Annotated in this window: 53 protein-coding genes, 16 tRNA genes, 1 rRNA gene, 1 riboswitch and 4 other annotated features (1 of these 75 running past the window's edge); of the genes, 52 read left to right on the forward strand and 18 right to left on the reverse strand. The window is 41.8% G+C overall.

From position 1 onward, the window contains the following. Window positions 1-12 precede the first annotated feature (12 nt). Window positions 13-158, forward strand: a sequence feature (23S ribosomal RNA rRNA prediction is too short). Window positions 159-177: 19 nt separating this feature from the next. Then, window positions 178-337, forward strand: a sequence feature (23S ribosomal RNA rRNA prediction is too short). Between the two features lie 19 nt (window positions 338-356). Continuing rightward, window positions 357-618 (forward strand) — a sequence feature (23S ribosomal RNA rRNA prediction is too short). Window positions 619-771: 153 nt separating this feature from the next. From rrf to AC623_RS03270, 18 genes are all read left to right on the forward strand, one after another. After that, window positions 772-887, forward strand: a 5S ribosomal RNA gene (gene rrf, locus AC623_RS03185). Window positions 888-939: 52 nt separating this feature from the next. Continuing rightward, window positions 940-1,014 (forward strand) — tRNA-Asn (locus AC623_RS03190). A gap of 5 nt (window positions 1,015-1,019) precedes the next feature. Beyond that, window positions 1,020-1,112 (forward strand) — tRNA-Ser (locus AC623_RS03195). A 23-nt stretch (window positions 1,113-1,135) separates the two neighbouring features. Further along, window positions 1,136-1,210, forward strand: a tRNA-Glu gene (locus AC623_RS03200). A 7-nt stretch (window positions 1,211-1,217) separates the two neighbouring features. After that, a tRNA-Val gene (locus tag AC623_RS03205) sits at window positions 1,218-1,293 on the forward strand. Between the two features lie 9 nt (window positions 1,294-1,302). Beyond that, window positions 1,303-1,376 (forward strand) — tRNA-Met (locus AC623_RS03210). A gap of 7 nt (window positions 1,377-1,383) precedes the next feature. Next, window positions 1,384-1,460 (forward strand) — tRNA-Asp (locus tag AC623_RS03215). A 22-nt stretch (window positions 1,461-1,482) separates the two neighbouring features. After that, window positions 1,483-1,558, forward strand: a tRNA-Phe gene (locus tag AC623_RS03220). Between the two features lie 6 nt (window positions 1,559-1,564). Continuing rightward, window positions 1,565-1,640: transfer RNA gene (locus tag AC623_RS03225), tRNA-Thr, on the forward strand. 23 nt (window positions 1,641-1,663) lie between these two features. After that, window positions 1,664-1,748 (forward strand) — tRNA-Tyr (locus tag AC623_RS03230). A gap of 7 nt (window positions 1,749-1,755) precedes the next feature. Continuing rightward, window positions 1,756-1,829 (forward strand) — tRNA-Trp (locus AC623_RS03235). 22 nt (window positions 1,830-1,851) lie between these two features. Continuing rightward, window positions 1,852-1,927 (forward strand) — tRNA-His (locus AC623_RS03240). Window positions 1,928-1,943: 16 nt separating this feature from the next. Continuing rightward, window positions 1,944-2,015: transfer RNA gene (locus AC623_RS03245), tRNA-Gln, on the forward strand. A 3-nt stretch (window positions 2,016-2,018) separates the two neighbouring features. Continuing rightward, window positions 2,019-2,093 (forward strand) — tRNA-Gly (locus AC623_RS03250). Window positions 2,094-2,101: 8 nt separating this feature from the next. After that, a tRNA-Cys gene (locus AC623_RS03255) sits at window positions 2,102-2,175 on the forward strand. Between the two features lie 7 nt (window positions 2,176-2,182). Continuing rightward, a tRNA-Leu gene (locus AC623_RS03260) sits at window positions 2,183-2,264 on the forward strand. A 650-nt stretch (window positions 2,265-2,914) separates the two neighbouring features. Beyond that, window positions 2,915-3,433, forward strand: a complete 519-nt coding sequence (locus tag AC623_RS03265) for a DUF6241 domain-containing protein (protein WP_049660510.1) — start codon at window positions 2,915-2,917, stop codon at window positions 3,431-3,433. 403 nt (window positions 3,434-3,836) lie between these two features. Further along, a complete protein-coding gene (locus AC623_RS03270; RefSeq protein ID WP_049660512.1) occupies window positions 3,837-4,268 on the forward strand; it encodes a general stress protein in 432 nt (143 codons plus the stop codon). Between the two features lie 503 nt (window positions 4,269-4,771). On the opposite strand, the gene AC623_RS03275 is transcribed toward AC623_RS03270, so the two are convergent. From AC623_RS03275 to AC623_RS03290, 4 genes are all read right to left on the reverse strand, one after another. Next, the gene (locus AC623_RS03275; RefSeq protein ID WP_049660514.1) at window positions 4,772-6,664 is read right to left on the reverse strand and encodes an ABC transporter permease; all 1,893 of its coding nucleotides are present in this window, start codon (window positions 6,662-6,664) and stop codon (window positions 4,772-4,774) included. Continuing rightward, complete coding sequence (locus AC623_RS03280) at window positions 6,639-7,403, reverse strand: ABC transporter ATP-binding protein (RefSeq protein WP_049660516.1); 765 nt, start codon at window positions 7,401-7,403, stop codon at window positions 6,639-6,641. The genes AC623_RS03275 and AC623_RS03280 overlap by 26 nt, the downstream gene beginning before the upstream one ends. 83 nt (window positions 7,404-7,486) lie before the next feature. Then, a complete protein-coding gene (locus AC623_RS03285; RefSeq protein ID WP_049660518.1) occupies window positions 7,487-8,488 on the reverse strand; it encodes a sensor histidine kinase in 1,002 nt (333 codons plus the stop codon). Beyond that, window positions 8,485-9,189: a response regulator transcription factor gene (locus AC623_RS03290; RefSeq protein ID WP_049660520.1), complete on the reverse strand. Its 705-nt coding sequence runs from the start codon at window positions 9,187-9,189 to the stop codon at window positions 8,485-8,487. Before AC623_RS03290 ends, AC623_RS03285 begins: the two co-directional genes overlap by 4 nt. A gap of 319 nt (window positions 9,190-9,508) precedes the next feature. On the opposite strand from AC623_RS03290, the gene AC623_RS03295 reads away from it, so the two are divergent. The 9 genes from AC623_RS03295 (at window position 9,509) to AC623_RS03330 (ending at window position 17,953) form a co-directional block, all read left to right on the forward strand. Then, window positions 9,509-10,009 carry a DUF6241 domain-containing protein gene (locus AC623_RS03295; RefSeq protein ID WP_156186991.1) on the forward strand — a complete coding sequence of 167 codons (501 nt, stop codon included), beginning with the start codon at window positions 9,509-9,511 and terminating at the stop codon, window positions 10,007-10,009. Window positions 10,010-10,162: 153 nt separating this feature from the next. After that, window positions 10,163-10,233 (forward strand) — tRNA-Gly (locus tag AC623_RS03300). 113 nt (window positions 10,234-10,346) lie between these two features. After that, window positions 10,347-11,477 (forward strand): tRNA epoxyqueuosine(34) reductase QueG, encoded by a 1,131-nt coding sequence (gene queG, locus AC623_RS03305; RefSeq protein WP_049660527.1) that lies wholly within the window; start codon window positions 10,347-10,349, stop codon window positions 11,475-11,477. Window positions 11,478-11,537: 60 nt separating this feature from the next. Continuing rightward, a complete protein-coding gene (locus AC623_RS03310; protein ID WP_049660528.1) occupies window positions 11,538-12,401 on the forward strand; it encodes an amidase domain-containing protein in 864 nt (287 codons plus the stop codon). Between the two features lie 51 nt (window positions 12,402-12,452). Next, window positions 12,453-12,932, forward strand: a complete 480-nt coding sequence (gene trmL, locus AC623_RS03315) for a tRNA (uridine(34)/cytosine(34)/5-carboxymethylaminomethyluridine(34)-2'-O)-methyltransferase TrmL (protein ID WP_442853554.1) — start codon at window positions 12,453-12,455, stop codon at window positions 12,930-12,932. A 368-nt stretch (window positions 12,933-13,300) separates the two neighbouring features. Continuing rightward, window positions 13,301-15,196, forward strand: coding sequence for a PrkA family serine protein kinase (locus AC623_RS03320; protein ID WP_049660533.1), 1,896 nt, complete (start codon window positions 13,301-13,303; stop codon window positions 15,194-15,196). Between the two features lie 126 nt (window positions 15,197-15,322). Then, the gene (yhbH, locus tag AC623_RS03325) at window positions 15,323-16,459 is read left to right on the forward strand and encodes a sporulation protein YhbH (RefSeq protein WP_049660536.1); all 1,137 of its coding nucleotides are present in this window, start codon (window positions 15,323-15,325) and stop codon (window positions 16,457-16,459) included. 111 nt (window positions 16,460-16,570) lie between these two features. After that, window positions 16,571-16,702, forward strand: a complete 132-nt coding sequence (locus AC623_RS21340) for a 3-methyladenine DNA glycosylase (RefSeq protein ID WP_095407468.1) — start codon at window positions 16,571-16,573, stop codon at window positions 16,700-16,702. Window positions 16,703-16,819: 117 nt separating this feature from the next. Beyond that, on the forward strand, window positions 16,820-17,953 hold the full coding sequence (locus AC623_RS03330; protein WP_049660538.1) for a zinc-dependent alcohol dehydrogenase: 1,134 nt from the start codon (window positions 16,820-16,822) through the stop codon (window positions 17,951-17,953). Between the two features lie 39 nt (window positions 17,954-17,992). Here AC623_RS03330 and AC623_RS03335 read toward each other — a convergent pair whose 3' ends face one another. The 3 genes from AC623_RS03335 to AC623_RS03345 all read right to left on the reverse strand — a co-directional run bounded on the left by AC623_RS03335 (window position 17,993) and on the right by AC623_RS03345 (window position 21,348). Continuing rightward, window positions 17,993-19,291, reverse strand: coding sequence for an NCS2 family permease (locus tag AC623_RS03335; protein ID WP_049660540.1), 1,299 nt, complete (start codon window positions 19,289-19,291; stop codon window positions 17,993-17,995). Window positions 19,292-19,716: 425 nt separating this feature from the next. Beyond that, the gene (locus AC623_RS03340; protein WP_049660542.1) at window positions 19,717-20,715 is read right to left on the reverse strand and encodes an inorganic phosphate transporter; all 999 of its coding nucleotides are present in this window, start codon (window positions 20,713-20,715) and stop codon (window positions 19,717-19,719) included. Between the two features lie 15 nt (window positions 20,716-20,730). Beyond that, entirely contained in the window at window positions 20,731-21,348 is a 618-nt protein-coding gene (locus AC623_RS03345) for a DUF47 domain-containing protein (protein ID WP_049660543.1), read from the reverse strand. A 185-nt stretch (window positions 21,349-21,533) separates the two neighbouring features. Between AC623_RS03345 and AC623_RS03350 the strand changes: the two genes are divergently transcribed. Then, the gene (locus AC623_RS03350; RefSeq protein WP_049660545.1) at window positions 21,534-22,382 is read left to right on the forward strand and encodes an aldo/keto reductase; all 849 of its coding nucleotides are present in this window, start codon (window positions 21,534-21,536) and stop codon (window positions 22,380-22,382) included. Window positions 22,383-22,635: 253 nt separating this feature from the next. Here AC623_RS03350 and AC623_RS03355 read toward each other — a convergent pair whose 3' ends face one another. After that, window positions 22,636-23,538 (reverse strand): RluA family pseudouridine synthase, encoded by a 903-nt coding sequence (locus tag AC623_RS03355; RefSeq protein WP_049660547.1) that lies wholly within the window; start codon window positions 23,536-23,538, stop codon window positions 22,636-22,638. A 125-nt stretch (window positions 23,539-23,663) separates the two neighbouring features. Here AC623_RS03355 and AC623_RS03360 point away from each other — a divergent pair, with 125 nt between their 5' ends. Then, a complete protein-coding gene (locus tag AC623_RS03360) occupies window positions 23,664-24,065 on the forward strand; it encodes a DUF5365 family protein (RefSeq protein ID WP_049660548.1) in 402 nt (133 codons plus the stop codon). Between the two features lie 142 nt (window positions 24,066-24,207). Here the strand turns inward: AC623_RS03360 and AC623_RS03365 are convergent, their stop codons facing one another. From AC623_RS03365 to AC623_RS03375, 3 genes are all read right to left on the reverse strand, one after another. Continuing rightward, window positions 24,208-24,678: a thioredoxin family protein gene (locus AC623_RS03365; RefSeq protein WP_049660550.1), complete on the reverse strand. Its 471-nt coding sequence runs from the start codon at window positions 24,676-24,678 to the stop codon at window positions 24,208-24,210. 1 nt (window position 24,679) lies between these two features. Continuing rightward, complete coding sequence (locus AC623_RS03370; RefSeq protein ID WP_049660552.1) at window positions 24,680-25,096, reverse strand: disulfide formation protein C; 417 nt, start codon at window positions 25,094-25,096, stop codon at window positions 24,680-24,682. A gap of 159 nt (window positions 25,097-25,255) precedes the next feature. Further along, window positions 25,256-25,474 (reverse strand): YhdB family protein, encoded by a 219-nt coding sequence (locus AC623_RS03375; RefSeq protein ID WP_049660553.1) that lies wholly within the window; start codon window positions 25,472-25,474, stop codon window positions 25,256-25,258. A gap of 179 nt (window positions 25,475-25,653) precedes the next feature. Between AC623_RS03375 and AC623_RS03380 the strand changes: the two genes are divergently transcribed. Both AC623_RS03380 and AC623_RS03385 read left to right on the forward strand, forming a co-directional pair. Then, on the forward strand, window positions 25,654-27,063 hold the full coding sequence (locus tag AC623_RS03380) for a SpoVR family protein (RefSeq protein WP_049660554.1): 1,410 nt from the start codon (window positions 25,654-25,656) through the stop codon (window positions 27,061-27,063). A gap of 139 nt (window positions 27,064-27,202) precedes the next feature. Beyond that, a complete protein-coding gene (locus tag AC623_RS03385; protein ID WP_049660556.1) occupies window positions 27,203-27,889 on the forward strand; it encodes a TrkA C-terminal domain-containing protein in 687 nt (228 codons plus the stop codon). Between the two features lie 70 nt (window positions 27,890-27,959). Here the strand turns inward: AC623_RS03385 and AC623_RS03390 are convergent, their stop codons facing one another. After that, on the reverse strand, window positions 27,960-28,784 hold the full coding sequence (locus AC623_RS03390) for an EcsC family protein (protein WP_049660557.1): 825 nt from the start codon (window positions 28,782-28,784) through the stop codon (window positions 27,960-27,962). A gap of 146 nt (window positions 28,785-28,930) precedes the next feature. Further along, window positions 28,931-29,032: riboswitch (purine riboswitch) on the forward strand. A gap of 94 nt (window positions 29,033-29,126) precedes the next feature. Between AC623_RS03390 and AC623_RS03395 the strand changes: the two genes are divergently transcribed. Next, the gene (locus AC623_RS03395) at window positions 29,127-30,419 is read left to right on the forward strand and encodes an NCS2 family permease (RefSeq protein ID WP_049666203.1); all 1,293 of its coding nucleotides are present in this window, start codon (window positions 29,127-29,129) and stop codon (window positions 30,417-30,419) included. Window positions 30,420-30,463: 44 nt separating this feature from the next. Here AC623_RS03395 and AC623_RS03400 read toward each other — a convergent pair whose 3' ends face one another. Both AC623_RS03400 and AC623_RS03405 read right to left on the reverse strand, forming a co-directional pair. Further along, the gene (locus AC623_RS03400) at window positions 30,464-30,883 is read right to left on the reverse strand and encodes a hypothetical protein (protein ID WP_049660558.1); all 420 of its coding nucleotides are present in this window, start codon (window positions 30,881-30,883) and stop codon (window positions 30,464-30,466) included. A 129-nt stretch (window positions 30,884-31,012) separates the two neighbouring features. Continuing rightward, entirely contained in the window at window positions 31,013-31,318 is a 306-nt protein-coding gene (locus tag AC623_RS03405; RefSeq protein ID WP_049660560.1) for an ArsR/SmtB family transcription factor, read from the reverse strand. A gap of 199 nt (window positions 31,319-31,517) precedes the next feature. Here AC623_RS03405 and AC623_RS03410 point away from each other — a divergent pair, with 199 nt between their 5' ends. The 12 genes from AC623_RS03410 to fumC all read left to right on the forward strand — a co-directional run bounded on the left by AC623_RS03410 (window position 31,518) and on the right by fumC (window position 47,704). Next, entirely contained in the window at window positions 31,518-32,753 is a 1,236-nt protein-coding gene (locus AC623_RS03410; protein WP_049660561.1) for a dicarboxylate/amino acid:cation symporter, read from the forward strand. 121 nt (window positions 32,754-32,874) lie between these two features. Continuing rightward, the gene (tatA, locus tag AC623_RS03415) at window positions 32,875-33,042 is read left to right on the forward strand and encodes a twin-arginine translocase TatA/TatE family subunit (protein ID WP_049660563.1); all 168 of its coding nucleotides are present in this window, start codon (window positions 32,875-32,877) and stop codon (window positions 33,040-33,042) included. A gap of 398 nt (window positions 33,043-33,440) precedes the next feature. Further along, window positions 33,441-35,396, forward strand: coding sequence for a transglycosylase domain-containing protein (locus AC623_RS03420; protein ID WP_049666204.1), 1,956 nt, complete (start codon window positions 33,441-33,443; stop codon window positions 35,394-35,396). A 463-nt stretch (window positions 35,397-35,859) separates the two neighbouring features. Next, a complete protein-coding gene (gene ilvD / locus AC623_RS03425) occupies window positions 35,860-37,524 on the forward strand; it encodes a dihydroxy-acid dehydratase (RefSeq protein WP_049660564.1) in 1,665 nt (554 codons plus the stop codon). A 2-nt stretch (window positions 37,525-37,526) separates the two neighbouring features. Then, window positions 37,527-37,776: a binding site (T-box leader), on the forward strand. A 111-nt stretch (window positions 37,777-37,887) separates the two neighbouring features. Next, the gene (gene ilvB, locus AC623_RS03430) at window positions 37,888-39,606 is read left to right on the forward strand and encodes an acetolactate synthase large subunit (RefSeq protein WP_049660567.1); all 1,719 of its coding nucleotides are present in this window, start codon (window positions 37,888-37,890) and stop codon (window positions 39,604-39,606) included. Then, window positions 39,603-40,124, forward strand: coding sequence for an acetolactate synthase small subunit (ilvN, locus tag AC623_RS03435; RefSeq protein WP_049660569.1), 522 nt, complete (start codon window positions 39,603-39,605; stop codon window positions 40,122-40,124). Before ilvB ends, ilvN begins: the two co-directional genes overlap by 4 nt. Before the next feature lie 29 nt (window positions 40,125-40,153). Beyond that, on the forward strand, window positions 40,154-41,179 hold the full coding sequence (gene ilvC, locus AC623_RS03440; RefSeq protein ID WP_049660571.1) for a ketol-acid reductoisomerase: 1,026 nt from the start codon (window positions 40,154-40,156) through the stop codon (window positions 41,177-41,179). Further along, entirely contained in the window at window positions 41,166-42,713 is a 1,548-nt protein-coding gene (locus AC623_RS03445; protein ID WP_049660573.1) for a 2-isopropylmalate synthase, read from the forward strand. Before ilvC ends, AC623_RS03445 begins: the two co-directional genes overlap by 14 nt. Window positions 42,714-42,731: 18 nt before the next feature. Continuing rightward, window positions 42,732-43,841, forward strand: coding sequence for a 3-isopropylmalate dehydrogenase (gene leuB / locus AC623_RS03450; RefSeq protein ID WP_049660575.1), 1,110 nt, complete (start codon window positions 42,732-42,734; stop codon window positions 43,839-43,841). 174 nt (window positions 43,842-44,015) lie between these two features. Further along, window positions 44,016-45,428, forward strand: coding sequence for a 3-isopropylmalate dehydratase large subunit (gene leuC, locus AC623_RS03455; protein WP_049660578.1), 1,413 nt, complete (start codon window positions 44,016-44,018; stop codon window positions 45,426-45,428). A 12-nt stretch (window positions 45,429-45,440) separates the two neighbouring features. Continuing rightward, window positions 45,441-46,034 (forward strand): 3-isopropylmalate dehydratase small subunit, encoded by a 594-nt coding sequence (gene leuD, locus AC623_RS03460; RefSeq protein ID WP_049660580.1) that lies wholly within the window; start codon window positions 45,441-45,443, stop codon window positions 46,032-46,034. A gap of 296 nt (window positions 46,035-46,330) precedes the next feature. Further along, window positions 46,331-47,704, forward strand: coding sequence for a class II fumarate hydratase (gene fumC, locus AC623_RS03465; RefSeq protein WP_049660583.1), 1,374 nt, complete (start codon window positions 46,331-46,333; stop codon window positions 47,702-47,704). A 63-nt stretch (window positions 47,705-47,767) separates the two neighbouring features. Here the strand turns inward: fumC and AC623_RS03470 are convergent, their stop codons facing one another. Continuing rightward, complete coding sequence (locus AC623_RS03470; RefSeq protein WP_049660584.1) at window positions 47,768-47,968, reverse strand: alpha/beta-type small acid-soluble spore protein; 201 nt, start codon at window positions 47,966-47,968, stop codon at window positions 47,768-47,770. 283 nt (window positions 47,969-48,251) lie between these two features. Between AC623_RS03470 and AC623_RS03475 the strand changes: the two genes are divergently transcribed. Further along, window positions 48,252-48,512, forward strand: a complete 261-nt coding sequence (locus AC623_RS03475) for a metal-sensitive transcriptional regulator (protein ID WP_049660588.1) — start codon at window positions 48,252-48,254, stop codon at window positions 48,510-48,512. 66 nt (window positions 48,513-48,578) lie between these two features. On the opposite strand, the gene AC623_RS03480 is transcribed toward AC623_RS03475, so the two are convergent. After that, window positions 48,579-48,773 (reverse strand): hypothetical protein, encoded by a 195-nt coding sequence (locus AC623_RS03480; RefSeq protein ID WP_049660590.1) that lies wholly within the window; start codon window positions 48,771-48,773, stop codon window positions 48,579-48,581. 65 nt (window positions 48,774-48,838) lie between these two features. After that, complete coding sequence (locus AC623_RS03485; RefSeq protein ID WP_049660592.1) at window positions 48,839-49,051, reverse strand: YheE family protein; 213 nt, start codon at window positions 49,049-49,051, stop codon at window positions 48,839-48,841. A 120-nt stretch (window positions 49,052-49,171) separates the two neighbouring features. On the opposite strand from AC623_RS03485, the gene AC623_RS03490 reads away from it, so the two are divergent. From AC623_RS03490 to AC623_RS03505, 4 genes are all read left to right on the forward strand, one after another. Further along, a complete protein-coding gene (locus AC623_RS03490; RefSeq protein WP_197090937.1) occupies window positions 49,172-50,305 on the forward strand; it encodes a DUF445 domain-containing protein in 1,134 nt (377 codons plus the stop codon). 67 nt (window positions 50,306-50,372) lie between these two features. Further along, on the forward strand, window positions 50,373-50,726 hold the full coding sequence (locus AC623_RS03495) for a YlbF family regulator (protein ID WP_049660600.1): 354 nt from the start codon (window positions 50,373-50,375) through the stop codon (window positions 50,724-50,726). A gap of 178 nt (window positions 50,727-50,904) precedes the next feature. Further along, window positions 50,905-51,768, forward strand: coding sequence for an HAD hydrolase family protein (locus AC623_RS03500; protein ID WP_049660601.1), 864 nt, complete (start codon window positions 50,905-50,907; stop codon window positions 51,766-51,768). A gap of 112 nt (window positions 51,769-51,880) precedes the next feature. Next, on the forward strand, window positions 51,881-53,371 hold the full coding sequence (locus AC623_RS03505; RefSeq protein WP_049660605.1) for a coproporphyrinogen III oxidase: 1,491 nt from the start codon (window positions 51,881-51,883) through the stop codon (window positions 53,369-53,371). A gap of 166 nt (window positions 53,372-53,537) precedes the next feature. Here the strand turns inward: AC623_RS03505 and AC623_RS03510 are convergent, their stop codons facing one another. Beyond that, window positions 53,538-53,720, reverse strand: a complete 183-nt coding sequence (locus AC623_RS03510) for a YhzD family protein (protein ID WP_049660608.1) — start codon at window positions 53,718-53,720, stop codon at window positions 53,538-53,540. A gap of 138 nt (window positions 53,721-53,858) precedes the next feature. On the opposite strand from AC623_RS03510, the gene AC623_RS03515 reads away from it, so the two are divergent. The 3 genes from AC623_RS03515 to yhaM all read left to right on the forward strand — a co-directional run. Further along, a complete protein-coding gene (locus AC623_RS03515; protein ID WP_049660610.1) occupies window positions 53,859-54,755 on the forward strand; it encodes an ABC transporter ATP-binding protein in 897 nt (298 codons plus the stop codon). Beyond that, entirely contained in the window at window positions 54,748-55,992 is a 1,245-nt protein-coding gene (locus tag AC623_RS03520; RefSeq protein WP_049660612.1) for an ABC transporter permease, read from the forward strand. The genes AC623_RS03515 and AC623_RS03520 overlap by 8 nt, the downstream gene beginning before the upstream one ends. 80 nt (window positions 55,993-56,072) lie before the next feature. Further along, window positions 56,073-56,920, forward strand: partial view of a 3'-5' exoribonuclease YhaM gene (yhaM, locus tag AC623_RS03525; protein WP_049660613.1) — the 5' portion only. The gene runs 94 nt beyond the window's last position; only the first 848 of its 942 coding nucleotides appear in the window; its start codon is at window positions 56,073-56,075; its stop codon lies beyond the right edge, outside the window.

A 56,920-nucleotide genomic window follows, 5' to 3' on the forward strand; every position in this document is an offset into this window, starting at 1 on the left:
AGTAACGGAGGCGCCCAAAGGTTCCCTCAGAATGGTTGGAAATCATTCGCAGAGTGTAAAGGCACAAGGGAGCTTGACTGCGAGACCTACAAGTCGAGCAGGGACGAAAGTCGGGCTTAGTGATCCGGTGGTTCCGCATGGAAGGGCCATCGCTCAACGGATAAAAGCTACCCCGGGGATAACAGGCTTATCTCCCCCAAGAGTCCACATCGACGGGGAGGTTTGGCACCTCGATGTCGGCTCATCGCATCCTGGGGCTGTAGTCGGTCCCAAGGGTTGGGCTGTTCGCCCATTAAAGCGGTACGCGAGCTGGGTTCAGAACGTCGTGAGACAGTTCGGTCCCTATCCGTCGCGGGCGCAGGAAATTTGAGAGGAGCTGTCCTTAGTACGAGAGGACCGGGATGGACGCACCGCTGGTGTACCAGTTGTCTTGCCAAAGGCATCGCTGGGTAGCTATGTGCGGACGGGATAAGTGCTGAAAGCATCTAAGCATGAAGCCCCCCTCAAGATGAGATTTCCCATAGCGCAAGCTAGTAAGATCCCTGAAAGATGATCAGGTAGATAGGTTCGAGGTGGAAGCGTGGCGACACGTGGAGCTGACGAATACTAATCGATCGAGGACTTAACCAAGAACTAAACGCCGCACGGCGTAAAAGCAATAAACTATGGCATGGTATTGCCGGTTACTGAAACATATTATCCAGTTTTGAAAGAACAAAAAAAGCTTGCCAAACAAGAATTTTTTGTTATAATAGTAAATGTCTTAAATAGTCTGGTGGCGATAGCGAAGAGGTCACACCCGTTCCCATCCCGAACACGGAAGTTAAGCTCTTCAGCGCCGATGGTAGTGAGGGGCTTCCCCTTGTAAGAGTAGGACGTTGCCAGGCGAGCAAAAGACGCTTATCATTTCTTCCGGCGTTTCAGCTGAACATCAATTATTCCGCAGTAGCTCAGTGGTAGAGCAATCGGCTGTTAACCGATCGGTCGCAAGTTCGAATCTTGCCTGCGGAGCCATACATGGAGAGCTGTCCGAGCTGGCCGAAGGAGCACGATTGGAAATCGTGTAGACGGTTACCGCTGTCTCAAGGGTTCGAATCCCTTGCTCTCCGCCATTTTCATACAGCTTAAAAAATATGGCCCCTTGGTCAAGCGGTTAAGACACCGCCCTTTCACGGCGGTAACACGGGTTCGAATCCCGTAGGGGTCACCATACATACGGAGGATTAGCTCAGCTGGGAGAGCACCTGCCTTACAAGCAGGGGGTCGGCGGTTCGAACCCGTCATCCTCCACCATAACATCGACGCGGGGTGGAGCAGCCCGGTAGCTCGTCGGGCTCATAACCCGAAGGTCGCAGGTTCAAATCCTGCCCCCGCAATTATAATGGTCCGGTAGTTCAGTTGGTTAGAATGCCTGCCTGTCACGCAGGAGGTCGCGGGTTCGAGTCCCGTCCGGACCGCCATTTTTACATAAACATTCATGTTGGCTCAGTAGCTCAGTCGGTAGAGCAATGGACTGAAAATCCATGTGTCGGCGGTTCGATTCCGTCCTGAGCCACCACTGTTTGCCGGTGTAGCTCAATTGGTAGAGCAACTGACTTGTAATCAGTAGGTTGGGGGTTCAAGTCCTCTTGCCGGCACCATTTTCTCAACAGTATATATTCATGGAGGGGTAGCGAAGTGGCTAAACGCGGCGGACTGTAAATCCGCTCCCTCAGGGTTCGGCGGTTCGAATCCGTCCCCCTCCACCAGTTTTATAGGGGCATAGTTTAACGGTAGAACAGAGGTCTCCAAAACCTCCAGTGTGGGTTCGATTCCTACTGCCCCTGCCAATTTAAATTAAATACTATTATGGCGGTCGTGGCGAAGTGGTTAACGCATCGGATTGTGGCTCCGACACTCGGGGGTTCGATTCCCCTCGATCGCCCCATAAATTATATTACTAATGGGCTATAGCCAAGCGGTAAGGCAACGGACTTTGACTCCGTCACTCGTTGGTTCGAATCCAGCTAGCCCAGTACGCGGAAGTAGTTCAGTGGTAGAACACCACCTTGCCAAGGTGGGGGTCGCGGGTTCGAATCCCGTCTTCCGCTCCATTTATGTTGGCGGCATAGCCAAGTGGTAAGGCAGAGGTCTGCAAAACCTTTATCACCGGTTCAAATCCGGTTGCCGCCTCCAATTTTATGCCGGTGTGGCGGAATTGGCAGACGCGCACGACTCAAAATCGTGTTCCGTGAGGAGTGTCGGTTCGACCCCGACCACCGGTATTAACAAACTAGTAAAACTAAGGCTTCAACAGCGATGTTGAAGCCTTTTTTTGCGTTCTTTTAACACGACAAGATTAATCCAAAATCGTGTGCACAGGGAGGTTGTTGTGAAGAAAAGAATTATCAATGAAAATTTACGAGCTTATCTTCGGACCTATCATTCTTGAAAACACGTTGTATAAGTGTTGGGTAAAAAGAGGAGAAATGGATCTTTCGGAAAAAATTAATCAAAAATAATAATTCTCCTTTATATAAATGGTTAGAGTAAATGCCTAATTTTATATGACACAGAAGGCTTCAGAATGCTCTATAAGGAAGTTAAAATACTTTTTAAATAAACATTCATCTAATCAGGCAAGATCATTAAAGGCATGGATAACGAGGAACGTTGAAAGTTGCTTAATGGAATGCAGGACACTTATTTTAATATGAAATATGAAAAAGAAGAACTAGACCTTGATTATGAATTGGTTTAATCATCCCCACGATAACCCTGTTATGGATACTAAATCCATGATAATATATAGTAATGGTGAATTTATCCAAATACTTTAGAGAACAATTTAGGGATTTGCTAAGTAATGAAGTAATATCTGTGTTTGTGAAGAAGAATCTATAAATTTCTAACAGAATATTTTAGGGGAGTCAACATGAATAAAAAACTTTTAGCCATCATAGTTATCACAATTTCTATGATAATACTCGTTGGTTTAGCGTCGTTATTAATAGTCCAAAAATCATCACCCAAAGAAAAAGAAACTAAAGAAGAAGTATCAAAGGAAGATCAAACAAAGGTAATTGGCGGAGTGGAGAATAAAATAGAAGTTAAGAAGAATCCAACACAAGACGAAATAGTCTCTATTATGCACAAAATGACTCACCAAAAGGTTATTGCTAGAGATAAATGGGGAGCTATTGAAATGACTCCGGCGAACATTGACAAAGTATACGAAGTTATTAAACCCAGTAAATTTAAGGATAAAGAAGATCTTCTATTAATAACTGAAAAATGGAAACAAGGAGACTTTAGTGAAGTCGATAAGGATCACAACTTTTTCTGGAAGCTTCAAAATGGAAATATCGGAAAAGCGTTTGGAGTAGTTAGCGAAGAAGAGGAAATGCAGTTTATTAAAAACAATTTTAGAAATAATAAATCTGTAGAGAAATAGGTCTTCATTTATGAAGGCTTTTTGTTTTGCTCTGAAGTTCTTTAAAAGCTTAAATGCCCGATAAAACAGTGTTTGTGAGAGAGCCATACGTGCAGCGAGATTTAGTGTGGTGAGATTATATTACCGCCGCAAATATAAACTAGATTTTTTCTCTCCTTGCTTTACACTTTAAACAGGTGTGGATATAAAGATTCTGTAAGATAAAATAATTTATAGAGGTTTCTATTATGAATCAAAATAAGCTTCGGACTTACCATTTGATTATGTAATGATCATTCTTAGGATCGCTAAGCTGGCAGTTCACTAACTTGACGATTGCTGATCATTTTCTAGAAATTTGCATGATTGAAATTTTCCTGAAAGGGAATTTAATGAGTACATCATGTAAAGGAGATAATCGCTCATGGAAAAACGAATCATAGGTGTTTATGAAACTGAAAAACAGGCACAGAATGCGGTAGAGAATTTACAGAGGAAGGGCTACAACCTTGAGCAAATCTCTATTGTGGCAAAAAATATAGAAGGATTGGAATCGAATGGTGAGCAAGTGGAACTTAAAGAAACGGAAGGAATGATGGCAGGGGCAACGGCTGGTGGAATAATTGGATTGGCTGGTTTTTTTGTCGGGATGAGTGCTTTAGCACTCCCTGGCATCGGTCCCATTATAGCGGCAGGCCCGTTATTGTTAACCCTGGGTGGAGCGGTATCTGGTGCTGTTGCCAAAGCTGGCGATTTAAACGGTGCCTTACAGGAGATAGGATTAGAGGAAGAAGAAGCTCGTCGGTATGAAGAGGATGTAAAGAAAGGGAAAATCCTTGTCGTCGCTGTAGAATAATTCCGAAATAAAGGATGCTTAAGATGACTGAGTGGGCTATAGAGTGGTCTATTATTGAAGTGAATGCGCCTATTTTGCAGTTATATAGCTTAAGAGCAAGGATGTTATGATTCGCAAGACAGTGCGTCAGGACTTCGACAAATAAGGTTCCTTTTTGTCAAGAAGATTCAGGAGGAGCTGGATTTTAGCTAAGGGCGTTAAGTAAACAAAACGAGTGTGTCTGCCGGCTCTCCATTTTTTATTTTGTATATGTGGAAGCTTTCATGTGTCCAAATGTCATTGTTATTGGGAATAAGGCTCAAATTTAATAAATGGGGTAACGCTTGCCTTGAAATCTTCATACTATATATCAGATGCGAGGCAGCACCTGGCGTCTGATTGGACTAAACATTTGCAGTCAGGACGGGCTTTCGCAGCCAGTCCTTTTTCTAAGAAATTTTAGACTGAAAAACACATTAGAGAAAAAAACAAGGAGCAACCGCCAAGTTGCTCCTTGTTTAGGGTTATTGGATTGCTTCTTTAATTTGTTTGATGTAGAAGAAGCGGACGATAAGGTAGTAAATGATTTGAATGACGAGAAAGCTCGTCAGTACCATTGCGGATTCTGTTACTAGATTGTAGCTGAACATCCGCGATAGGGAGGTCAGGGCGACAGCGCCATGGATGAGTGCGACCATCATTGGTGCAAAAAACAGCAAGGCTGTTTGGCGGTTGACGATCTTTTTCATTTCTGGTACGGTCAAGCCCATTTTAGCAATGGCTTGGAATTTTATTTTATCTTCAGACAGGTCCGTAAAAAGGCGGAAATAGAGAAAGCTTCCGGCTGATACGAAAAAGACGATGCCGATAAACAACCCGATAAAGAGAATAGGACCATAGCCTTTTTCAATTTCATAGATAATAAAATCAATTGAAAAAAAGGTTCCAGGTTCATAATGTTCTTGTAAAACTTCTCCCGTTTTGCGCAATTGTTCTGAAGTGTTTTTGTTTGACGCATACCAGACGACCTCCTGCTCTGTTTTTACAGGTTTCGGCAGTTGGTTATATATGTGATCACTCACAATATAGTAGTTCTCAAAATTTGGATAGGCGTCAGCCTCTACCATCTCGCTTGGCTTGATTTCTTTTCCGGTAGTAAGCGTGATGGTCTGTTTCAGCAGATTGTCATCTTGGTTACTCTGATCAAGATTCGCAATGCTTTTTTTAGCCACGACGGCTTCTCCTTCCTTGAGGTCGAGCTGCGGTTTGCCAAGCAGCTGTGCTGCTTTATTATAATCGCCAGCCTTTAAAACGAGTATGGTATTAGGTTGGCCGTTCATTGGAACATAAATCTTCGTTATGTTCAGCCGCTCTGCATCGATTCCATTACGGTCAATGGTGTTTTGGGCGTATTGTACATTTTTCTCGATGTTTTTTGTATTCTCATAAGGATGGTAACTGTACGTAAACGGGTTTGCTTGGACGATGCCTTTCGTTAAATAGGAATGCGTTCCATACAAAGCGCCGATTGCGCTGAAGGCAACGGTTGAGATAATGGCGACCATAAAAAAGGCGCGCGCATTATCCTTCATCCGGAAGGACAGGTCTGAAAATAAGATCATATTCGTATTGCGCCAGAAGAGAGCTTTGTTTCGTTTCATACGGCGAATCATAAAGACATTTAACTGGCTGAATAGCAGGTAGGTGCCAATCACTACGACAACCACAACTGGTATCATCGCCATCATGACTGCCATTCCTTTTACATAAAGTGCTGTTCCATATCCACCCACTAGTAAAAGTACAGCGAGAATAGATAACAGGACAGAAGCTTTTGGTTCATCCTTTGGTTTCTTGTCCCCTTTAATCAAGTCAACCAGCTTATGAGTGCGGAGAATAAAGGAAACAAAAAATGAGATAAACAAAAACAAAATAATAAAGGAAATAAACGTAATAAGCATGGCTAAAAATGGCCAATAAAAATGGAGATTTTCCTCAAGGATCAGGACATTTTCAGCCAAAAGCAAAATGAGCTTAGCAAAGACAAGTCCGAGCAGGATGCCGCTTATAGTGGCGAATAATCCGATCAACATGTTTTCCATAAAAACCATCAGCCGGATTTGCCGAGTGCTCATTCCCTGCATCATCAGCAAACCGAATTCTTTTTTTCGAGACTGTAAGAAGGCACTCATGGAATATAGAACAAAAAAGAAAGAGAATACGTAGATGATGCCACCGGCCACAGCTAGGCCGAACATCGCATTTTTATTCATGTCGCTATCTTGGAATGACGGGTGAAAAGCAAAGATGGCAAAGGTAAAGAAAACCATAACTGTGAACAGGCTGCTCAGAAAATAAGCCGCATACAGCCGCTTGTTGCGGAGGACGTTGTTAAACGCGAACTGACGAAAAGTCATGGTCATTCCCCCCAAGCAAGGAAAGTGTGTCGATGATTTGTTGGAAGAAGCCTTTTTGGCTGTCTCCACGATAAATCTCCGAATAAAGCTTACCATCACGGATAAAGACGACGCGGTCAGCATAGCTTGCTGCCTGTGCTTCATGTGTGACGAGGAGTGTGGTCATCTTGTCGTTTTTATTCAAAGAGGCCAAGAGCTCCATTACGTCCTTAGATGCTTTAGAATCAAGATTGCCTGTTGGTTCATCGGCAAGCAAAAGCTTCGGATTGTGAATGATAGCCCGGGCAACTGCTGCCCGCTGCGCCTGTCCTCCCGAGATTTCAAAAGTTCGTTTATTCATAATGCCTGCAATGCCTAGCTTTTCAGCTACAGCCTTTGCTTTGTCTTTCATTTCCTTGACGCTTTTGCCGTCGAGCGTAAGCGGCAGCACGATATTTTCTTCCACTGTGAGCGTATGAAGAAGATTGAAGTCTTGAAATACAAAACCAAGCTCTCTGCGGCGGAACTTAGCCAGCTCATTCTTTTTCAGCCGGTGCGGGTTCTGCCCGTTAATCGTAATTTCTCCAGTCGTCGGTTCATCAATAGTGGCGACCATGTTTAATAGAGTTGTTTTTCCGCTGCCAGATGGTCCCATAATGGAAACAAACTCACCATCTTCTATACGCAAATCAATGTCGGTTAGAGCACGGTATGCCACTTTTCCTTCATACACTTTTCCGACTCTTTTTACTTCAAGCATGCTTATTTCTCCTCTCGCATTTGTATTGATGCCAGTGTAACGCATGGTGCCAGAGGGGGCTATCGAACTTTCTTTCACTTTTCTTACATCGGTGTAAGGTTTTGTGAAGGGCTGAAGACAATGCGAAAAATCGATCCTTCGCCGACTTCCGATTCCATCTCCAAATTATGTCCGAGATAATGGCACACCTCGTTTACGAGATACAGCCCCATCCCAGTAGATTCACGGTATTTGCGGCCGTTTGATCCAGTGAAGAATTTGTGGAAAATACGTCTTTGGTCTTCGAGAGGAATGCCGATTCCCTGGTCTTTTATTTCTAATATAGCCGCACCGTTTCTTTCATAAAGTGCAATATCGATAGACGAGCTTTTGCCGGATGAGTATTTCACGGCGTTCTGCACAAGCTGGCCAAGAATAAAAAACAGCCATTTCTCATCTGATTCAACCGTAATGCCGGGGCGTTGCTCATGAAAGCGGGGATAGACCCGGCTGCGGATATAAAAGCGCTTGTTTTCGGCATTGACGGCTTGTACGGTTTTCGATAGTACAACCGGCTTAATTTGAAAATCCTGTTCAATCGTTCGTAAGCGTGCATTATAAAGAACGGTATTGAGGCTATGACGCATCCTCTCTGTCTCTTCACGAATATTCGAAGAATCTGGTTCGTCGAGATTTTGGGCGGTTAGTTCAATCACCGAAAGCGGTGTTTTCATTTGATGCACCCAGCGATCCATGAATTCTAGATGGTCTTCCTGCCGCTTTTCGGCTTGCTGTAAAGCTGTCATATAAAGCTGATACTGCGATTTTAATAGGGCGTCCAGTGCCATGGCAGGTGGAGAAGATCCTGTTTTCTCTAGGGCCTCTTCGGGTGCAAGAATACCGATCTCAAGCCTTTTATAAAACCACCGCCGGCTTATGTAATGATAGAATAGGTAGCCCGTCAGAAAGAACAGACCGACGAAAATGGCATATAGGAAAACGGAAATATGATGATAGCCATCGAGCCAAAAAATAAGAAAAAGAACGGAAAATTGAATAAGCTGAACGAAAATGAGCAGCAAATGTTCACGAAAAAATAATTTCATTTCCCTGCCGGTCCCCACGTTATATTCAGCCGGTAGCCAGCACCACGTACCGTTTCGATTGCCTGTTCAATTCCGAGCTCCTGCAGCTTTTTACGCACACGAGTAACATTAACATTCAGTGTATTTTCATCTACACAAATATGTTCATCCCATAATTTCTCCAGCAAGTCCTCTCTTCCTGCTATACGAGGATAACGATCGATTAAACTTTCAAGAATATCGGATTCTTTTTTTGTTAGTCGCGTTTCCTGTCCGGAAAAATGCAGTTCAAACCGCTCTGGATAAAGCTTCAGTCCTTCTAACTCAAGTACCTGTTCCTGATGTTTAGAGGAATAGGCGCCATAAGCCCGCCGGAGCTGGCTGCGAATCTTAGCTATGACAACATCGGCATGAAACGGTTTTGTAATAAAGTCATCTCCGCCGTTTTCTAAAGCCATTACTTGATCCATTTCTCCTACCCGTGCTGAGATGAAAATAATGGGACAAATAGAAACGAGCCGAATTTGCCGGCACCAATAGTAGCCATCGAACTTAGGCAAATTAATATCTAATAAGACGAGGTCAGGCTTCTCTTTATGAAATTGCTCCATTATATTGTCAAAGTTCTCTATCACGACACCTTGCAGTCCGTATTTTTCAATAAATAGTTTTAAATGTCCAGCAATCTTTGGATCATCCTCAATAATCATAATTTTCTCCATCTCGTTCCTCCTTCAGCCGCCGGTTGCTTTTTCCGGTTGCTTCCAAAATTGATTATAGCATGAAGTTATTCCTGACAATGAGAGCTCCGTCATTTCAGAATGAATACCAAATGCCGAATGAAACAAGATTTCCAGTTTTCAAGAGGAGGAGTTTCTCTAGTGAAAAAGTTTTATTCCCGTTATAGAACAAGTATGATAATCTGGAAATATAAAAATTTTCCAGTTAATCAAGGATAATAAATATATTGCAACCGAGGGCCATCCAAGTTGGGAGAAAGCTTTTTTAGAATAAACGATCATGATGACGCTAGGTGATGAAATGGATATTAAAAAAATTGCTAGTATTTTACTTTCGATTGTAACGATTTTTGCTGTTTTTGGGGGAATCGCGTTAACGATAATGAGTGCAGACGGCCCGGCAGAGAAGGAAGCTCAAAACAAACCGATTCAAACGAAAGAGGAAGCGAAAGTGAACGATGAATTTCTCCAAAGACAAATAAAGGTGAATGGAGAATCAAATACAGAGCTGCCTGCGCTTATTGTGGGAAATGAACCACAGGTTACGGAAATGATGCATCAGATGACTCACCAAAAGGTTGTGGCGGATGAAAAGTGGGGAGCCATTGAAATGACCCCAGATAATATTGCGGCACTGAAGAAACATGTGATGGAAAACGATTTTAAGTCAGAGGCGTTCTTTTTGGAAATATTAGATAGGTGGGAGTCAGGGAATTTCGACAAAGTGGATAAGGATCACAATGCTCTTTGGAGAGCTCAGGAAGGAACGATTGGCATTGCGTATGATTTAATGACAGAATAGCAGGAAAATCGGTTTATTGAAAAAAACTTTAGGAAATAATGGGGGACGGGCAGCTGTTCCTTTCACTTTATTCGAAAAAAATGAAAATCCTCTTGAATTCGACAAATTTTTTGTATATAATAGAATACATGTTATGAATTATACACTTTGCTTGCGGGTGTAGTTTAATGGTAAAACCTCAGCCTTCCAAGCTGATGTCGTGGGTTCGATTCCCATCACCCGCTCTTTTATATTGTTATTAACGCAATGTTTTATTCCTCGCTGGATAAGATGTTGCGTTTTTTAATTTATATGAATGATGGAGTAAATGGTACTTTCTCTGAAAGGAGGAGTAGAAATGGATTATCGCTTATTAAAGCAAGAAATTATTGAGTATAGCCGAGAAATCGGTATAGATAAAATTGGTTTCGCCTCAGCAGCCCCTTTTATTGAGCTGAAAGACCGTCTGCTGCGCCAGCAGGAACTAGGCTATCAATCAGGCTTTGAAGAAAAAGATATCAACAAGCGGGTAGACCCTTCTTTCATTTTTGACGAGCCAAGATCAATCATTGCGATTGCATTAGCTTATCCTTCCAAAATGAAAGAGACAGTGAAAGGAAGGAAAGGGGAAAGAAGAGGGGTTTTTTGCCGTGCTTCATGGGGGGAGGATTATCATACAATCCTTCGCGACCGTTTAGGGAAATTAGAAGCATTTATTGCCGCTAAAGTGCCGGATGCCCGCTTTCGTTCGATGGTGGACACGGGAGAGCTGTCAGATAGAGCAGTAGCTGAACGTGCTGGAATTGGCTGGAGCGGCAAAAATAGCTCCATTATTACACCGGAGTTTGGTTCCTACGTTTATTTAGGAGAGATGATTACGAACTTGCCATTTGAGCCGGATCGCCCAATTGAAAATCGCTGCGGCACGTGTACGAAGTGCTTGGATGCCTGTCCAACAGGGGCCTTAGTTCAAGGGGGACAGCTGAATTCCAAACGCTGTATCGCTTTTTTGACGCAAACCAAGGACTTTATGCCAATAGAGTTTCGTGAAAAACTGGGGAATCGTCTATATGGGTGTGATACGTGCCAAACGGTTTGTCCAGAAAATAAAGGAATGAATTTTCATTTTCATGAAGAAATGGAGCCAGAGCCGGAGACAGTAAAACCGCTGCTTGAACCGTTGTTACAGATGGGCAACAAGGAATTTAAGCAAAGGTTCGGCTATATGTCAGGTTCTTGGAGAGGAAAAAAGCCGATTCAGCGTAACGCTATTATCGCTCTTGCCCATTTTAAAGAAGAAGAAGCACTTCCTTCTTTGATTGATGTGCTGCACAACGATGTTCGTCCCGTCTTGAGAGGAACGGCAGCCTGGGCGATTGCTAAAATCGGTGGAGAAAAAGCTCACCAAGCGCTCGTTTTAGCGATGACAGAAGAAACAGACATGGAAGTAAAAGAAGAAATCGAGAGAGGAATCTCTTCAATGAAGTAACATGAATGGAGACCAGCCTGAATAGATATAGAAAAACGAACCGTTCAGGAGGACCTGTTCATGTATGAAGAGCTTCGACAGGAGATAGAGCGGCGTTTGCAGTCGCTCGTAGATGACAAAGCAGGGAATGAAGAGGAGAAATGGCTAAGAAAGAAAGAACTGTTAGATTCAAGAAATAGTAAAGTTATTAAAGCAAAAGCTTTTGGCCGGGTGCTTTCTCAAGAAGGGGAATGGACGCGTTATCTCGTTCATTTTAAATATTTAATTAAGCAGGACAGCTTTATCTATTTAGAGGAAGAGGCAGAAGAGCGGGCTGCCCGCATAGAAAACGAACAATTAGTGGAAGATAGGGAGACGAAGCGACAGCCGATTTTTTTAGCAGCGGAAACGGAAGAGGCTGAGTTACCTGAGATGTTCGAGGAAAGACGAGCTTTTCATTATGACCGGCTGCAGGCGGTTCAATATGCCGAGCGTTGGTGGAATAGCTATAACCCTGCTTACCGGCAGTTTGCTGTTGATTGTACTAATTTTATTTCCCAATGCCTGCATGCAGGTGGAGCGCCCATGGCAGGCTATCCGGACAGGAGCCGTGGCTGGTGGACCAGGAGTAATAACTGGAGCTATAGCTGGACGGTGGCCCATGCGTTTCGCTGGTTCTTATCTTCATCGAAGACAGGCCTTCGCACTCAAGAAGTAGGAGAGCCGGAACTGCTGCAGCCCGGTGATGTTATCTGCTACGACTTTCAAGGAGATGGCCGGTTCGATCATTCAACGATTGTGACAGCGAAAGACCGGTACGGCATGCCGCTCGTTAATGCCCACACAACGAACAGCCGTATGCGTTACTGGAGTTATGAAGACTCTACTGCCTATACAGATGGCATCAAGTATAAGTTCTTTCAAATTAAAGATCATTCTTCTTAAGTTTTTTTACTAGTGATATAATGAATAGGTTACAGCTTAAATATGAGGTGAATAATTTTGTCTATTAACGTAGTACTTTACCAGCCTGAAATTCCAGCTAATACCGGAAATATTGCTAGAACATGTGCGGCTACTGATACCGTTCTCCATTTAATCCGTCCGCTTGGCTTCTCAACGGACGATAAAATGCTGCGTCGGGCAGGCTTAGATTATTGGCAGTTCGTCACAGTTGTTTATTACGATTCTCTTGAGGAGTTTTTTGAGAAGAACGCCGGTGGAGAATATTATTATTTAACCAAATTTGGTGAGAACAACTACGCCAATTATGACTATAGCAGCCGTGAGAAGGATCATTTTTTTATCTTCGGAAGAGAAACGACGGGGCTGCCAAAGGATCTGATTCATGCAAATAAAGACCGTTGTCTCCGCATTCCTATGAACGACAATGTAAGATCCTTAAATTTATCCAATACTGCTGCTATTTTGGTTTATGAGGCATTACGTCAGCAGAATTTCTTAGAGTTGAAATGATAAAAAGCACTGCAGTCGGACTGCAGTGCTTTTTGCTGTGTAAGAAAATAATGATTTCTTGGCATAGCCTTCGCTTTTCTTATATGATTATGCGCCTGGTTTGTCTTCGTATCCAGCAGTGAAAATTGCGGCAAGGAAGGCAATGATCACACCTAAAATGAGTAAGAAATTCATTTTATGTACTCCTTTCTGAAGAAGTCTTTTCCTGCACACTATTTTTATTATAGCTGAAAGTATTCATAATGAAAACGCCAACTTATTGCAAATTAAGGACAATCCATGATTCCGCTTTTCATTAGCATGTTCAGAGCTGTACGGGCATAGGATTTATTAATCGTTCTCTAATTACGCAAAAGCGGGAGGTCTATATGGATATCTTAAAAAAAATCGAACAATACCGTGAAGAGGAAGAAAAATTAAAGTGGGAAGGCACTTTTGCGGAATACTTGGAAATCGTTAAACAAAAGCCTTGGGTGGCGCAGTCGGCTCATTCCAGAATTTATCATATGATTAAAGACAAAGGGATTGAAAAGGAAAATGGCAATAATAAATATAGTTTCTTTAGCACAGAGCTCTACGGGCTGGAAGAGGCGCTAGAAAGACTCGTAGAAGAGTATTTTCATCCGGCAGCCAAACGGTTAGACGTGCGCAAGCGGATTTTACTGTTAATGGGACCGGTCAGCGGCGGAAAGTCGACACTTGTTGCGATATTGAAAAAAGGAATGGAGGCTTATTCCCGTACTGAGAGAGGGGCTGTTTACGCAATTAAAGGCTGCCCAATGCATGAAGATCCTCTCCATTTAATCCCCGACCATTTAAGACGAGATTTCTATGAGGAATATGGTGTTCGAATTGAAGGGAATTTATCACCGTTAAATATGATGCGGCTTCAAGAAGAATACAATGGTCGAATTGAGGATGTGATGGTCGAAAGAATCTTTTTCTCGGAGGACAAACGAGTCGGAATCGGAACATTTAGCCCATCTGATCCGAAATCCCAGGACATTGCTGATTTGACTGGAAGCATTGACTTTTCCACTATTGCGGAATACGGTTCAGAATCCGATCCGCGCGCTTACCGATTTGATGGCGAATTGAATAAAGCAAACCGTGGATTAATGGAATTTCAGGAGATGTTAAAGTGCGATGAAAAATTCTTATGGCATTTACTGTCTCTTACTCAGGAAGGGAATTTCAAAGCGGGAAGATTTGCCCTTATTTCAGCGGATGAGCTGATCGTGGCTCATACGAATGAAACGGAGTACCGTTCGTTTATTTCTAATAAGAAAAACGAGGCTCTCCATTCGCGGATCATTGTCATGCCAATCCCATACAACTTAAAGCTGTCGGAAGAAGAAAAAATTTATGAAAAAATGATTCGTGAAAGTGATGTAGCGGATGTCCATATCGCGCCGCACACGCTAAAAGTGGCAGCGATGTTTACGATTTTAACGCGATTGAAAGAACCGAAGCGTGGAGATATTGACCTTGTTAAAAAGATGAGATTGTATGATGGAGAAAGTGTAGAAGGCTATAATTCAGCTGATGTTGATCAGTTGAAGAAGGAGTACCAGGATGAAGGAATGAGCGGAATTGATCCGCGTTACGTCATTAATCGCATTTCCTCTACGATCATCCGCAAAGAAGTTGCTTCCATTAATGCGCTTGATGTTCTTCGCTCGCTGAAAGAGGGGCTTGATCAGCATGCATCCATTTCAAATGAACAGAGAGAAAAATACTTGAACTTTATTTCTGTCGCGAGAAAAGAGTACGACAATATTGCCAAGAAAGAAGTACAAAAAGCATTCGTCTATTCGTACGAAGAATCAGCTAAAACGTTAATGGACAATTATTTAGATAATGTAGAAGCGTATTGCAATAAAAACAAAATGCACGACCCGCTTACAGGAGAAGAGATTAATCCAGATGAGAAGCTCATGCGCTCCATTGAGGAACAAATCGGCATTTCTGAAAATGCTAAGAAAGCGTTTAGGGAAGAAATATTAATTAGAATTTCAGCTTACGCTAGAAAAGGCAAACGGTTTGATTACCATTCTCATGACCGGCTTCGTGAAGCCATTCAGAAAAAGCTGTTTGCTGATTTAAAAGATATCGTAAAAATTACGACTTCTACGAAAACGCCGGATGAACAGCAGTTAAAGAAGATCAATGAAGTGGTTGCTCGCTTAATTGATGATCATGGCTATAATTCTGTCTCAGCCAATGAACTGTTGCGTTATGTCGGCAGCTTGCTGAACAGATAGAAGAAGAGGCAGCCGCTTTTGGCCGCCCTCTTTTTTCCTTTTCGACTACGTGATTCTATATCTACCCTGTACAACTTTGCGCCTGCATGCATACTATAATTCCAAGGAAAGGAGAGATGATAGGAGATGAGCGAGCATCACGTGTCCCGTGAAAATTGGTCTCTTCACCGCAAAGGATATGATGATCAAGAGCGGCATAAGGAAAAAGTGCAAGATGCCATTAAGAAAAATTTGCCAGACTTGGTAACCGAAGAAAGTATTATCATGTCAAATGGAAATGAAGTCATCAAGATTCCAATCCGCTCGATTGAAGAATATAAAATCAGGTACAATTATGATAAAAACAAACATGTCGGACAGGGAGATGGCGACAGCCAGGTTGGAGATGTTATCGCCCGTGACGGCAGTCCTGCTGATGGACCAGGTAAAGGCAGTGGTCCTGGTGATCAAGCGGGGGAAGATTATTACGAAGCAGAAGTTTCCTTCATGGATTTGGAAAAAGCATTTTTTAGTGAACTGGCGCTGCCGAATTTAAAGCAAAAAGAACAGGCGCCATTTACGGTGGAGGATGTAGAGTATAACGATATCCGTAAAACGGGATTAATGGGCAATGTCGATAAAAAGAAAACGTTGTTATCTGCTTATAAACGCAATGCTTTAACGGGAGAAGCAAAATTTCACCCGATTTTACCGGAAGATTTAAAATTCAGGACATGGACAGAAGTTGAAAAGCCAGAATCAAAAGCTGTAATCCTTGCTATGATGGATACAAGTGGATCAATGGGAGTTTGGGAAAAGTATATGGCGAGAAGCTTCTTTTTCTGGATGGTCCGCTTCTTGAGAACCAAGTATGAAACAGTTGATATTGAATTTATTGCCCATCATACAGAGGCGAAGGTCGTGAGTGAGGAGCACTTCTTCTCTAAAGGAGAAAGCGGAGGAACCATTTGTTCATCTGCTTACCGTATGGCGTTAGACCTTATTGAGGAAAAATATAGCCCTGACCGCTATAATATTTATCCATTTCACTTTTCAGATGGGGATAATTTATCATCCGATAACTTGCGCTGTGTCAAGCTTGTTGATGAGCTAATGAAGAAATCGAATATGTTTGGCTACGGGGAAGTGAATCAATACAATCGGAACAGTACATTAATGAACTCTTATAAAAACATTAAAGATAAGAGATTCAGGCATTATATTCTTAGACAAAAAGCAGATGTTTTTTATGCGATGAAAAGTTTTTTTGGAAAAGAAGAATAATAAAAAAGTACCTTATTGAGATAGAGAAGCGTTCAATAAGGTACTTTTTTGTTTAGTTTCTCCTGAACAGGAAATAAATAAAAATAGGAACCAATGAAGGAGAGAGTAAAAATGAACAAAGAGACGAACCAGCAGCAAGAAAATGAAAACCTTTCAATTGAACAAAAGGAAAAGAAAGCACGCGGAGAAGATATTGAACCGCAGCGTCAGGTGGACAAGCCGACGACACAATCTGATTCATAAATGAGAAATAGACACACATTAGAAACCTCTAAATGTGTGTCTATTTCTTTTAGGGGCCTTTTAATAGGAGAAAATTGTGGGTATAGGACGAAAGAGTTTAATAAAAGGAGGATGCTTATGAAAGCTGTTACTTATCAGGGAGCGAAAGATGTACAAGTAAAAGAAGTGGACGATCCCGTTTTGCAAAAGAGGGATGACGTGATCGTACGTATTACGTCAACAGCGATTTGTGGATCAGATTTGCATCTTTACCAAGGAAATATGCCACTGCGCCCGGGTTACATTATTGGCCACGAGCCGATGGGGATTGTAGAGGAGGTTGGCCCAGATGTAACGAAAGTAAAAAAAGGCGATCGAGTCGTCCTGCCATTTAACGTTTCTTGTGGGCATTGTTTTTATTGCCAGCATGATATGGAGAGTCAATGTGACAATTCCAACCCGCATAAGGATACAGGAGGGTATTTCGGCTATACAGAGCAATACGGCAACCATCCTGGAGGACAAGCGGAGTACTTGCGTGTGCCTTTCGGAAACTTTATGCCGTTTGTTGTTCCGGAGTCATGTGAATTAGAAGACGAAGCGCTATTATTTATGTCGGACGTTCTGCCAACGGCTTATTGGAGCATCGAACATTCAGGCATGAAGCCTGGCGACACAGTAGTCGTTCTCGGAAGTGGTCCGATTGGGCTAATGACCCAAAAATTTGCCTGGATGAAAGGAGCCAAGCGGGTGATTGCAGTGGACTACTTGCCTTATCGCCTGAAGCTCGCTCAAAAACTAAACAATGTGGAGGCTTATAATTTTTCGGAATACCCGGAAATGGGCCATCATATTAAAGAATTAACAAATGGCGGGGCAGATATCGTCATTGACTGTGTTGGCATGGACGGAAAAAAATCAGCCATTGAAAAGATCGAACAGAAGCTTAAGCTTCAAGGCGGTACGTTGAGTGCCATCAACATTGCGAAGGATGCAGTGCGAAAATTTGGCACTGTCCAGCTGACTGGTGTATACGGACTCATGTACAACATGTTCCCGCTAGGCAATTTCTTCGAAAGAAACATAACAATCAAAACAGGACAAGCTCCAGTTATCCATTATATGCCTGAATTATTTGAGAAAATTGCGGCAAGCGAAATCAATCCAACTGAAATTATTACTCACATTATGCCTTTAGACCAGGCAGCTCAAGCATATAAGATTTTTAACGATCATGAAGATGAGTGCGTAAAGGTAGTGTTGAAACCATAAAAAAGAAGAAGCCGAGTTTGGCTTCTTCTTTTTTATAGTTTAGTGAGGCAAAAAGGCAAGCTGATAAAAGAACAGGACTGCAAATACATAAACGAGCGGATGTACTTCACGGAATTTTCCACGAACCACTTTTAACAGTGGATAAGAAATAAATCCAAGCGCAATACCTGTTGCAATACTAGATGTTAAAGGCATGCTAAGAATAATTAAAAATGCTGGAAACGCTTCATCAAGCTCGTTCCAAGTAATTTTGGCTACGCTCTCCATCATCAGACAGCCGACGATAATAAGCGCTGGAGCTGTAATAGCCGGCAATCCGGATACAGCACCGACGAGTGGACCGAAGAAAGCAGCTACTGCGAACAATCCAGCGACTACGACAGTCGTAAGGCCTGTACGTCCACCAGCGGCCACACCAGTCGAAGATTCAATGTAAGCACTTGTTGGGCTTGTACCAAAGATAGAACCAGCAGTGGCGGCGATAGAGTCAGCAAGCAAAGCTTGACGCGCACGAGGCATTGTCTTGCCTTTCATCAGACCGGCTTGCTGGGCTACAGCGATCATCGTACCCGTCGTATCAAAAATCGTTACTAATAAGAAAGAGAACACAACAGCGTATAAATTATGCTGGATGACGTCTCCAATAGCAGCGAATGGGTTAGAGATGATAAGTCCCTCTGGAAGAGAAGGAGCAGAAACAATCTTAGTAATCTCCAGCTGACCCGTCAAGGAAGCGATGATGCTTGTAATCAGCATTCCAATAAACAAAGCACCGTTTACTCTCAGCACCATTAACGTAATTGTAATGGCTAGTCCAGCTAGGGCTAATAAGGCTCCAGGACTATGAAGATCGCCCAGCGCTACCAAGTTTGTCGGGTGATCTGCAATAATTCCAGTCTGGCGCAAGCCGATAAAAGCGATAAATAGTCCGATTCCCGCTGTGATCCCGTGTTTGAGATTATCTGGAATCGCAATAATTAATTTTTCTCGGAAAGGGGTTAAGGACAAAGCAATAAAAATAAGACCGGCAACAAATACAGCAGAAAAAGCTGTCGCATACGTAATACCGCCGTGAGAACCGACAACGGAATAAGCGAAATAAGCATTCATTCCCATGCCCGGCGCAATCGCAATTGGATAATTGGCCATTAATGCCATCCACAGTGTACCAATGATGGTAGCGATAATGGTTGCGGTAAATACTTGATCAAACGGCACACCGGCATCCTGGAGAATAATCGGGTTTACCACGACAACGTATACCATTGTTAAGAACGTAGTAAGACCAGCGATTATCTCTTTTTTTGTATTTGTTCCATTTTCCTGTAATTTAAACATTGGAAACCTCCAAAATACGAACATTAAAAATCACACTTAATATAATATTCGTTTTGGTTAGTGGATGCAATAGAAAAATAAAAAATGTCGAATAGTGTTAATAAAATTTTTTTCCATTATTTAAAGTGGATTGAAATGATTTGTTAGCCATCTTTTCTTTTCAGTATCTTAATAGGGAAATCAAGTTATACAGATTTTTGTTCATCTGGTGGATTAGAAGAGCTGATTGCTGTAGACTGTGAGAGAATGCATGATAGGATATTCAACAAAAAAATTTTGCAAAGGAGAAATAACATGCCTGGAAGCAAACAAGAGAAGATATTGATCATTTTAATGTTTGTTATTGCCTTTGTTCTGTTTTTAAATATAGTAAGGAAATATGTGTTTTAAAAAAGCTGTTCCGCGAGAGAGTGCGGAACAGCTTTTTATAGAAATAAGTCAAGAATAAAATAGGCCAGAGCGGCAATCGCAGCTGATATTGGCAAAGTGATGACCCATGTGATAAGCATGCGTTGAGCCGTTCCCCATTTAACGCCACGAATCCGGTGAGAAGCACCAACCCCTAAAATTGAAGAGGAGATGACGTGTGTCGTGCTGACTGGCAAATGAATAAAAGTAGCCCCAAAGATAATGGCAGCGGATGTTAAGTCAGCTGCTACCCCATTAACAGGACGAATTTTCATGATTTTGCCGCCAACTGTTTTAATAATCTTCCAACCGCCTACAGAAGTTCCAATCCCCATTGCGGCAGCACAGGAAAACTGTACCCATAACTGAATATCGGTTGTGGATTGATAATTGTTAGCGATAAGAGCCATTGTAATAATCCCCATTGCTTTTTGGGCATCGTTCGTACCGTGTGTATACGACTGAAGAGCAGCCGTGAATACTTGAAAGTGACGGAAACGACGATTCGTTTTCGGCAAATTGTTGTCCTTAAATACGACTTTAAATATGCTGTAGATGATATAGCCGCCAACAAAAGCAATAATTGGTGAAAGAATCAATGCTTGAATAATCTTAAAGAAACCACTGTAATTCAAGATCCCAACACCAGCGGCAGCAATGGCTGCACCGGCAATAGAGCCGATCAAGGCATGGGATGAACTGCTTGGAATTCCATAATACCATGTGATCAAATTCCAAAGAATTGCTGAGATCAAAGCGGCTAAAATAACAGTTGATCCATTTTCAAGCATGAATGGATCAACGATATCTTTTGTAATGGTTTTGGCTACCCCGGTAAACGTCATCGCTCCTAAAAAGTTCATCGAAGCGGCTAGGATAATCGCATGCCGCGGCTTAAGAGCTTTAGTGGAGACAGAGGTAGCGATCGCATTTGCCGTATCATGGAAGCCATTAATAAAATCAAACGATAAAGCGCAAATAACAATTAATACAGTAATAATAAGTAGAGAATCCATAAATTAGGGCGCTCCTTAAGCGTTTTTCATAATGATCGTTTCCAGAGTATTAGCTACATCCTGACAAGAATCGGCAATCTGTTCTAAGCTTTCATAGATTTCTTTTAGCTTAATCAACTGGATTGGGTCTTTTTCTGTGACAAATAAATGTTTAATGGACTGGCGGCGTATCCCATCGCACGCTGTTTCATAATCTTTGATTTTAATGACATGTTCACGAATTGGCAGCAGCTTTTTCGTTTCGAGTAAATCAACAGCACGTTCAATTTCAACAGAACAGCCGCGGATGGCTTCAACGAATTTCAGCATATAGTCATCGACGTTGATGATGGAATACATTTCAAACATCGCCGCTGTTTCTTCAAGACCGTCAAGGACATCATCCATACTCATTGCCAACGCTAAAATGTCTTCCCGTTCGATTGGCGTAATAAAGGATTGATTTAATTCTTTAATCACCTCATGAATTAATTCATCCCCTTTTGTTTCGAACGTTTTCATTTCGTTGTAAAAAACTTTTAAGTCGCTGGCATTCTTTAGCTTGTAGTCAGCAAAGTAATCGGCACTTTCCTTCAAATTGACTGCAATTGAATTAAGCAAGATAGTGAATTTATCCTTTTTGTGTTTAAACAATTTGAAAAGCCTCCTAGTTATAAAAAATGGCTAACAGTACTATTTTACTTGAATAAAGTCGAAGAAAAAAGAGTTTGTCGAAAAAAGACGGAAAAATTATTTGTTTACACCTCCTCAAAGTCAAATAGTCGCATCCCTTTTTATTTGACGGTACAATAAAAGGAAATGTGAAAGGAGGAATAAACATGAAAGTTGCTGCAAATTTACAGGATACGTTGACGCTGAATAATGGACTAGCGATCCCTCAAGTAGGTCTTGGTGTTTACAAAATGACAGATGAGATCGAAGCAAATTTTGCCATTCAATCCGCTCTGCGCATGGGATACCGTCTCATCGACACAGCTGCTATCTATGAAAATGAACAGATCGTCGGTGATGCCGTGAGAGCAAGCGATGTTAGCCGGGATGAGATTTTCCTCACAACGAAAGTGTGGAACAGCGACCAGGGATATGATCAAACGATGAAAGCATTTGAAACCTCGTTAAATAAGCTGCAAACAAATTATATAGACTTATATTTAATTCACTGGCCCGGAAAAGATAAAAATAAATATCGGGAAACATGGCGGGCACTTGAGAAGTTATACAGCGAGGGAGCAGCTAAAGCAATTGGTGTCTGCAACTTCCAGATTCACCATCTAGAAGAACTGCTCGCTGTTTGCAATGAAGTACCCGCCATTAATCAAATTGAAAATCATCCATATCTAACGCAAGAGAAATTGCGAGCATACTGCCAGGAGAAAAACATCGTTGTCGAAGCATGGTCTCCCATTGCCCGGAACAAATTAGCTAGCGAACCAACGCTGAACCATCTAGCGAAAAAATATAACAAGTCAGTGACACAAGTTATTTTGCGCTGGCATCTACAAAATGGAACAGTGGTCATTCCAAAGTCTGTACATCCAGAAAGAATTAAAGAAAACAGCGAACTCTTTGACTTTGAACTTTCCCTTGAAGACATGAAAAACATCAATGCCCTAAATAAAGAAGAAAGATTCGGTCCTGACCCTGACCAATTTGAGAATGGGTTTTGATTCTAAAAGCGGCAGGCGCTCGCCCAGTGCGATAGGAGGTTGGAGGACTCGACAAGGAGTCGTTCTTTGACTCCGACAGAGAGCCCGAAACCACCGTACGCGTTAGCGCCTAGAGCTGGATAACAGCTAAATACGCGACATCGTGTCGCAACACCCTCGCAGTGATAGGCAACAAATGCTCTTCATCTAAAGAAGCGAAGAAACCGCTTCTTTAGATGAAAGTCCATGTGAGTTGATCCCAAGTCAGAACCTTTTAATTAAAAAGAGGGCTGATATCATTTGGGATCGGTGCTCGGCAAGTAATGCTCTCTCCTGTGAAAGGATGCGGTATTTCAATTTCAGCAGCATGAAGGGCCTGTCTTTTTACAAGCGGCTTTCCTCCATACAAAAGGTCTCCTGCAAGAGGGTGGCCCATGGCAGAAAAGTGGACCCGGATCTGATGAGTTCGTCCAGTGGCCAGCTGACACTTCACGGTGGAAAGGTTGCGGCTGCTATCTTTTTGCATGACCTCATAGTAAGTAAGAGCTGTTTGGCCTGACGGAGAAACACGCCTTCTCGTAGGGTGATGCCGATCCCTTCCAATTGGATTATTGATCGTCCCTTTTCTTTTGTGAAGGATACCATGAACGGCCGCAACATAAGTTCTTTTAATGAGGCGTTCTTCTAATAGACGGGAGAGCACCGTGTAGGCTGCCTCATGCTTTGCGAATAGCACAACGCCGCTCGTATGTTCATCAAGACGATGAATATGCCGAAGGAAACCATGCTCACCGGATAGCTGAACATGGCAGGCAACAGCATTGAGCAGCGAATGGGTTTCTGTCTCGTCATTAGGATGTGTTTTGATTCCCGCTGGTTTATTCACCACAATTAAATGATCGTCCTCATATAAAATGTCTACCTCCAAAAAGGAAGGGGCAGGGATTTCTCCAGAAGAGTGGAACAACGGCAGCTGCAGCAGGTCCCCTTTTTGAAGAGGTGCCTGCCAATCCGCTATTTGTCCGTTCAGCCGGATCGTTTTATCCATTCTCCATTGATGGATCATTTTTTTAGAAAGCTTCCACTTGTCTTTTAAAATAGAAGTAACCGTTTCTCCGGCCCATTCTGAAGGAATAATCAGCTCATATATCTTGCCTTTTCGATTCGTCTTATACAAAATGTTTCCCACCTTTTATGTATCTTACCCTATTTCACAAAATTACCAACGTTATTAAATAGGTTATATGTTATTCTTGAGTTATCTATCATGTCATCAATAGACGCAGCAGGGAAGGTGTTTTTTTGAGAGTAATAATTGCCTCCACTACCGAACAGGAAGAAATAATTAATGAGTTAGTTCGGCAGTTAAAAGAAGAAATTCTTCCGCTTTTTTTTGAAAAAGAAGAATTACAAGCTATGTACAAATTAGGCATACTTCAACTGACGGATGATCATTTTCAGCTCTTCGGTACTCTCCAGGATGCTTTTCAAGTGATCTCCAGCCTCCAGACGATTATCTCCATTCTTGAAACAGGCGAGCCAGCTAGCCTGCCTTTACATTATAAGGAAATATTTGAAAAAAACACGGCGATTTTACAAAAGTTCGACATTCGTTTGCCTTTTTTTCTAAGTCATTTTCACAATAAAAAAAGCATGGTCCTCGATTTATCCTGCGCTACACCCGCTAACATCTATTTGATTTGAGCCTTCTCTGTGTGAATCAGAAGGCTTTTTTATTTTACAATTATATTATTGAAGAAATGTTTTTTGTAATCTCTTCTAAACAATGGTTATTCCCAGAGCCTTTTTATAAAGAATCCCCTGCCACTGAACGGCAGGGGAGCTGTTATTTCTCTTTATGGGTTTCAATAAATTGGTCGAATGTTTCTTTCGGCTGGCTGCCAACGAGACGTTCTTGTTCTACTCCATTTTTAAAGTAAACGAGAGTAGGGGTTGATTGAATTTGATAGTCATCCCACCCATCCTCGAACTCAAGAAGGTTGAACTGATGGATCTCAACATTTTTCTCCTTAGCAAGCGGCATAAGCACTGGAGTTGTATTTTGACAGTGTGGGCACGTCGGGCTGTAAAAATAAACGAAAAGATCTTCTCCATCTTCCAATTTCTTTTTTAAGTCATCCGGTAAAATGAGATTGCTATAATTCGGATCATCCAGCTGCTTAATTGTTTCCGGATGCAATTCTTTTTTTCCGTAAGGATTGTCTTTAGACGCTTCGTTTTGCTGGTACTTTGTTAAAAAAACAATGGCTGCAAATAAAATTAAAATAATAGCCGCAAAAATAATAATTTTTTTCAAGTTAAGCAACTTCCTTTCTCTTCATAACGAGTAAGCTAGTTATAAAAATAATGATGAAGGCTGTAAGTGCCAAAAAAGGAATCGTTATAAAGCCGAACCAGTTAATATACATCCCTGTGCATGGAACTCTGCCGCAAGCTGGGGCTGTATCAGTAAAGAAATCAATCTTTTGGATCGCATAGTGATAGAGAGAAATACATCCTCCAACAGCTGAAAGAGTCAAGGAATAACGGGCAGCCGTTTCATCTTTCTTAATAATAGCAAGACCGAGAATCAAGACAAGCGGATACATTAAAATCCGTTGATACCAGCAAAGCTCACAAGGTTCATATTTCATCACTTCTGAAAAATATAAACTGCCAAGCATGGCAATAAAAGAAGCTCCCCAGGCAATTAAAAGCAGATTTTCTTTTTTCATACCTTCTCCTTTGTTATACAAATTTCTCTAGATGATTATAGTATTAGTAAGGAAAAAAAGTAAACTAATCAGCCCTGCTGCTTCAACTGGTTATATGTACGTCAAAGCAGCCAGAAAGGGGGAAAATCCTTTCTGGCCGCTGTCACTGGTGGAATTCCTCTAGGCTCTTAACGAATTGGCATGCTCTACATAATGGAACAATGTATAAAAAGTTTTTTCCACAGCAGAATAAGAATTAGGGAATGAGCGAGCATGGAGAAAATGTTCAATTTTTTTCGATAGTAAATGGTCTTTCGTCCGGACCATTAATATAAGCAGGTTCGTCCAATCTGAGCGATGAACATAGTATAATACGCGATCATAATCTGTATAATCCATTGCTTATCCACCCCTGTTAGAGGAACTATCTATAGTATGTGTTCCCCCGAATAAAACTTCCTCTGTAAATACTGGGATAGCACCCGCTTGAAAATAGAAGAGGGATTCAGAGGAAAAGGGGGTATGACCTTTTGCTTTTTTTCATAAGTATTTGTTAAAGGGCAAAAGGGGGAAACAAAATGAATGAGGCAGAAATGAAAGACCTTCAGTATGCCATTGATGAGATTACGGAGATTGCGACGGGATTCGGCCTTGACTTTTATCCGATGAGATATGAAATTTGCCCGGCGGATATTATTTACACGTTTGGTGCTTATGGGATGCCGACTCGTTTTTCGCATTGGAGTTTCGGCAAACAGTTCTTCAAGATGAAGCTGCAATATGATCTCGGCCTTAGTAAAATATATGAGCTTGTCATCAATTCTAACCCGTGCTACGCTTTCTTGCTTGATACGAATTCCTTGATCCAAAATAAACTGATTGTCGCTCACGTGTTGGCCCACTGTGATTTTTTCAAAAATAATGTGCGCTTTCAGCAAACAAACCGTCATATGGTGGAGAGCATGGCAGCAACGGCTGACAGAGTTCGTCAGTATGAAATTGATCACGGCAAGGAGACGGTGGAGAAGTTTTTAGACGCTGTTCTTGCGATTGAGGAGCATATTGACCCATCACTTTTAAGGCGGCAGCTTTACTGGCAGACAGAAGAAGCGGAAATAGAAACGGAAAAGAAAAAAGGGCCGTACGATGATCTATGGTCACTAGATGAATCCAATACCTTTGAGTTAGTGCCGAAAAAGACGAAAAAAATGATCCCGCCACGGCCAGAAAAGGACTTAATATTATTCATTGAACAATATAGCCGGGACCTTGAGGACTGGCAGCGTGATATTATGACGATGGTGCGAGAGGAGATGCTGTATTTTTGGCCGCAGCTCGAGACAAAAATTATGAACGAAGGCTGGGCTTCCTATTGGCATCAGCGGATTATCCGTGAGCTTGACTTAACGTCAGGGGAGGCTATTGAATTTGCCAAATTAAATGCCGGCGTTGTCCAGCCATCGCGTACGTCCATTAACCCTTATTATTTAGGGCTAAAAATGTTTGAGGATATTGAAGAGCGATATAATAATCCAACAGAAGAAATGAAACGCCGCGGCGTTAAAGAAGGATCAGGGCGTGAAAAGATATTTGAAGTGCGGGAAATTGAATCGGATATTTCATTCTTACGCAATTATTTAACGAAAGAACTAGTTCATCGAGAAGATATGTATTTATTCCAGAAAAAAGGGAAAGATTATAAAATAACTGATAAAGATTGGACAAACGTGCGCGACCAGCTCGTGAATATGAGAGTAAATGGCGGTTTTCCTTATTTAACGGTGAACGATGGTGATTACATGAAAGCCGGAGAGCTGTATGTTAAACATTGGTATGAGGGAGTTGAGCTGGACCTGAAATACTTGGAAAAAGTGTTGCCGCATTTGTATACGTTATGGGGAAGAACCGTTCATTTGGAAACAATGGTAGAGGATCGTGAAATCCTGTTTAGTTTTAGCGGTCATAAAGTACAGAGGAAGTATTTATAACAAGCGGGTGCCGGCTTTTCCGGCCGCCCGTTTTTTTGTGGTTCCTGACTCTATCTGTTATGACTTGGTTGTAGTTTTAGTTTTAAATGGGAAGGGAAAAGTTTCTTGAAGCCAATTTCCGAAAGGAGAGCAGAAAATAATGGGGATGGTTTTTATGATCCTGTATTTCTTAATTGTTGCTTTTGTGATTGAAATTTCCGTTATTCTCTTTAATTTAACAGGACTGGAAACAGCCGTTTCCCGTTATCAAGTCATTTCCATGCTAACAAACACTGGCTTCACTACAGATGAAGCCCAGTTGATTATGGATCACCCTGTGCGCAGGCGGTTAAGTATGTTCCTCATCTTATTTGGAGCTTTTTCACTCGCGGTGGTGATTTCCTCGATAACAAATATTTTATCAAATGATTTACGTTTAAAAGAATTGATGATCATTAATGTGATCCTGCTTGTTATGCTGCTGATTGGCAAAACGCCCTTCATTCGAGAGCGATTGAAAAAGAAGCTGAATCATGAAATGGAAAAGAAGCTAGAAATCTCCGAACTGCCGATTAAAGATGCCCTGTATTTAGACGAAAATGATTTAGTGACAGACATTGTCATTAAAGAGGATTCAAAATTTATCGATAAGAAGGCGTCAGACCTTGTAGAACGAGGTGAAGACATTAGCATTTTGTTCATTAAGCGTGGAAAAGTCAACATTCGTAACCGGTTAGATGAAGAAAAAATTCAAGAAGGTGATCAATTGTTTATTTATGGTAATCAAGAGGCGATTGAGAATAAATTCCTCGAAAAAGACGAAGAGTTGGACAAAAAGTTAGATTGAATTTTTAGTCTATGGAGGGCAAGCTGACTGACGGTGCTTAATAGGAAAGGATAGTCAATCAGACAGCTCTTTACACGGAGCTGCCTGATTGACTATTGATTTCTTGCAAACGTTCCATGATCCGCCGCTTTTTATATAGCATAGTAGCCGTTTCGGCCACATCTAGAATAGCAGAACGATTTGTAAAAGCACCAAATACAATACCGGCAATGGGGACGAGCTGCATCATTTTTTTCCAGCCGAATTGATCACGGTACGTATAGACGACTTCGCGCCAGCCTTGTAATTGTGACATCATTTCTCTGCTGTGTCCCCGCTTTGCATAAAAGGCCGATAATTCATTTAAAATCGCTTTTTTTCCGACAACGTCTGAAGACGTAAATTGCAGACATTTAATAATGAAAATCCGCTCTTCCTTTTCTGTCGGATCGTAGCCGTAGGCAATCGCGATTTCTTGCAGCGTTTTCAGAGACAAGCCGAGCAGAAGCGGGATATCCACAGCTAAAGTAAATAAGCCGCCAATCCCTGTTGAAGCACCTTGAACGGTTGCCATGTTAGCACGTGATTTTTTTAACTCTTCGGCTATATGATTCATCTTCTCAAGCTTGATTGCCCCGACGTCTTCAACAGATTCAATCTTTTTTTCAGGGTTAGCTTCTTGAATTTTCGTTAAGATGCTCTTTTCTTGAACGAGGTATTGACCCCCTGTTTGAATAAAATTCCCAATTTCATCAAGCAGAAGCGCGATTTTATTTTGAATGATTTTTGGTGTCACCTTATCTAGCAATTTAAAGGGGAGACGAGCAATCTTGTCCCAAACCCATAGATGTTTTTGCTCTTGTTCCCACTTTTCGATCGCTGTAAGCTCCACTAATAACTGCTCTTTCGATTCCATTTTTATCCCACCTTCTCTATCTTAGTTAATGTACGGAGGCGCTTTAGGTAAAGTTTCAATAAATGAATGCATCAGCAAATAAAAGAAGATTGTGAATTTAAATAGGCTGATTTACTTATTATTTATATTTTGATATAATTTTCGCAATTAAATAAAACTAACGCTTTTGTATAAGTTCAAGAATAGGGCTTGAACGTTTCTACCAGGCTGCCGTAAATAGCCTGACTACAAAGGATAGTGGAGATGTTTTTTGCTTATTCACTATACTTGTATGTCAGCCAGCAGCTTCCGTTTTTAGCGGAAGTTTTTTTATTGAAATTCCATATAGTGGAGGAGCGCACAATGAAACATTTTTTTGCTTTTCAGGAACGGGGCACAACCTATAAACAAGAGACGCTAGCTGGCATTACTACCTTTTTGTCCATGGCATATATTCTCGTCGTTAATCCAATCATTCTTAGTCAATCTGGTATGGATAAAGGTGCTGTTTTTACAGCTACTGCTTTATCAGCTATTATCGGTTCTTTATTGATTGGCTTACTGGCTAATTATCCTATTGGCATCGCACCAAGTATGGGACTAAATACGTTTTTCACCTTTTCAGTCTGTATCGGCATGGGGATTCCTTGGCAAACAGCCTTAACAGGAGTCTTTATTTCAGGTGTTTTGTTCGTTATTTTAAGTTTACTGAAAATCCGTGAAATGATCATTAATGTGATTCCACAAGACTTAAAGCATGCTATTGCCGGTGGTATTGGGTTTTTTGTTGCTTTTATTGGTTTAAAAAATGCAGGTATTATTACAGCGAACGAAGGAACCTTCATCGGGATCGGTGATTTACATTCTCCAACTGTATTACTAGCCATATTTGGCTTTGTTGTAACGGTTATCATGATGATGCGCGGTATCGGTGGAGCGATCTTTTACGGTATGGCCATCGCAACAGTCGTCGGGATGATCGCAGGATTAATCCGCGTGCCCCATGAAATTATTGGAGGCATCCCAAGTCTTAGTCCTACTTTTGGAGTCGTATTCTCTCATTTGCATAGCATCTTTACGCCGGAAATGCTTGCGGTTATTTTCACGTTCCTATTTGTCGCTTTCTTTGATACGGCAGGAGCCCTTATCGCAATTGCAAGTCAGGCAGGTTTAGTAAAAGATAATAAAATTCCTAACGCTGGAAAAGCGCTGCTTGCGGATTCTTCTTCAACGGTCGTTGGGGCTGTTCTTGGTACTTCTACGACAGCGGCAATGGTTGAATCAACGGCTGGCATTGCAGCAGGAGGAAGAACAGGCTTTACTTCTATCGTTATCTCAGCTTTATTTGCTGTTGCTTTGTTCTTTTCTCCGCTATTGTCTGTTATTACAGCTGAAGTGACTGCTCCTGCATTGATCATCGTAGGTGCTTTAATGGCAACCCAAATCAAACATATTCGTTGGGATCAGGTTGAAGTTACTATTCCCGCATTTGTCACAATTATTATGATGCCGCTCACTTCAAGTGTAGCGAGCGGAATTGCTCTTGGCTTTATTCTTTACCCGATTGCCATGCTGGCAAAAGGACAAGCAAAAGAAGTTCATCCTCTTCTCTATGTTCTCTTTGCAGCCTTCCTTGCTTATTTTATTTACTTATAAAAAATCAAGCCTCTTTACCACTAGACATGACTGGGTAAAGAGGCTTAATTTAATTCATTGGTTAATTTTTTTACATGTTCAGCTAACTGATCACATACGATTTGATAAGCTGCCCATTTCTCTGTAGTATCTGCACAATGTTCTGGATTGGGAACATTCCAGCGAAGAACCTTTTTGTTGGAAGCTAGCAGGAGGGGAGGCTGCTGATCACGTTCAAAATCATAAATATTCACAATCAAATCTGCACTCTTGATGAGATGAGGTGCCAGCAGCTTTGGCTCTCTGTCTGTTATATCTATATTAACTTCCTTCATTGCCTCAATGAAAAGATCATTCTCTTGAATTGTCCGAAAGGCTGCACTGATAAAGTTCAGTGAAGGTTCGTCCAACTTAGAGGCCCATCCTTCTGCCATGATGCTTAGGTCATTTGATGTAGAGAGAAATAAGATGTTTTTGTTCTCCATTCTTAAAGCCCCTTTGCTGTCAATTCTATTTCTTTTTTACCCCCTTTTTCTAAAATTATGCGTAAATAACAAAAAAATTAGTAAGCTTGTAACCGAAAGAACTAGGAAAAAAGATGTTTATTCGCTTTTTTAATGATGCTTAGCATGCTCAATTGCTTGAGAAAGAAGGTCAATTACGTGTTCATCATCATGTGAATAAAATAAAGTCGTTCCTTCCCGGCGATATTTAACGAGCCGTAAGTTTTTTAAAAATCGAAGCTGATGGGAAACAGTAGACTGAAGCAGCGATAACTTTTCTGCAATGTCATTTACGGAGTGCTCACCATTAAACAGCAAATTTAGAATTCGAAGCCGGGTTGGATCCGAGAGGGCTTTAAACGTCTGTGAAACAATAAATAAAGTTTCTTCATCTAGCTCGAGGCTCTTCTTTTTCATTGGTTTCCTCCAACATCTTTTTTATCTATCGTACCAAATAAATAAAATAACTGTCATGAATCACAGTGAGGGAGCAGGCGTTTAGAATTGTCAAAAAAGAGGTAAATGTAACTATATTTTTATTTCTTTGAATTTTATATATTTGTCCGTTATGATAGAATTTGTGCGAAATTACTGTATTTGGGAAAGGGGAACGGTGATGAAACTTACCGGGAAAATTATTATCGCTTTAATAGCTGGTGCCATAGTCGGTCTGATGCTTAATCTATTCGCTCCAGGGGCATACAAAGTATTAGATCCTTATCTTTTTACTCCACTTGGCCGCATTTTTCTTAACCTGATTAGTATGCTCGTTGTACCAATTGTATTCTTATCTATTATTCTTGGAGCTGCAGGTCTTGGAGATCCGAAAAAATTAGGCAGGATTGGATTGAAAACGATTTCATACTTTTTGATAACGACTACTATTGCGATTACTATCGGATTAATCATTGCAGGCATCGTACAGCCGGGCGAAGCAGGAGAATTTGACGTAAAAAGCGCTGAATTCTCTGCTGAAAAGGCACCTCCTGTAGGGGAAACGCTGCTAAATATTATTCCGAAAAACCCTCTAGCCGCGATGACGGAAGGGAATATGCTGCAAATTATTGCTTTTGCTCTCTTTATTGGTCTTGCCTTAACAGCGCTAGGAGAAAAAACAAAGGGGATTCTTAATTTAGTAGAACAAGGCAATGACCTGATGATGTACCTAGTTGGATTTGTCATGAAATTTGCTCCATACGGCACATTTGGCTTGCTTGCTTCAGCTATTGGCAGCCAGGGATGGACGGCTATCCGGGCGATGGGGGTTTATATGATTTGTGTATTAGCTGCTTTATTTATCCATGGAATTCTAACCTATGGGGGAACGATTTTACTGCTGGCTAAAAAAAGCCCGCTTTGGTTTTTCAAAAACTTTGCTCCTGCTATGAGTGTGGCGTTTAGTACATCAAGCAGTAATGCTACACTCCCGATTTCTATGGAAGTAGCGCAAAAGCGGTTGAATGTGCCAAAGTCTGTCAGTTCTTTTGTCCAACCGCTCGGTGCGACGATTAACATGGATGGAACAGCTATTATGCAAGGGGTAGCCACAATCTTTATTGCTCAAGTATACAATATCGATTTAACGATGGGTGAGCTTGCGACTGTTGTGTTAACAGCTGTTTTAGCCAGTATCGGAACAGCTGGTGTGCCAGGGGTTGGCTTAATTATGCTGGCGATGGTATTAAGCAGTGTTGGCTTGCCAGTAGAAGGAATTGGTTTAATTCTAGGCATCGACCGTATTCTTGATATGACGCGGACAGCTATTAATATTTCAGGCGATGCAGCTTGTGCCGTTTACGTGGCAGAAACGGAAAAGAAAAGAACCATCAAGGAACAGCGAACAGGCGCTTAGTTAATAAAAACAGCAGGTGTGTCAAAAAAGGCACATTTGCTGTTTTTTATTTTACATTTCTTGTTCTTGTTATATAATATCGCTATTAACAGCTTGTAAAAGCAAAAGGAGATAATTGTATATGAATCTCGGATTCGGAGAAATAGCTCTTATTCTTATCGTAGCCCTGTTGCTTTTTGGACCTTCTAAACTTCCGCAGCTCGGCAAAGCAGCCGGACAGACGCTGCACGAATTTAAGCGTGGCATGAAAGGCGTTATGGAAGACGAAGAAGAAAAGAAATTAAAATAAAATACATTAAAAAAAAGGCTGACGGTACCTGACCGTTAGCCTTTTTTTTGCGAAATGACAGGTTTTTCAACAGCGGATGTTCGCGTCTGCGCTGAAAATCAACAACTGAGTATAATAGAGCTTTTTGGAATGATATAAGTGAAGATCTTTATGGGAAAAGTCGACATATGGATTTTATTGTTGGAAATACTTCTAATTACCACGTTCATCGAGGCATTTTTACGTTAGAATTTAGTTGGAAATTGGCGATTTAAGGCCTATCAGTTATAATAAAACTCTCGTTGTGTCTAACCTAAGCGTTAAACAAAGACAAATAAAGGACGAGACAATAGTTAATTTCGCTCTTCGCCTTAGGGCAAAGAGGAATTTTGCTTATTCAGGAGGCAAGAAACACAGATATGAATGCGATTAGCAGAACTATCAAAAATTTGTGGAGGAAATTTCATTTAACACAAATTATGATTTTGTTGGCGTCGGTTATTATTTTAGCCGGACTCGGATTTATCGTTTATTTTATGAAATCGGCGGATGTAGAAACGCTGAAAAAGGGATTGTCGCAATCGACTGTTCTTTATGATGTGGATGGAGAGAAAGCGAGTAAATTATCCGCTAACCGTTCAGATAGCGTGCCGATTGACAAAATGCCAAAGTATCTACAAGACGCGGTTGTATCGATTGAAGATCATCGCTTTTACGAGCATAATGGTTTTGACTTAAAGGGAATGAGCAGGGCTTTTGTCAAAAATATGTTTTCTGGCGGTGTCGTGCAAGGGGGAAGCACCATCACCCAGCAGTTAACAAAAAATGCCCTTTTATCACCGGAACAAACGTATAAGAGAAAAGTGGAAGAGCTATTTTTAGCAATTGAAATTGAAAAAGTATACAAGAAAAAAGAAATACTAGAAATGTATTTAAATACAATTTACTTTGGCAGTGGAGCATGGGGTGTTCAGAATGCTTCAAAAAAATATTTCGGAAAAGATGTTGAAGATTTAAAGCTTAGTGAGGCGGCTATGTTAGCGGGGATTATTAAAGCGCCCTCTGCGCTTGATCCCTACAAAAATTTGGACAAAGCGATCGCCCGCCGGAACGTTGTCCTTAGCCAAATGGAGAAGTATGGCTATATTACGAGCGAAGAAGCAGAAGGCGCCAAACAGGCACAGCCGCGTCTTGACGACGAGAGCGGTGACCCGTTAAAAGGCAAATATCCATACTATACAGATTCGGTCATCAATGAAGCGATTAACCGTTTTGGATTAACCCAGAACGATCTGTTAACAAAAGGGTATCAAATTTATACGACGATGGATCAGGAAGTGCAGGCTGGTCTTGAGCGGGTGTATAAAAAAGATTGGCTATTTCCTGATTCCGTCAATGGGGATGATTCCCAAAGCGCCGCTATTTTGCTGAATCCAAAGACAGGCGGCGTGATGGCGATTGTTGGAAAACGGGGAGAGCATGTATTCAGAGGATTTAACTATGCTACCCAAATGCGGACTTCCCCAGGCTCGACTTTAAAGCCGCTTGCTGTGTACACACCTGCGCTTGAAGAAGGATATGAGCCGACATCCATACTGCCAGACAAGCCAATGAAATTCGGGGACTACGAGCCGACTAACTACGGAGGGAATTACCGGGGAGAAGTAACGATGAACAAGGCGCTTGAAAAATCCCTTAATGTACCGACCGTATGGCTCTTAAATGAAATTGGTTTATCAAAAGGATTGGATGCACTGAAGCGATTTGGAATCCCGGTTGAAGAAAAAGATAAAAACTTGTCCATTGCGTTAGGCGGCATGACAAAAGGGGTCGCACCTTTGCATATTGCTCAGGCTTATACAACCTTTGTAAACGATGGAGTGCGTAAAGAGAGCTTTTTTATCCAAAAGATTATCGGTCCAGAAGGTGAAATAAAACCGAAATGGACGCCGAAGGAAACGAAAGTGACAACAAAAGAAGTAACAGATAACATTAATGCTATGCTGTTAAACGTTGTAAAACATGGGTCTGGTAAGAATGCAAGAATACCGGGAACTGAATTGGCAGGTAAAACGGGCTCTACTCAAGTACCAATCAAAGGAGTAGTAGGGACTAAAGATCAATGGTTCGTCGGTTATACGCCGGATGTTGTAGGGACAGTCTGGATTGGTGTAGAAAATGCGTCTGCAAGCAACCATCTTGCTACAAACAGTTCTGAGGGAGCAGTGCCGCTATTTAAAGAGATTATGGAAGAGACTCTTCCTGAATTAGAAGGAACTAGTTTTGACGTAGATTCTATCGAAGAAAAGAAGCCAGAAAAGCAAGAAAAAAATTGGTTAGATAAAGCAATTGATAAGTGGAATGAATTATTCTAAAAGAGCTGTTCAAAAGCCATTCGGTCGTTGGCTTTTGGACAGTTTTTTTATTTAATACAAAATCAAAAAAGTACTGAAAGCGCTATCTGAAAGTATAAATAGAAACTTCGAGTTACAAATGCATAAGTTGATGTAAAAAGCAATAAAAAAATTTTAAAGTAATTTCGAAATTTTTTCAAAAAAATAAAATGCGATGATATCAACCTTGTAAGCGATTGCATTTTTCTTAGGTTAAAAGTTAATAATTTTAATTGTCTAAAAATTTCTTAAAAGGTGTTGACCTATAGGGAAAAGCGAGATATGATTGACCACAACATAAACTTAATTTTCAGATTTAAGTGATAAATAAGAATTGAAATATTAAGAACAAAAGAGGACGAACCTTTCGTCGACAGTCTGAATTTCAAAACAGAAACTATCATCTTAGCATTATACGCAGCTAGAGAACACCTGGAGGGATACTATGCGCAGCGACATGATAAAGAAGGGGATTGATCGTGCCCCTCACCGCAGTCTGCTTTATGCAGCAGGAGTGAAAACGGAAGATCTTCATAAACCTTTTATTGGGGTTTGTAATTCTTATATTGATATTATCCCAGGCCACGTGCATTTAAACAAATTTGCTGAAGTGGTGAAGGACGCGATTCGCGAAGCTGGGGGCGTTCCTTTCGAATTTAATACGATCGGAGTAGATGACGGTATTGCCATGGGGCATATCGGAATGAGATACTCACTGCCAAGCAGAGAGCTGATCGCAGATGCTGCTGAAACAGTTATCAATGCTCACTGGTTTGACGGAGTATTTTATATTCCTAACTGTGACAAAATCACTCCCGGGATGTTAATGGCAGCTGCCAGAACAAATGTCCCTTCCGTATTCGTCTCTGGCGGACCAATGGAAGGCGGAAAGACAAGTACTGGAAAACATCTTTCTCTCGTTTCTGTTTTTGAAGGAGTCGGAGCTCACCGTTCAGGAAAGATGTCAGCCGAAGAGCTGCTTGAAATTGAGAACAATGCTTGCCCAACATGCGGATCATGTTCTGGAATGTTCACAGCAAACTCTATGAACTCCTTAATGGAGATGCTCGGCATGACGCCGCCAGGAAATGCTACAATCGTAGCGACGTCTACTGAGCGTCATAAGCTGATTAAGCAGGCGGCTCATCATTTAATGGATTTAGTTAAAAACGATATTAAGCCAAGAGACATTATTACAAGAGAAGCGATTGATGATGCATTCGCACTTGATATGGCGATGGGCGGCTCAACGAACACAGTTCTTCATACGCTCGCGATCGCACATGAAGCAGAAATTGATTATGATTTAAAACGAATCAATGAAATTGCTAAAAAGGTGCCTTACTTAGCTAAAATCAGTCCAGCTTCCGATTATACGATGCAGGATGTTCATGAAGCAGGCGGCATTAGTGCCATTGTCAATGAACTTTGCCGCATTGGTGTCTTAAATAAAGAACGTATCACCATCACAGGAAAGTCAGTTTACGAAAATGTGAAAGACGCGAAAATTACGAATGAAGCAGTTATTCGTACAAGCGACAATCCTTATAGCCCTGTCGGTGGTTTATCAATCCTATTTGGAAATCTAGCTCCCGATGGTGGAGTCATTAAAGTCGGAGCAGTTGATCCTTCCATTAAAACATTTATGGGAGAGGCCATTGTCTTCGACTCACAGGAAGAAGCTCAGGCAGGCATTGACAACGGTACAGTAAGAGAAGGTCATGTCGTCGTCATTCGTTATGAAGGTCCAAAAGGAGGACCTGGAATGCCGGAAATGCTCGCTCCAACCTCAGCGATTGCAGGCCGGGGACTTGATAAAAAAGTCGCACTTATCACAGATGGAAGATTCTCTGGAGCTTCAAGAGGGATTTCCATTGGACATATTTCTCCAGAGGCTGCTGAAGGCGGACCGATTGCCTTCGTTGAAAATGGAGATCAAATTATCATTGACTTGCCAAATCGAACAATCAACGTTGTTCTAACAGAAGAAGAACTGGCAGAAAGAAAGAAAAACTGGGTACAGCCAGAACCAAAGATTAAAAAAGGTTATTTAGCAAGATATTCTAAGCTTGTTACTTCTGCTAATACAGGCGGAGTTATGAAAATTTAATGATTAAAGCGTTGACGAGGAAAAAGTTGTAAGCAACGGTATTCACAGAGAGCCGGCGGGGCTGAGAGCCGGCATACCCCTTACAACGACATCCCCTCTGAGTGCCGGTCTGAACGGAAACAATTAGGATCGGTCGAGTAGAATTTACTCGTTATCAAAAAGGACAATAATACATTGTCCATGAGGTGGCATTTGTGAAAATGTCATAAACCAGGGTGGTACCGTGAAAAGAGAAGTCTTTTCACCCCTGCGCTTAGTAGATTAGTAGGCGTGAGGGTGTAAAGACTTTTCTTTTTGTTTTTTTACTTAAAGAGCCCAATCACTCTTGCGATTTAGGAAAACAACAATTTGGAGGGAAATTGCATGAACGCAAAAGTAAAAACAAAAGCCAAACCGTTGACTCAGGCCATGAGTGGAGCTGATCTCTTTATTGAAGCACTGAAAAAAGAAGAAGTAGAAGTTGTGTTTGGTTATCCGGGTGGAGCTGTTCTTCCGTTATATGATGCCTTGTACAGAAATCCAATTCGGCACATTCTAGCCAGACATGAACAGGCTGCTATTCATGCAGCTGAGGGATACGCGAGAGTGTCAGGTAAGCCCGGAGTAGTTATTGCCACTTCTGGACCGGGGGCAACGAACCTTGTGACAGGTATTACAGATGCTATGATGGACTCTCTTCCTCTTGTTGTCTTCACCGGGCAAGTAGCAACGGGAGTCATTGGAACGGATGCTTTCCAGGAAGCAGATGTAATTGGAATCACAATGCCAATCACAAAGCACAACTACCAAGTGCGTGACTTAAAAGAGATGCCAAGGATCATTCGGGAAGCTTTCCATATTGCAACAACTGGCCGCCCTGGCCCTGTTCTAATCGATATTCCAAAGGACATTGCTACCACATTAGGTGAAGATCCTACATTTGTAACAGAAGTTAATTTGCCAGGATATCAGCCAAACACTGCGCCTAATGTTCTGCAGATTAAAAAGCTTGCAGATGCGGTCGCCCAAGCGAAAAAGCCGCTTATCTTAGCGGGAGCAGGAGTTATTCATGCAAATGCTTCAGAACAGCTGCTTTCCTTTGCAGAAGAGATGAATATCCCGGTAGTCAATACACTTCTCGGGCTCGGTTCGTTCCCATCAGATCATCCATTATTCTTAGGAATGGGTGGTATGCATGGAACATACACAGCCAATATGGCGATGTATGAAGCGGACTTGCTGGTCAACATTGGTGCCCGGTTCGATGACCGATTAACTGGTAACTTGCAGCACTTTGCTCCTGAAGCAACGGTCGCTCACATTGACATTGACCCGGCAGAAATCGGTAAAAACGTCGACACTCATATTCCAATCGTAGCGGATGCGAAAGAAGCGCTGGAGAAATTGCTTGAAACCGACTTAGTTGCACCAGATGCAAATGAGTGGAGAATCCAGCTCAAAGAATCTCAAAAAGAGTTTCCGCTTTGGCACTCTGAGGAAGAAGAAGGCATTTCTCCTCAGCGGTTAACTAGAATGATCCATGATATTACAAACGGTGAGGCGATTGTTACGACAGACGTTGGGCAGCATCAAATGTGGACAGCACAGTATTACGGCTTTAATCGTCCAAACCGCTGGGTAACATCAGGGGGCCTTGGAACAATGGGATTCGGCTTCCCGGCTGCTATTGGTGCGCAAATTGCTCATCCAGAAGATACGGTCGTGGCGATCGCTGGAGACGCTGGCTTTCAAATGACTTTACAAGAACTAGGCCTTGTTGCTGAGTTGAATTTGCCAGTTAAAATTATCATCTATAACAACCAGGCGCTTGGAATGGTTAGGCAGTGGCAGGAAGCTTTCTATGAAGAAAGGTATTCGCAATCTCTGATTCCGTGCCAGCCGGACTTTGTGAAACTGGCTCAGGCTTATGGAATTAAGGGCTACTCTGTTACTACAGAAGAAGAGGCAGAAAGCGTGCTAAATGAAACGTTAAATAGCCGTGAGCCAGTCCTAATTGATTGCCGGATTAAGCCGAAAGAAAAAGTATGCCCGATGATTGCACCAGGCAAAGGACTTCATGAAATGATTGGGGTGAAACCATGAAACGCACAGTGACTGTAACCGTACTGAATCAAAGCGGTGTGTTGAATAGAATTACCGGATTGTTTACCAAACGGCAATTCAACATTGAAAGTATTACAGTAGGCCCTACGGAAACAGAAGGCATTTCAAAAATGACTGTCATTGTTCACGTAGAGGATGAGCGGGTGGCAGAGCAGGTGCTGAAACAGCTTAATAAGCAAGTGGATGTGCTGAAAGTGACCGATATTACGGATCAAGCAGTAGTATCAAGGGAGCTCGCCTTAATTAAAGTATTAACAACACCGCAAACCCGAGCTGAAATCAATGTGATTATCGAACCTTTCCGAGCCACCATCATTGATGTGGCTAGAGATAGCGTAACCATTCAAGTTGTTGGAAACTTCGAAAAAATAGAAGCGATGATTGAGCTGCTTCGCCCTTATGGAATCAAAGAATTGTCACGTACAGGCCAAACAGCCTTAACACGCGGCTCTCAAAAACAGGTAACAGATTTGAAGCAATATTCAATCTTAAAATAAAACAAACAAATTTTGGAGGATGATGAAAAATGGCAAAAGTATATTATAACGGAGATATCAACGAGGCAGTTTTAGCAAATAAGAAGGTAGCAATCATTGGGTACGGCTCACAAGGTCACGCTCATGCACAAAACTTACGTGAAAGCGGCGTAGATGTAGTAGTTGGCTTAAGACCAGGAAAGTCTTGGGATCAAGCAGAAAAAGACGGCTTTGATGTAAAGTCAGTTCGTGAAGCAAGCGCTGAAGCAGATTTAATTATGATTCTTCTTCCGGACGAATACCAAACAGCTGTTTACAAAAATGAAATTGAACCTGAATTAAAAGCAGGCAAAGCATTAGCATTTGCTCATGGCTTCAATGTTCACTTCAATCAGATCGTTCCACCAGCAGATGTTGACGTATTCCTTGCTGCACCTAAAGGTCCTGGCCATTTAGTACGCCGCACATACGAAGAAGGAGCAGGTGTACCAGGATTAATCGCTATCTACCAAGATGTTACAGGCCAAGCAAAAGATATCGCTCTTGCGTATGCAAAAGGTATCGGATCTGCTCGTGCAGGTGTATTAGAAACTACATTCCAAGAAGAAACAGAAACAGACCTATTCGGTGAGCAAGCGGTTCTTTGCGGTGGCGTATCTGCTCTTGTAAAAGCTGGATTTGAAACATTAACTGAAGCGGGCTATCAGCCAGAAGTTGCTTACTTTGAGTGTTTACATGAACTTAAATTAATCGTTGACTTAATGTATGAAGGCGGATTAGAAGGAATGAGATATTCTATCTCAGATACAGCACAATGGGGTGACTTTGTATCAGGTCCACGCGTTATTACAGCTGAAACAAAAGCTCGTATGGGAGAAGTATTGAAAGACATTCAAACTGGTAAATTTGCAAAAGGCTGGTTGCTTGAAAACCAATTGAACCGTCCTGAATTTACAGCTATCAATGCAAGTGAAAGCAAACATCCAATCGAAGTGGTAGGAAGAGAGCTTCGTGCTATGATGCCATTCGTAAAAAAACAATCTAAAAAGGAAGTGTCAGCCGGTGCGAAAGGTTGAGATCTTTGACACAACGTTAAGAGATGGCGAACAGACAGCAGGCGTTAACTTAAACACTCTTGAAAAGTTAGAGATTGCTAAGCAGCTGGAAAGACTCGGGGTCGATGTTATTGAAGCGGGCTTTCCAGCCGCTTCAAAAGGAGACCTTGAAGCAGTTAGGCTCATTGCTAATACTGTGAAAAACAGTTCCGTTACCGGTCTTGCCCGCTCTCATCAAAAAGATATTGATGCAGCCTGGGAAGCATTAAAAGAATCGGCAGAGCCACGTATCCATGTATTCTTAGCTACTTCACCTATTCACCGTGAATATAAGCTGAAGATGTCAAAAGATGAAGTCGTTGAAAGAGCCGTAGCAGCTGTTAAATATGCGAAAACAAAGTTTTCAAAAGTGCAGTTCTCAGCAGAGGATGCCTGCCGGACAGAGCCTGAATTTTTAGCTCGTGTAACAGAAGCGGCCATCGATGCTGGAGCAACGATTATCAATATTCCAGATACGGTCGGCTACATTACACCGAAGGAAATTAAAGAATTGTTTATGTATTTAAGAAACAATGTACCTAATATCGATAAAGCTATTTTGTCCGCTCATTGCCATGATGATCTTGGCATGGCAACAGCGAACTCATTGGCAGCAATCGAAGGAGGCGCCGGTCAGGTAGAAGGGACGATTAATGGGATCGGCGAACGTGCTGGTAACGTGGCGCTTGAAGAAGTAGCTGTTGCTCTTCATATCCGTAATGATTTTTACGGTGCAACGACTAACTTGAAGTTGAATGAAATTAAGCGTACGAGCAGCCTCGTATCTAAATTAACAGGCATGATTGTTCCGGCAAACAAAGCGGTCATTGGCGATAACGCTTTTGCCCATGAATCAGGCATCCATCAGGATGGCGTACTGAAAGAGAAGACGACTTATGAAATTATTACACCAGAGCTCATTGGTGTGAAGTCTAATAGACTCGTTCTAGGCAAGCTTTCTGGCCGCCATGCTTTCAAAAATAAAGCAATTGAACTGGGCTTTGATTTAACAGAAGAAAAATTAAACGAAGCATTCAAGGCATTTAAAGACTTGGCCGACAAGAAGAAAGAAATCATGGATGAAGATCTTTTCTCCATCCTTGCTGATAAGCAAACAGAAGCAGTGGATGTCAGCCACTATGAGTTGAACAGCATTCAAGTTCAATATGGCACAGAAAACATTCCAACAGCTACGATTTCTGCTACGCTTCCAGACGGTACACAAGTGACAGAAGCGGCTACTGGTTCAGGAAGTGTTGAGGCGATCTATAACACACTTGAACGGTTGTTGGATGAGCCGGTTAAGCTGCATGATTACAAAATTAATTCAGTCAGCGGCGGCCGTGATGCTCTTGCTGAAGTATACGTTCGAATCAAGCATAAAGGCATCGAAACAAGTGGCCGTGGTACAGCACAGGACGTTCTTGAAGCTTCTGCCCGCGCTTACCTAAATGCGGTTAATCGGGTGTTAACGTTAGGAGCACAACAGTCAGAAATACAGAAAGTACACATTTGATGTAATGGAGGGGTTAACGTGAAAAAGAATATTGCAGTATTGCCTGGAGACGGAGTCGGCCGGGAAGTAGTAAAAGGAGCTACTGCTGTATTGGAAGCAGTTGGACAACGATTTGGCCATGAATTTGAATTCGAATACGCGAACATTGGTGGAGCAGCCATTGATGAGTCAAATAATCCTCTCCCAAATGAAACGCTGGAGCTTTGTAAGCAAAGTGACGCCGTTTTTCTAGGAGCAGTAGGCGGACCAAAGTGGGATAATCTTCCTTCCCACATCCGCCCGGAACGTGGATTGCTAGCTATTCGTAAAGAACTCGGCTTATTTGCCAACCTCCGTCCAGTTATCGGCTTTCACAGCTTGCTGCACTCTTCGCCACTCAAGCCCGAAATTGCAGAAAATGTGAATTTAATGATTGTGCGTGAACTAACTGGCGGTTTGTACTTTGGAAAGCCGAGTGAACGCAGAGGAGAAAATCAAGAATCCGTTGTTGATACGCTCCAATATACGAGAAAAGAAATTGAGCGGATTGTCGAAAAAGCATTTGAGCTTGCTCTTATTCGTAATAAGAAGCTCACTTCTGTCGATAAAGCCAACGTATTGGAATCAAGCCGGATGTGGCGTGAGATCGTGAGTGAAAAAGCGTCTCTATATCCGCAGGTAGAAGTAGAGCATATGTATGTAGATGCTGCGGCAATGAAGCTAATCAGCCGTCCAAAAGATTTTGACGTCGTTGTAACAGAAAATTTATTTGGCGATATTTTAAGCGATGAAGCATCCATGATTACAGGTTCACTTGGCATGCTGCCATCAGCGAGCTTGACAGAAGATGGATTTGGATTATACGAGCCGGTCCATGGTTCAGCACCGGATATTGCTGGTTTTAATAAAGCGAATCCAATGGCGATGATTTTGTCAGCAGCCTTAATGCTGAAATATTCCTTTAATTTACGAGAAGAAGCAGAGTCCATTGAACAAGCCGTTCAGGAAGTATTGAATGCTGGTTATCGGACCTCTGATCTTCAATCTGTCGGAAGTACGGTTGTCGGTACAGAACAAATGATTAATATCATTGTTCAGCATGTAGAAGAAGGCTCAGCTATTTCTTCTATTATGGGCGCTTATATGTAAGGTGAAAACCAAGGGACATTATTGAGGAGGATTCCGTTTTTTCCACTAGGAGATCGGAATCCCTCTTTTTTCAAAAAGGCTCTTTTAAAGATGAAGGTTGTTTTTTATAGTTGATCCTAAAATCAACAACCAAGTATCAGAGAGTCTTCAAAAAAACAGTGGGGGGGCTGTTGTATGGCACCAAAAACAATTATTGAAAAGATATGGGAACAGCATGTAGTACACAGAGAAGAGGGAAAACCGGATCTTTTGTACATTGATCTTCACTTAGTACACGAAGTTACCTCTCCGCAAGCATTTGAAGGCCTGCGTATGAATAACCGCAAAGTGCGCCGTCCGGATTTAACATATGCTACGATGGATCACAACGTACCAACGATCGATCGCCACATTATCAATGATCCAATTTCCAAAAAACAAATGATTACACTTGAGCAAAACTGTAAGGAATTTGGCATTGAATTAGCCGATATTAATCATCCAGATCAAGGGATTGTACACGTTATTGGTCCAGAGCTTGGTTTAACACAGCCGGGAAAAACAATCGTATGCGGAGATAGCCATACTTCTACACACGGAGCTTTTGGCGCCTTATCCTTTGGGATTGGAACAAGTGAAGTAGAGCATGTGCTTGCCACGCAAACGCTTTGGCAATCTCGTCCGAAAACGTTGCAAATCAAAGTAACAGGCAAGCTTGGTTTTGGCGTAACGGCTAAAGACTTAATTTTAGCTGTTATTGCAAAATATGGAGTCAATGCTGGTACAGGCTACATTATGGAATATACAGGCGAAGCGATCCGTGAATTATCCATGGAAGAGCGCATGACGGTTTGTAATATGTCGATTGAAGCCGGAGCTCGTGCCGGATTAATTAGCCCGGATGAGAAGACAGTTGAATATTTACGTGGACGTCGTTATGCACCGCAGGGGGAAGAGTTTGAAAAAGCGGCAGAACGCTGGCTGGCTCTCGCTACAGATGAAGGGGCAGAGTATGATCTCACACTTGAAATTGCTGGTGAAGAAATTGAGCCGCAAGTGACTTGGGGAACGAACCCATCTATGGGAAGCGGCATCAGTGCTTCTGTTCCTAATCCAGAACAATTTGAGCGGCAGGCCGATCGTGAATCCGTTGCTCGTGCATTAGATTACATGGATCTTCAGGCCGGTACAAAACTAGAAGACATTCCTGTAGATTATGTATTTATCGGCTCTTGTACAAACTCTCGTCTTAGCGATTTGCGGGCGGCTGCTGAGGTAGCGAAAGGAAGAAAAGTTCAAGAAGGAATTACAGCTATCGTCGTTCCTGGTTCACAAACAGTGAAGCAGGCTGCCGAGGCAGAAGGATTAGATAAGATTTTCACAGAAGCTGGCTTTGAATGGCGCGAATCGGGCTGCAGTATGTGTCTCGCGATGAATGATGATATCGTTCCTTCTGGCAAGCGCTGTGCCTCTACTTCAAACCGTAACTTTGAAGGACGTCAAGGCAACGGTTCAAAAACACACTTAGTGAGCCCGCCGATGGCAGCAGCAGCTGCTGTTACAGGAAAATTCACGGATGTTCGCAAACTAGCCAAAGTTCATCAATAAGGGGGAAGAAGAATGGAAGCAATCAATAAATTTAATGGAATTGTCTGCCCTCTCAACCGTGTAAATGTTGATACGGATCAAATTATTCCGAAGCAATTTTTAAAGCGGATCGAACGGCAAGGCTTTGGGCAGTTCCTATTTCATCATTGGCGTTTTGATGATGAAGGCAATAAGAGAGAAGACTTTGTGATGAATCAGATGCAGTATGAAAATGCAGAAATTATAGTAGCAGGTGAGAACTTTGGATGTGGTTCTTCACGGGAGCATGCTCCGTGGGCACTGCTCGACTACGGCTTCAGAGTTGTCATTGCTCCTAGCTTCGCGGACATTTTCTATAACAACTGTGTAAAGAATGGTATTTTAGCGATTCGTTTAACAGAAGAAGAAGTAAACGGAATTATGGAGAGAGCGCAGGAGCCGGGCTATCGCTTATTCATTAACTTAAAAGATCAAGACATTACAGATCGAAAAGGATTCACTGCTGAATTCGACATTGATCCTTACTGGAAAGAAATGCTTTTAAATGGCTGGGATGAGATCGCGGTTACGCTCAACCTTGATGAGGACATCCGCAGCTACGAACAAAAAATCGGAAGCGGCATTTAATTAAGACGATTCATTTGACAAAAGACTGCGGAGTTGCCGCAGTCTTTTTTTATTTTACTTGTGAAGGAGCTTGTTGCTTTCCGCTTCAATCTACCGGATTTATAAAGTTAGTGTAACCATATAGCCATGCCTATTTTAAGATAAATAGATAGAACGCTGAAAGTGATGAAGATGCTTTTGAAAAACACTCCAATCTAAGGAGACACGTTTTTTGTTTATTTCGGAAAGTTTAAAGGAATGATTTGCCTATAAACAGGGAAAAGTGATACAGGAGTATGAGATGAGGAGGAAGAAAAATGGAATTTAGAACGGAACGAGATACACTTGGAGAAATGAAAGTACCAGCAGATAAATATTGGGGTGCACAAACACAGCGCAGTAAGGAAAATTTTCCAATAGGAAACGAAAAAATGCCGATCGAAGTCACACATGCATTTGCTCAACTAAAGAAAGCAGCGGCGATTGCTAACGGACAGCTCGGTAAACTGCCGGATGAAAAAAAAGAAGCGATTGTCCGTGCATGCGATGAAATAATCGAAGGAAAATGGAACGAACATTTTCCACTCGTCGTTTGGCAGACAGGAAGCGGTACGCAGTCTAATATGAACGTGAATGAAGTTGTAGCGAGAAGAGGAAGCGAAATAGCCGGGAAAGATCATTTCATCCATCCGAACGACGATGTGAATATGTCACAAAGTTCGAACGACACCTTTCCAACGGCTATGCATATCGCTGCCTATCACGAGACAGAGAAGCGGCTAAAGCCGGCTCTATTGCAGTTTAAGAAAACACTTGAGCAAAAAGAAAAACAATATATGAATTTAATTAAGATTGGCCGGACACATTTACAAGACGCAACGCCACTAACACTCGGCCAGGAAATATCAGGGTGGCGGGCTATGATTGATCGCAGTATGGAAATGATTGAGCAATCACAACAATACTTACTAAGTCTAGCTATTGGCGGTACGGCAGTCGGCACAGGAATTAACGCCGATCCTTCCTTCGGCGATAAGGTGGCTGAGCAGCTTGAAAAACAAACCGGATATCCATTTAAATCGTCTCCAAATAAATTCCATGCGCTTACGAGCCACGATGAACTTGTGTATTTTCATGGGGCATTAAAGGCTTTGGCAGCTGATATGATGAAGATCGCGAATGATGTGCGTTGGCTGGCGAGCGGCCCACGCAGTGGTATCGGAGAATTGACGATCCCAGCCAATGAGCCGGGAAGCTCGATTATGCCAGGAAAAGTAAATCCGACACAGAGTGAGGCTATCACGATGGTAGCAGCACAAATATTTGGAAATGATGCAACAGTGGGATTTGCTGCCAGCCAAGGAAATTTCGAATTGAATGTGTTTAAGCCGGTCATTATTTATAACGTTTTGCAATCGACTCGCCTTCTTGCTGATGGCATCCAATCATTTGATGAAAGATGTGCTGTTGGATTGGAAGCGAACGAGGAGGTCATCAAACAATTAATGGAACGCTCGCTAATGCTCGTGACGGCTCTTAACCCGCATATCGGTTATGAGAAAGCAGCTGAAATTGCTAAGCTAGCTCATAAAAAAGGCCTAACATTGAAAGAGGCAGCGATTGAAACAGGCTATTTAACGGCAGAACAATATGATGAGTGGATTGATCCAGCTAAAATGGTTAATTTATAAACAGATGAAGAGCCCCTGAAAATTCAGGGGCTCAAGCCATTTTTATGAAATTGTAAAGCTAGCTTATCGTTGTAAACCGCTCATTTGTTGTTGAGCCATTGCTACAAGACGCTTAGTGATTTCTCCACCTACAGAACCGTTAGAACGAGATGTTGAATCTGCACCAAGTTGTACACCAAACTCAGAAGCGATTTCATACTTCATTTGGTCGATAGCTTGTTGAGCACCTGCAACTAAAAGTTGGTTGTTGTTGTTGTTTGCCATGTTTTGTCATCTCCTGTTGTTTTATTTTGGCTGGACCTTTCTGGATTTGCACCAGTCCGCAGTTACTGCGTCCAGACTCTCTGGTTAGGTCCAATGATGGCTGCTGCTTGTATTACTAGTATGTTTGGATTCAAAGAGTTTATTCAAAAATATTGTGTGGGAATTTATTCCTGTTTTGTTTCGTGTTTGAAAGGTGTTTTTTGACCCAATATGCTATACTGATGATACATATTCTGTGTCAAAGTGGATGCATATATTCAGGAGAAAATGAGGTGTAATCATAATGGAATACAATCGTGATATAAAAAATCGTCTAAGCCGGATTGAAGGGCAGATAAGAGGTGTCATAAAAATGATGGAGGATGACAAGCACTGTAAAGAAGTAGTCACACAGCTTTCCGCTATTCGCTCCGCTGTAGATCGCTCTATCGGGTTAATTGTGGCTAAAAACTTGGAAAGCTGTATAAGGGAGGCAAATGAAAAGGGGCAAAATGCAGAAGAAGCGATTCAAGAAGCAGTCAATATGATTGTTAAAAGCAGATAAAGCTGTACGACCGTGCCAGACTCCTTGCAAGGTTAACGGAAGGTTTCCGGCACGCACAGGACAGCTTTATTCATTCGGAGGCGTCTCTTCTGGAAAAGGAGCAGCTTCCTCGATATTAGAGGTAAGTGCTTCGTCTCTCATATGAACGGTGCCCCTTGATAGTCCTTCGTTGATCATTCTATCGATATCTATATAAGCTTGGTCTTTTCCTTCATATTCCGTGTCAGGCAAAAAAGAAAGACCCTTCTGTTTTGGATCCACTACTGTACCCCCTCCTTTATACATAATATGCACGCAAAAGAGAGGAGTTATTCCAGTATTTTGGACTAGCTGTCATACACGTGATAAAGCATTAGATCATGAATTTGCTGTTCAAGCTGTTTGCGGTCCGGCTCCTCTGGGATAGTAGAAAGCCACTCAATTGTTCCATCTTCTAGATAATTTCCTAATAGACGGCGTTTTTGATAATAAAAAGAAAACGTCCAGCCAGGCAGATTTTTATCCTTATAAAGCGGTTTATACTGGAAATGTAGCAGCATTGTTTTCACCTCTTTTTTATCATACTTTAACTGCGACAATATTTGCTAATTTTTGCGAATTCCACTTATAATGAAAGAGCCGGCTTTACCGGTGATGAATGAATGGCAGGTGAACAGCACATGAATCTCTTTACATTAATTATCTTTATGGTGATCATCGGAGCAGCTATCGGAGCGATCACGAATGCGATTGCGATCCGCATGCTTTTTCGCCCATATGACCCCAAATATATTGGCAAATGGAAGCTTCCATTTACACCAGGATTGATTCCTAAACGAAGAGGAGAGCTTGCCCGCCAAATCGGAAAAACCGTGGAAGAACATCTGCTTACGCCAGAAAGCATCGAGCGTAAGTTAAACGAACCGGATTTTCGCCGAGAAGTAACCGTCATGCTGCAAAAAGAAGCGAAGCCTCTGCTGGCGGCCGATCAAACAGTAGCTGAACTTCTTGAAAAGCTTCAATTTAAAGAGGCTGAGCAGAAAACAGAGCGCTGGATTGAAAGTTGGATCGACAATAAATATAACCGTATTAAGAGCTTTTATCTGCACCAGACAGTAAGAGAGTCACTTCCCGCTGAATGGCTCGATACCGCTCAAGATAAAATTCCCGATATCTCTCGTTATATTTTAACAAAGGGGATTGATTATTTTTCCGGATTTGAAGGAAAGTGGCGGGTTAAAAAAATGACCGATGATTTCCTAGCTGAATGGGGCAAGCTTGGCAGCATGCTGCAAATGATTTTAGGAAACACGTCATTAGAAGAGAAAATCCAGCCAGAGATCATTAAATTTTTAAGCAGTCCCGGCACAAAAGACTTGCTAAATACCCTTCTTCAAAAAGAATGGGAAAAGCTGCTCGATTGGAAATGGGAGGATGTCTTAAAGCAGTTTTCTGATGAAAAAGCGCTGGCAAAAGGGAAAAACCTTGTATTGCGCCAGTTAGACTTGCCTTCTTTATTCCAAAAGCCAGTAGCTCATTTTTTACAGCCATTCGAAGAAAAAATTACGGAAGAAGTAATCCCGACTTTAGTGGAAAAAGCAGGATCAATCATTGCATCCCGGATACCAGCCGTTATGCAAAAATTGCGGATTGGCGATATCGTTCGTGAGCAGGTGGAAAATTTTTCACTTCAACGGCTTGAGCAAATTGTATTGGATATTTCTCGTCGTGAATTAAAAATGATTACCCTCTTAGGAGGACTATTAGGAGGAGCGATCGGGCTTATCCAAGGACTGATTGTCGGGTTGTTATAGGAAAGTCTCGCCAACTTTTGCATAGTTTGATAAAGTGAAGGCATGTTAAAGATGAAGGAGGAAAAAAATGGCGACTAATTTATACGATCTGGCTTATGAGCTAGAAAAGGGATTGCGTCAAAGTGAAGAATATAGAACGCTTAAACAAATGTACGAAGAAGTGAATGCTAATGCAGAAGCAAGAGGCATCTTTGAAAACTTCCGTAATGTCCAGATGAGACTGCAGGAGAAGCAAATGATGGGCCAAGATATCACGGAAGAAGAAGTGCAGCAGGCTCAAAAAACGATGGCACTCGTTCAGCAGCATAGACTGATCTCGCAGTTAATGGAGGCTGAGCAAAGAATGAGCATGGTTATAGACGATATGAATAAGATTATTATGAAGCCTTTAGAAGAAATGTACGGCTCTATAAATGGCTAAATATTGAAGTTTAGAGCGAGTGTCAAGCTCTCCTGTTAGCAGGAGGTGCTTGGCACTTTTATTCTTTCTTGTCTTTTTTTATAATTAGTCCAATTTGGCTGTCACTTTTGAAAGCCTTGTTCTAAAGCCTGTTTCCTCTTCATAATTTTTAAAAAGGACAACATGAGGAGGGGACGAAATGGCGTACCGTTTGTTAGCAATTAATATAGATGCCTTCGCTGGTCAAAGTAAAAGCCGGATCACCAAGTCAACAAAAGATGCAATTCACTACGCCCGCAAGAAAAAAGTAACCGTTTGTTTTTATTCTAATCGTGAATTACCAACTGTAAAGAAGATGGCAAAATCTTTGCTTCCAGAAAGCTGCATCATCGCTCACAATGGTGCTTACATCGCTTCTGAACTGGATAAGCCGATTTATATTCAGCGGGTTAATGAAGAGTGTACGTACGAGATTGTCCAGTTTCTCGAATCATTTGATTGTCGGATTACTCTTTCCACTGAGAATTTTTCTGTCAGCAACAAAGGGAGGCTGCCGGCAACATTAGTCAAGCGCAGCATGTGGCAGCGAACGCAAAAGTTTCTTTATTCCCAGTACTTTGTTAATTTCTTATCGGAACATTTATTTGAGGAGCCAATCTCTCCTTTATCTATTCACATTACCTTTTTTAAACCAGGCGAAAGAGATGAAGTGTGGCAAGCACTGAAAAATATGTTTAATGAAGTATCTTTCGTTAAAAAAGGAAATGATCAAATTGAAATTACTTCATTTGGAGTCACAAAGTGGAACAGTATTTTATATTTAGCGGAAAGAATGATGATCAACCGTTCAGAAATTGCCGTTATTGGAGTCGATGAAGACGATGAGGAAATCGTAAGGGAAGCAGGAATAGGGATCGTGATGGGGAATGCACCGGAAAATGTTAAGCAGGTAGCGGATTGGGTAACAAGAACAAAAGAAGATGATGGCATTTCTTATGTCATTAAAGAATTGCTAAGGCATCAAAGAAGAGCAGCAGAGGAAGAAGTGAATAAATTAGATTAAGCGGCAGAACAGTGCCGCTTTTTTTTATGGATTGTTTAAATAAAGTCTGTCTTGACCACAGGATAATGGATTCAGTATGCTAAAGGGAGGAAAAATAGAAAGGTGAATTAGCGTGTTAATTTATATAAAAGGATTGGAAGATGAACGATTCATACGGCCATTACAATTGATCGCCAACTTATTTTTTGAAGAGACGGAAATCCAGCTTGGAGAAAGTTCTTATGATGAACTTAGTATTCATTTTTCCTTGAACAAAGAAGGAGAAATGATGAGTGCGGCCGCTGTTCTATCAGCCAACGGCAAAAACTATGAGGCTAGTTTTAAAAAAGCAGTCGAGGCTATAGATGAAAAAGAACAATTTAAACAACTAAAGAATATCGTTTCTCACGTATTTTTGCATGTGTTGCAGGAATATACGAAGATCACACAAAAGTGGGGCATCCTAACAGGGATGAGACCGACGAAATTGCTTCATAAACAGCATCAAGCCGAAGTACCAGCAGAAGAGGCAAGACGGAAGCTTAGGGAAGAATATATGATTACAGACGAGAAAATCGATTTAATGGAGCGAATTCTTGAGCGGCAGCTGACGATGGTGCCTGACTTATACGAAGTCAAAAATGAAGTCAGTGTGTATATTGGTATTCCCTTTTGCCCAACAAAGTGTGCGTACTGTACGTTTCCAGCCTACGCTATTCAAGGGAAGCAAGGAAGAGTCGCTTCTTTTTTAAGTGGCCTTCATTATGAAATGGAGCAAATTGGACGCTGGTTAAAAGAAAAAGGAATTACAATTACCACCGTCTATTATGGAGGCGGTACGCCAACAGCTATTACGGCAGAGGAAATGGACGAATTGTATTCGCTTATGTACGAAGTATTTCCAGATGTAGCGAACATCCGTGAGATTACAGTAGAAGCAGGCCGTCCAGATACGATCACTCCAGAAAAGCTGAACGTGCTCAAAAAATGGAACATTGATCGCATTAGTATTAATCCTCAATCTTATACACAGGAGACGTTAAAAGCAATCGGCCGTCATCATACCGTAGAAGAAACGATTGAGAAATACCATATGGCAAGAGAGCATGGGATGAACAATATCAACATGGATTTAATCATCGGCCTTCCGGGGGAAGGCACAGCTGAATTTGCTCACTCCCTCGCTGAAACGGAAAAGCTGATGCCGGAGTCGCTGACTGTCCACACGCTTTCATTCAAGCGTGCTTCCGAAATGACACTAAATAAAGAGAAATACAAAGTAGCTGACCGAACAGAAGTGGAAAAAATGATGAACATGGCGGAGCAGTGGACGACAGAGCATGAGTACGTTCCTTATTATTTATACCGTCAGAAAAACATTCTCGGCAATCTGGAGAATGTCGGCTATTCAAAGCCTGGTCAAGAAAGTATCTACAATATTATGATTATGGAAGAAGTGCAAACGATTATCGGAATCGGCTGTGGAGCCGCAAGCAAGTTCATTGACCGGAAAACAGGAAAAATTGAACACTTCGCTAATCCGAAAGATCCGAAAACATACAATGAACGATTTGTAGAATACACAGAGAAGAAGATCGACAAGCTTAATAAGTTATTTTCATAAAAAGCCGGGCGTTCCCGGCTTTTTTGTTGTTCAGTTATTGTCGTGAAAAACAAGTTTTAAATGATGAACAAAGCCCAGCGAACGTGAAGAACAGGCAAGAAACGACAAACGAAGGTCAATAAGTGTAAAGAAAGCTGACCCAGTCTATTGGGTCAGCCTGTTCGGTTTATACGTGGAATAGAACGAGTTTGCCAAGTGGGGAGGTGCAGCGGTGCGTATGATCTTCGTATGCATATTGCTGCAGCAGCTGCCGGCCTCTTTCTTTCGCCTCTTCGTCATTTTTTGCTTCAAATGATTCATCCAATAACTTTTCCCCATTTTTTTCAAAGACCGTTAGTTTGTAAACCATCTTTTCCCCTCCCTGATAAAGGTGATTCACTATTCATTTTACACAACTATTGTACTTTTCCAAATATTTTATAACAAAATAATTTTATGGAACTTTTTAGGTATTGGTACGTATGTTTAAAAGGGGGAGTGATAAAAGATGCTTGTTTTAGAAAGGGTAACGAAAAGGTTCAACGAATTTACCGCCGTTGATAACTTGTCTTTGCAAATTCCGGAGCGGGAGCTGTTTGGGTTTCTTGGCGCAAACGGAGCGGGAAAAACAACGACGTTTCGAATGATTTTAGGCATTTTACAAGCAAACGAAGGCATGATTCATTGGAATGGTCAGCCAATTAATTACAAATCTAGTCCGCTTATCGGTTATTTGCCTGAGGAAAGAGGGCTTTATCCGAAAATGAAAGTAAAGGAACAAATTGTGTACTTAGCACGATTGCGAGGGATGGATAAGAAAGAAGCGGCCATTGAAACGGATCGTTGGTTAGAACGCTTTCACGTTCCTGATTATGCGGGAAAGAAAGTGGAGGAATTGTCAAAAGGAAATCAGCAGAAAATCCAATTTATTTCTTCGGTGGTCCACAAACCGCAGCTGCTTATTTTAGACGAGCCATTCAGCGGGCTTGATCCTGTCAATGTGGAATTATTAAAAGAAGCAGTTGTCGATCTAAAAGAGAGCGGGACAACGATTGTCTTTTCGAGTCATCGAATGGAGCATGTGGAAGAGCTTTGTGAGAATTTATGTATGATGCACAAGGGCAGACCGGTCGTTCATGGCAGACTTCGTGATATTAAGCGTTCGTTTGGCAGGAAAAATGTATTTGTACAAGCTGATTTTGATCTTGGCTTTTTAGAGGAGATACGAGGGGTCTTACGGACAAAGAGAACAGCGGAAGGGATGATGCTGCAAATTGATAAGGAAGAAACGTCTCAAACCATCTTCTCAGCTCTTCAAGAAAAAGGGTTTGTAACAAAATTTGAGTTAGAAGAGCCATCACTGAACGACATTTTTATTGAAAAGGCGGGGGCTTCTTATGACTAACTTTTGGATGATCCTTTCACAATCATACATAAACAAGTTTAAGACAAAGGCATTTATTATTACAACGGTGCTCGTTGCAGCTGTGATTATGATTGCCGGTAACATGGAGAAGATTTTTTCGTATTTTGATGATGAAGATAAGGAAATGAAGATTGCAGTAGTAGATCAAACGGGGGAGCTGTATGAGCCATTTAAAGGGCAGTTGGCGGCGATTACAGAGGATTTGACCGTCGTACAAACGGAGCAAACAGAAAATCAGCTGAAGAAGAAAGTCACAAAGGGAACGTACAAAGGCTATCTCTTGCTAAAAAGGGAGGCAGATGGCCTGCCAGCAGGAACCTATAAAGCAGAAAATATTGCCAACAGTGAAATTACTTCTGACATTCGGCAAGCGCTGCAAGCTCTTAAAACAATGGAAGTAGCGGGGAAGCTCCAGTTAACAAGTGAACAAATCCAAATGTGGAATGCGCCCGTTACATTTGATACGATTGCTCTTGCCAAAGGAGCTAAGTCAGAAGAAGAGTTAATGCAGGCACAAATTCTTGTCTATCTATTATTGTTCTTTATTTATTTTTCAGTTATTATGTATGCCAATATGATTGCATCTGACGTAGCAATTGAAAAGTCTTCAAGGGTCATGGAAATTTTGATTTCGAGTGTGTCTCCAGTCAAGCAGATGTTTGCTAAAATCATCGGCATTGGCCTTCTCGGTCTCACTCAATTAGTGATTTGGTTTGCGATTGCTTACTTCACGATGACGAATCAGCCGAAAGGGTCACTCGTGAGCTCCGTTGGGTTAAAGTCTATTCCCGCCACAATGATCGTATATGCGGTTCTTTTGTTTATTCTGGGCTATTTCTTGTACGCTACAATCGCCGCGCTGCTTGGATCGCTCGTCAGCAGGCTTGAGGACGTTCAGCAAATGATGACACCGCTGACGCTGCTTGTGATGGTCGGCTTCTTTATTTCCATGTACGGTCTTAGCAATCCAGAATCGCCATTTATTACAGCTACTTCGTATGTGCCGTTTTTTACACCGATGATTTTATTCGTCCGTATTAGCCTGCTTAGCATCCCTGTCTGGGAAGTCGTTCTTGGGTTTGGGGTCTTAGTGGCAGCTATTCTGCTTTTTGGAGTAATCGGGGCTCGAATTTACAAAGGCGGCGTATTAATGTATGGAAAGTCTAATTCATTAAAAGATATGAAAAAAGCATTGGAGCTGTCAAAGGACAATTGATTAGCCGTAGACTAATGGGAAAAGTGATTCCCAAAACTGTTATGTTATAATGATTTAACCAATATAAGGAGGGGAACAAGTTGCAAGGGATTACCCATTATGAAGCAGGGCAGAGTGTAGAGGTTTACTTGTTAATTAAATCGGCAACAAAAAGTGTAGCGGTGAACGGCAATCCTTATTTAACGCTTATTTTACAAGATAAAAGCGGCGATATCGAAGCGAAGCTCTGGGATGCAAAGGAAGAGACAGAAAAGCAGTACCAGCCACAGACGATCGTAAAAGTGAAGGGAGAAATTCAAAACTATCGCGGACGTATGCAATTAAAAATCCGTCAAATTCGCCCGGCTGGCCCGCAGGATGGAAAGCAGGTCAGTGAGTTTATTGAAACAGCACCGATCAGTCAGAAGGATATGGCAGATACCATTACTCAATTTATTTTTGAAATGCAAAATCCTCATATTCAGCGTATTACCCGCTTTTTATTAAATAAATACCATACAGAGTTTTTAGAGTATCCAGCTGCTACAAAAAACCATCATGAGTTCGTTTCGGGTCTAGCCTATCATGTAGTATGCATGCTCAAGTTGGCAAAATCGATTGCTGACCTTTATCCGTCACTAAACCGTGATTTATTATATGCCGGTGTTATTTTACATGACCTTGGGAAAGTGATTGAGCTATCAGGCCCTGTTTCGACTGTCTACACAGTGGAAGGGAATTTGCTTGGTCACATCACGATCATGGTGAATGAAATTGGCAAGGCCGCGGAAGAGCTTGGAATCGAAGGAGAGGAAGTCACTGTTTTAAAGCACATTGTACTTTCTCATCACGGTAAAGCAGAATGGGGAAGTCCGAAGCCGCCGATGGTCAAAGAGGCAGAAATTCTCCATTATATTGATAATCTTGATGCGAAAATGAATATGCTGGA

It is taken from the genome of Bacillus sp. FJAT-27231 (assembly GCF_001183975.1).
Classification (GTDB): domain Bacteria; phylum Bacillota; class Bacilli; order Bacillales; family Domibacillaceae; genus Pseudobacillus; species Pseudobacillus wudalianchiensis.

Excerpts from the sequence above, each read along its gene's own strand:
- AC623_RS03265 (WP_049660510.1), top strand. The coding sequence starts at position 2,915 with ATGAATAAAAAACTTTTAGCCATCATAGTTATCACAATTTCTATGATA.
- AC623_RS03270 (WP_049660512.1), top strand. The coding sequence starts at position 3,837 with ATGGAAAAACGAATCATAGGTGTTTATGAAACTGAAAAACAGGCACAG.
- AC623_RS03275 (WP_049660514.1), bottom strand. The coding sequence starts at position 6,664 with ATGACTTTTCGTCAGTTCGCGTTTAACAACGTCCTCCGCAACAAGCGG.
- AC623_RS03280 (WP_049660516.1), bottom strand. The coding sequence starts at position 7,403 with ATGCTTGAAGTAAAAAGAGTCGGAAAAGTGTATGAAGGAAAAGTGGCA.
- AC623_RS03285 (WP_049660518.1), bottom strand. The coding sequence starts at position 8,488 with ATGAAATTATTTTTTCGTGAACATTTGCTGCTCATTTTCGTTCAGCTT.
- AC623_RS03290 (WP_049660520.1), bottom strand. The coding sequence starts at position 9,189 with ATGGAGAAAATTATGATTATTGAGGATGATCCAAAGATTGCTGGACAT.
- AC623_RS03295 (WP_156186991.1), top strand. The coding sequence starts at position 9,509 with ATGGATATTAAAAAAATTGCTAGTATTTTACTTTCGATTGTAACGATT.
- queG (WP_049660527.1), top strand. The coding sequence starts at position 10,347 with ATGGATTATCGCTTATTAAAGCAAGAAATTATTGAGTATAGCCGAGAA.
- AC623_RS03310 (WP_049660528.1), top strand. The coding sequence starts at position 11,538 with ATGTATGAAGAGCTTCGACAGGAGATAGAGCGGCGTTTGCAGTCGCTC.
- AC623_RS03320 (WP_049660533.1), top strand. The coding sequence starts at position 13,301 with ATGGATATCTTAAAAAAAATCGAACAATACCGTGAAGAGGAAGAAAAA.
- yhbH (WP_049660536.1), top strand. The coding sequence starts at position 15,323 with ATGAGCGAGCATCACGTGTCCCGTGAAAATTGGTCTCTTCACCGCAAA.
- AC623_RS21340 (WP_095407468.1), top strand. The coding sequence starts at position 16,571 with ATGAACAAAGAGACGAACCAGCAGCAAGAAAATGAAAACCTTTCAATT.
- AC623_RS03330 (WP_049660538.1), top strand. The coding sequence starts at position 16,820 with ATGAAAGCTGTTACTTATCAGGGAGCGAAAGATGTACAAGTAAAAGAA.
- AC623_RS03335 (WP_049660540.1), bottom strand. The coding sequence starts at position 19,291 with ATGTTTAAATTACAGGAAAATGGAACAAATACAAAAAAAGAGATAATC.
- AC623_RS03340 (WP_049660542.1), bottom strand. The coding sequence starts at position 20,715 with ATGGATTCTCTACTTATTATTACTGTATTAATTGTTATTTGCGCTTTA.
- AC623_RS03350 (WP_049660545.1), top strand. The coding sequence starts at position 21,534 with ATGAAAGTTGCTGCAAATTTACAGGATACGTTGACGCTGAATAATGGA.
- AC623_RS03370 (WP_049660552.1), bottom strand. The coding sequence starts at position 25,096 with ATGAAAAAAGAAAATCTGCTTTTAATTGCCTGGGGAGCTTCTTTTATT.
- AC623_RS03375 (WP_049660553.1), bottom strand. The coding sequence starts at position 25,474 with ATGGATTATACAGATTATGATCGCGTATTATACTATGTTCATCGCTCA.
- AC623_RS03380 (WP_049660554.1), top strand. The coding sequence starts at position 25,654 with ATGAATGAGGCAGAAATGAAAGACCTTCAGTATGCCATTGATGAGATT.
- AC623_RS03385 (WP_049660556.1), top strand. The coding sequence starts at position 27,203 with ATGGGGATGGTTTTTATGATCCTGTATTTCTTAATTGTTGCTTTTGTG.
- AC623_RS03390 (WP_049660557.1), bottom strand. The coding sequence starts at position 28,784 with ATGGAATCGAAAGAGCAGTTATTAGTGGAGCTTACAGCGATCGAAAAG.
- AC623_RS03395 (WP_049666203.1), top strand. The coding sequence starts at position 29,127 with ATGAAACATTTTTTTGCTTTTCAGGAACGGGGCACAACCTATAAACAA.
- AC623_RS03400 (WP_049660558.1), bottom strand. The coding sequence starts at position 30,883 with ATGGAGAACAAAAACATCTTATTTCTCTCTACATCAAATGACCTAAGC.
- AC623_RS03405 (WP_049660560.1), bottom strand. The coding sequence starts at position 31,318 with ATGAAAAAGAAGAGCCTCGAGCTAGATGAAGAAACTTTATTTATTGTT.
- AC623_RS03410 (WP_049660561.1), top strand. The coding sequence starts at position 31,518 with ATGAAACTTACCGGGAAAATTATTATCGCTTTAATAGCTGGTGCCATA.
- tatA (WP_049660563.1), top strand. The coding sequence starts at position 32,875 with ATGAATCTCGGATTCGGAGAAATAGCTCTTATTCTTATCGTAGCCCTG.
- AC623_RS03420 (WP_049666204.1), top strand. The coding sequence starts at position 33,441 with ATGAATGCGATTAGCAGAACTATCAAAAATTTGTGGAGGAAATTTCAT.
- ilvD (WP_049660564.1), top strand. The coding sequence starts at position 35,860 with ATGCGCAGCGACATGATAAAGAAGGGGATTGATCGTGCCCCTCACCGC.
- ilvB (WP_049660567.1), top strand. The coding sequence starts at position 37,888 with ATGAACGCAAAAGTAAAAACAAAAGCCAAACCGTTGACTCAGGCCATG.
- ilvN (WP_049660569.1), top strand. The coding sequence starts at position 39,603 with ATGAAACGCACAGTGACTGTAACCGTACTGAATCAAAGCGGTGTGTTG.
- ilvC (WP_049660571.1), top strand. The coding sequence starts at position 40,154 with ATGGCAAAAGTATATTATAACGGAGATATCAACGAGGCAGTTTTAGCA.
- leuC (WP_049660578.1), top strand. The coding sequence starts at position 44,016 with ATGGCACCAAAAACAATTATTGAAAAGATATGGGAACAGCATGTAGTA.
- leuD (WP_049660580.1), top strand. The coding sequence starts at position 45,441 with ATGGAAGCAATCAATAAATTTAATGGAATTGTCTGCCCTCTCAACCGT.
- fumC (WP_049660583.1), top strand. The coding sequence starts at position 46,331 with ATGGAATTTAGAACGGAACGAGATACACTTGGAGAAATGAAAGTACCA.
- AC623_RS03470 (WP_049660584.1), bottom strand. The coding sequence starts at position 47,968 with ATGGCAAACAACAACAACAACCAACTTTTAGTTGCAGGTGCTCAACAA.
- AC623_RS03475 (WP_049660588.1), top strand. The coding sequence starts at position 48,252 with ATGGAATACAATCGTGATATAAAAAATCGTCTAAGCCGGATTGAAGGG.
- AC623_RS03485 (WP_049660592.1), bottom strand. The coding sequence starts at position 49,051 with ATGCTGCTACATTTCCAGTATAAACCGCTTTATAAGGATAAAAATCTG.
- AC623_RS03490 (WP_197090937.1), top strand. The coding sequence starts at position 49,172 with ATGAATCTCTTTACATTAATTATCTTTATGGTGATCATCGGAGCAGCT.
- AC623_RS03495 (WP_049660600.1), top strand. The coding sequence starts at position 50,373 with ATGGCGACTAATTTATACGATCTGGCTTATGAGCTAGAAAAGGGATTG.
- AC623_RS03500 (WP_049660601.1), top strand. The coding sequence starts at position 50,905 with ATGGCGTACCGTTTGTTAGCAATTAATATAGATGCCTTCGCTGGTCAA.
- AC623_RS03510 (WP_049660608.1), bottom strand. The coding sequence starts at position 53,720 with ATGGTTTACAAACTAACGGTCTTTGAAAAAAATGGGGAAAAGTTATTG.
- AC623_RS03515 (WP_049660610.1), top strand. The coding sequence starts at position 53,859 with ATGCTTGTTTTAGAAAGGGTAACGAAAAGGTTCAACGAATTTACCGCC.
- AC623_RS03520 (WP_049660612.1), top strand. The coding sequence starts at position 54,748 with ATGACTAACTTTTGGATGATCCTTTCACAATCATACATAAACAAGTTT.